Annotated in this window: 61 protein-coding genes, 2 tRNA genes and 1 pseudogene (2 of these 64 cut by a window edge); 25 read left to right on the forward strand and 39 right to left on the reverse strand. The window is 60.4% G+C overall.

The features are described 5' to 3' along the window. Both acs and C444_RS10300 read left to right on the forward strand, forming a co-directional pair. Nucleotides 1-1,499 carry the 3' portion of an acetate--CoA ligase alpha subunit gene (gene acs, locus C444_RS10295; RefSeq protein ID WP_004592727.1) on the forward strand. It extends 607 nt beyond the left edge of the window, so 1,499 of the gene's 2,106 nt are visible here — the last part of the coding sequence; its start codon lies off the left edge, out of view; its stop codon occupies nt 1,497-1,499. Beyond that, the gene (locus tag C444_RS10300) at nt 1,496-2,572 is read left to right on the forward strand and encodes a phosphotransacetylase family protein (protein ID WP_004592728.1); all 1,077 of its coding nucleotides are present in this window, start codon (nt 1,496-1,498) and stop codon (nt 2,570-2,572) included. Before acs ends, C444_RS10300 begins: the two co-directional genes overlap by 4 nt. A 197-nt stretch (nt 2,573-2,769) precedes the next feature. Here C444_RS10300 and bioD read toward each other — a convergent pair whose 3' ends face one another. From bioD to bioB, 4 genes are read right to left on the reverse strand one after another with little or no spacing between them, the layout of a single operon-like run. Beyond that, nucleotides 2,770-3,504 (reverse strand): dethiobiotin synthase, encoded by a 735-nt coding sequence (gene bioD, locus C444_RS10305; RefSeq protein ID WP_004592729.1) that lies wholly within the window; start codon nt 3,502-3,504, stop codon nt 2,770-2,772. Next, nucleotides 3,501-4,703 (reverse strand): aminotransferase class I/II-fold pyridoxal phosphate-dependent enzyme, encoded by a 1,203-nt coding sequence (locus C444_RS10310; protein ID WP_004592730.1) that lies wholly within the window; start codon nt 4,701-4,703, stop codon nt 3,501-3,503. The genes bioD and C444_RS10310 overlap by 4 nt, the downstream gene beginning before the upstream one ends. Before the next feature lie 21 nt (nt 4,704-4,724). Then, nucleotides 4,725-5,801, reverse strand: coding sequence for a saccharopine dehydrogenase family protein (locus tag C444_RS10315; protein WP_004592731.1), 1,077 nt, complete (start codon nt 5,799-5,801; stop codon nt 4,725-4,727). Nucleotides 5,802-5,803: 2 nt separating this feature from the next. Continuing rightward, complete coding sequence (gene bioB / locus C444_RS10320) at nt 5,804-6,919, reverse strand: biotin synthase BioB (RefSeq protein ID WP_004592732.1); 1,116 nt, start codon at nt 6,917-6,919, stop codon at nt 5,804-5,806. A gap of 105 nt (nt 6,920-7,024) precedes the next feature. Here bioB and C444_RS10325 point away from each other — a divergent pair, with 105 nt between their 5' ends. Further along, nucleotides 7,025-7,840, forward strand: a complete 816-nt coding sequence (locus tag C444_RS10325; protein WP_004592733.1) for a cytochrome c oxidase subunit 3 — start codon at nt 7,025-7,027, stop codon at nt 7,838-7,840. Nucleotides 7,841-7,864: 24 nt separating this feature from the next. On the opposite strand, the gene C444_RS10330 is transcribed toward C444_RS10325, so the two are convergent. Both C444_RS10330 and C444_RS10335 read right to left on the reverse strand, forming a co-directional pair. Next, nucleotides 7,865-8,389, reverse strand: coding sequence for a hypothetical protein (locus C444_RS10330; protein ID WP_004592734.1), 525 nt, complete (start codon nt 8,387-8,389; stop codon nt 7,865-7,867). A 3-nt stretch (nt 8,390-8,392) separates the two neighbouring features. Continuing rightward, nucleotides 8,393-10,675, reverse strand: coding sequence for a DUF6789 family protein (locus tag C444_RS10335; RefSeq protein WP_004592735.1), 2,283 nt, complete (start codon nt 10,673-10,675; stop codon nt 8,393-8,395). 177 nt (nt 10,676-10,852) lie between these two features. On the opposite strand from C444_RS10335, the gene coxB reads away from it, so the two are divergent. Next, on the forward strand, nt 10,853-11,575 hold the full coding sequence (coxB, locus tag C444_RS10340) for a cytochrome c oxidase subunit II (RefSeq protein ID WP_004592736.1): 723 nt from the start codon (nt 10,853-10,855) through the stop codon (nt 11,573-11,575). 22 nt (nt 11,576-11,597) lie between these two features. On the opposite strand, the gene panB is transcribed toward coxB, so the two are convergent. After that, nucleotides 11,598-12,407 carry a 3-methyl-2-oxobutanoate hydroxymethyltransferase gene (panB, locus tag C444_RS10345; protein ID WP_004592737.1) on the reverse strand — a complete coding sequence of 270 codons (810 nt, stop codon included), beginning with the start codon at nt 12,405-12,407 and terminating at the stop codon, nt 11,598-11,600. Nucleotides 12,408-12,504: 97 nt separating this feature from the next. Between panB and C444_RS10350 the strand changes: the two genes are divergently transcribed. After that, a complete protein-coding gene (locus C444_RS10350) occupies nt 12,505-12,732 on the forward strand; it encodes a DUF5822 domain-containing protein (protein ID WP_004592738.1) in 228 nt (75 codons plus the stop codon). On the opposite strand, the gene C444_RS10355 is transcribed toward C444_RS10350, so the two are convergent. From C444_RS10355 to C444_RS10365, 3 genes are read right to left on the reverse strand one after another with little or no spacing between them, the layout of a single operon-like run. Next, complete coding sequence (locus C444_RS10355) at nt 12,711-13,253, reverse strand: HAD family hydrolase (protein ID WP_080509699.1); 543 nt, start codon at nt 13,251-13,253, stop codon at nt 12,711-12,713. The two genes, C444_RS10350 and C444_RS10355, sit on opposite strands and share 22 nt — an antisense overlap. A 48-nt stretch (nt 13,254-13,301) precedes the next feature. Continuing rightward, nucleotides 13,302-14,429 carry an acyl-CoA dehydrogenase family protein gene (locus C444_RS10360; protein ID WP_004592740.1) on the reverse strand — a complete coding sequence of 376 codons (1,128 nt, stop codon included), beginning with the start codon at nt 14,427-14,429 and terminating at the stop codon, nt 13,302-13,304. 37 nt (nt 14,430-14,466) lie between these two features. Further along, entirely contained in the window at nt 14,467-14,970 is a 504-nt protein-coding gene (locus tag C444_RS10365; protein WP_004592741.1) for a helix-turn-helix domain-containing protein, read from the reverse strand. Between the two features lie 131 nt (nt 14,971-15,101). On the opposite strand from C444_RS10365, the gene C444_RS10370 reads away from it, so the two are divergent. Further along, a tRNA-Leu gene (locus C444_RS10370) sits at nt 15,102-15,186 on the forward strand. Nucleotides 15,187-15,322: 136 nt separating this feature from the next. Here C444_RS10370 and C444_RS10375 read toward each other — a convergent pair. Then, nucleotides 15,323-15,550, reverse strand: coding sequence for a DUF7511 domain-containing protein (locus C444_RS10375; RefSeq protein ID WP_239641288.1), 228 nt, complete (start codon nt 15,548-15,550; stop codon nt 15,323-15,325). Between the two features lie 430 nt (nt 15,551-15,980). On the opposite strand from C444_RS10375, the gene C444_RS10380 reads away from it, so the two are divergent. Beyond that, nucleotides 15,981-16,778, forward strand: a complete 798-nt coding sequence (locus tag C444_RS10380) for a hypothetical protein (RefSeq protein ID WP_161607603.1) — start codon at nt 15,981-15,983, stop codon at nt 16,776-16,778. A 202-nt stretch (nt 16,779-16,980) separates the two neighbouring features. On the opposite strand, the gene C444_RS10385 is transcribed toward C444_RS10380, so the two are convergent. Both C444_RS10385 and C444_RS10390 read right to left on the reverse strand, forming a co-directional pair. Continuing rightward, nucleotides 16,981-17,835, reverse strand: coding sequence for a hypothetical protein (locus tag C444_RS10385; protein ID WP_004592744.1), 855 nt, complete (start codon nt 17,833-17,835; stop codon nt 16,981-16,983). Beyond that, nucleotides 17,832-18,323, reverse strand: a complete 492-nt coding sequence (locus tag C444_RS10390) for a hypothetical protein (RefSeq protein ID WP_004592745.1) — start codon at nt 18,321-18,323, stop codon at nt 17,832-17,834. The genes C444_RS10385 and C444_RS10390 overlap by 4 nt, the downstream gene beginning before the upstream one ends. Before the next feature lie 179 nt (nt 18,324-18,502). Between C444_RS10390 and C444_RS10395 the strand changes: the two genes are divergently transcribed. Together C444_RS10395 and C444_RS21825 are read left to right on the forward strand one after the other, a co-directional pair. Continuing rightward, nucleotides 18,503-18,739, forward strand: coding sequence for a helix-turn-helix domain-containing protein (locus C444_RS10395; protein WP_004592746.1), 237 nt, complete (start codon nt 18,503-18,505; stop codon nt 18,737-18,739). 240 nt (nt 18,740-18,979) lie between these two features. Beyond that, nucleotides 18,980-19,546 (forward strand): hypothetical protein, encoded by a 567-nt coding sequence (locus tag C444_RS21825; protein ID WP_152420805.1) that lies wholly within the window; start codon nt 18,980-18,982, stop codon nt 19,544-19,546. A gap of 11 nt (nt 19,547-19,557) precedes the next feature. On the opposite strand, the gene C444_RS10400 is transcribed toward C444_RS21825, so the two are convergent. Genes C444_RS10400 through C444_RS10410 form a run of 3 tightly spaced genes read right to left on the reverse strand, consistent with a single transcriptional unit; the run spans nt 19,558 to nt 21,232 of the window. Then, nucleotides 19,558-20,226 (reverse strand): hypothetical protein, encoded by a 669-nt coding sequence (locus C444_RS10400; RefSeq protein WP_161607604.1) that lies wholly within the window; start codon nt 20,224-20,226, stop codon nt 19,558-19,560. Continuing rightward, nucleotides 20,205-20,648 (reverse strand): DUF6884 domain-containing protein, encoded by a 444-nt coding sequence (locus C444_RS10405; protein WP_239641289.1) that lies wholly within the window; start codon nt 20,646-20,648, stop codon nt 20,205-20,207. Before C444_RS10405 ends, C444_RS10400 begins: the two co-directional genes overlap by 22 nt. Continuing rightward, nucleotides 20,630-21,232 carry a hypothetical protein gene (locus tag C444_RS10410; protein ID WP_004592749.1) on the reverse strand — a complete coding sequence of 201 codons (603 nt, stop codon included), beginning with the start codon at nt 21,230-21,232 and terminating at the stop codon, nt 20,630-20,632. The genes C444_RS10405 and C444_RS10410 overlap by 19 nt, the downstream gene beginning before the upstream one ends. A 91-nt stretch (nt 21,233-21,323) precedes the next feature. Here C444_RS10410 and C444_RS23115 point away from each other — a divergent pair. Next, nucleotides 21,324-21,512, forward strand: a pseudogene (locus tag C444_RS23115) (reverse transcriptase-like protein); the annotation flags it as partial. A 90-nt stretch (nt 21,513-21,602) separates the two neighbouring features. On the opposite strand, the gene C444_RS23120 reads toward C444_RS23115, so the two are convergent. The 3 genes from C444_RS23120 to C444_RS10415 form a co-directional block, all read right to left on the reverse strand. Further along, nucleotides 21,603-22,079: a zinc ribbon domain-containing protein gene (locus tag C444_RS23120; protein ID WP_080509701.1), complete on the reverse strand. Its 477-nt coding sequence runs from the start codon at nt 22,077-22,079 to the stop codon at nt 21,603-21,605. 2,510 nt (nt 22,080-24,589) lie between these two features. Further along, nucleotides 24,590-24,721: a hypothetical protein gene (locus tag C444_RS22945; protein WP_275039447.1), complete on the reverse strand. Its 132-nt coding sequence runs from the start codon at nt 24,719-24,721 to the stop codon at nt 24,590-24,592. A 6-nt stretch (nt 24,722-24,727) separates the two neighbouring features. Continuing rightward, nucleotides 24,728-25,252 (reverse strand): hypothetical protein, encoded by a 525-nt coding sequence (locus C444_RS10415; RefSeq protein ID WP_049909406.1) that lies wholly within the window; start codon nt 25,250-25,252, stop codon nt 24,728-24,730. A gap of 114 nt (nt 25,253-25,366) precedes the next feature. Here C444_RS10415 and C444_RS21830 point away from each other — a divergent pair, with 114 nt between their 5' ends. Further along, nucleotides 25,367-26,104 carry a hypothetical protein gene (locus tag C444_RS21830; protein ID WP_152420807.1) on the forward strand — a complete coding sequence of 246 codons (738 nt, stop codon included), beginning with the start codon at nt 25,367-25,369 and terminating at the stop codon, nt 26,102-26,104. 54 nt (nt 26,105-26,158) lie between these two features. Further along, nucleotides 26,159-26,836, forward strand: a complete 678-nt coding sequence (locus tag C444_RS21270) for an HNH endonuclease (protein ID WP_239641290.1) — start codon at nt 26,159-26,161, stop codon at nt 26,834-26,836. Between the two features lie 62 nt (nt 26,837-26,898). On the opposite strand, the gene C444_RS10420 is transcribed toward C444_RS21270, so the two are convergent. The 3 genes from C444_RS10420 to C444_RS10430 form a co-directional block, all read right to left on the reverse strand. After that, nucleotides 26,899-28,056, reverse strand: a complete 1,158-nt coding sequence (locus C444_RS10420; protein ID WP_004592752.1) for an AlbA family DNA-binding domain-containing protein — start codon at nt 28,054-28,056, stop codon at nt 26,899-26,901. A gap of 236 nt (nt 28,057-28,292) precedes the next feature. After that, complete coding sequence (locus C444_RS10425; RefSeq protein ID WP_049909408.1) at nt 28,293-29,387, reverse strand: tyrosine-type recombinase/integrase; 1,095 nt, start codon at nt 29,385-29,387, stop codon at nt 28,293-28,295. 47 nt (nt 29,388-29,434) lie between these two features. Further along, nucleotides 29,435-29,519 (reverse strand) — tRNA-Leu (locus C444_RS10430). 86 nt (nt 29,520-29,605) lie between these two features. Between C444_RS10430 and C444_RS10435 the strand changes: the two genes are divergently transcribed. Next, a complete protein-coding gene (locus C444_RS10435) occupies nt 29,606-29,914 on the forward strand; it encodes a cyclin family protein (protein WP_004592754.1) in 309 nt (102 codons plus the stop codon). Here C444_RS10435 and C444_RS10440 read toward each other — a convergent pair whose 3' ends face one another. The 13 genes from C444_RS10440 to C444_RS10500 form a co-directional block, all read right to left on the reverse strand. Then, on the reverse strand, nt 29,915-30,403 hold the full coding sequence (locus tag C444_RS10440; protein WP_004592755.1) for a phosphopantetheine adenylyltransferase: 489 nt from the start codon (nt 30,401-30,403) through the stop codon (nt 29,915-29,917). Nucleotides 30,404-30,473: 70 nt separating this feature from the next. Then, nucleotides 30,474-31,025: a winged helix-turn-helix domain-containing protein gene (locus tag C444_RS10445; RefSeq protein ID WP_004592756.1), complete on the reverse strand. Its 552-nt coding sequence runs from the start codon at nt 31,023-31,025 to the stop codon at nt 30,474-30,476. A 112-nt stretch (nt 31,026-31,137) separates the two neighbouring features. Continuing rightward, nucleotides 31,138-32,217: a glutamate--cysteine ligase gene (locus C444_RS10450; protein WP_004592757.1), complete on the reverse strand. Its 1,080-nt coding sequence runs from the start codon at nt 32,215-32,217 to the stop codon at nt 31,138-31,140. A 106-nt stretch (nt 32,218-32,323) separates the two neighbouring features. Beyond that, a complete protein-coding gene (locus C444_RS10455) occupies nt 32,324-32,956 on the reverse strand; it encodes a fibrillarin-like rRNA/tRNA 2'-O-methyltransferase (RefSeq protein WP_004592758.1) in 633 nt (210 codons plus the stop codon). Then, complete coding sequence (locus C444_RS10460; protein ID WP_004592759.1) at nt 32,953-33,795, reverse strand: NOP5/NOP56 family protein; 843 nt, start codon at nt 33,793-33,795, stop codon at nt 32,953-32,955. The genes C444_RS10455 and C444_RS10460 overlap by 4 nt, the downstream gene beginning before the upstream one ends. Nucleotides 33,796-33,882: 87 nt before the next feature. Further along, a complete protein-coding gene (locus C444_RS10465; protein WP_004592760.1) occupies nt 33,883-34,665 on the reverse strand; it encodes a DUF5803 family protein in 783 nt (260 codons plus the stop codon). Between the two features lie 10 nt (nt 34,666-34,675). Beyond that, nucleotides 34,676-35,350 (reverse strand): DUF2110 family protein, encoded by a 675-nt coding sequence (locus C444_RS10470; RefSeq protein WP_004592761.1) that lies wholly within the window; start codon nt 35,348-35,350, stop codon nt 34,676-34,678. Then, the gene (gene tfe / locus C444_RS10475; RefSeq protein WP_004592762.1) at nt 35,350-35,880 is read right to left on the reverse strand and encodes a transcription factor E; all 531 of its coding nucleotides are present in this window, start codon (nt 35,878-35,880) and stop codon (nt 35,350-35,352) included. Before tfe ends, C444_RS10470 begins: the two co-directional genes overlap by 1 nt. Before the next feature lie 180 nt (nt 35,881-36,060). Continuing rightward, nucleotides 36,061-36,312, reverse strand: coding sequence for a hypothetical protein (locus C444_RS10480; protein WP_004592763.1), 252 nt, complete (start codon nt 36,310-36,312; stop codon nt 36,061-36,063). Between the two features lie 98 nt (nt 36,313-36,410). Further along, on the reverse strand, nt 36,411-36,968 hold the full coding sequence (locus tag C444_RS10485; protein WP_004592764.1) for a dihydrofolate reductase: 558 nt from the start codon (nt 36,966-36,968) through the stop codon (nt 36,411-36,413). Further along, entirely contained in the window at nt 36,965-38,317 is a 1,353-nt protein-coding gene (locus C444_RS10490; protein ID WP_004592765.1) for a sulfatase, read from the reverse strand. The genes C444_RS10485 and C444_RS10490 overlap by 4 nt, the downstream gene beginning before the upstream one ends. Before the next feature lie 55 nt (nt 38,318-38,372). Next, entirely contained in the window at nt 38,373-38,915 is a 543-nt protein-coding gene (locus C444_RS10495; RefSeq protein ID WP_004592766.1) for a tRNA (cytidine(56)-2'-O)-methyltransferase, read from the reverse strand. Beyond that, nucleotides 38,912-39,580, reverse strand: coding sequence for a DsbA family protein (locus tag C444_RS10500; protein ID WP_004592767.1), 669 nt, complete (start codon nt 39,578-39,580; stop codon nt 38,912-38,914). Before C444_RS10500 ends, C444_RS10495 begins: the two co-directional genes overlap by 4 nt. 117 nt (nt 39,581-39,697) lie before the next feature. Between C444_RS10500 and C444_RS10505 the strand changes: the two genes are divergently transcribed. Further along, nucleotides 39,698-40,624, forward strand: a complete 927-nt coding sequence (locus tag C444_RS10505; protein WP_004592768.1) for an NAD-dependent epimerase/dehydratase family protein — start codon at nt 39,698-39,700, stop codon at nt 40,622-40,624. 7 nt (nt 40,625-40,631) lie between these two features. On the opposite strand, the gene C444_RS10510 is transcribed toward C444_RS10505, so the two are convergent. Continuing rightward, nucleotides 40,632-41,087: a YbhB/YbcL family Raf kinase inhibitor-like protein gene (locus C444_RS10510; protein ID WP_004592769.1), complete on the reverse strand. Its 456-nt coding sequence runs from the start codon at nt 41,085-41,087 to the stop codon at nt 40,632-40,634. A 48-nt stretch (nt 41,088-41,135) separates the two neighbouring features. Here C444_RS10510 and C444_RS10515 point away from each other — a divergent pair, with 48 nt between their 5' ends. The 5 genes from C444_RS10515 to C444_RS10535 all read left to right on the forward strand — a co-directional run bounded on the left by C444_RS10515 (nt 41,136) and on the right by C444_RS10535 (nt 44,949). Beyond that, on the forward strand, nt 41,136-41,918 hold the full coding sequence (locus C444_RS10515; RefSeq protein ID WP_004592770.1) for a DUF2797 domain-containing protein: 783 nt from the start codon (nt 41,136-41,138) through the stop codon (nt 41,916-41,918). Nucleotides 41,919-41,995: 77 nt separating this feature from the next. Then, the gene (locus C444_RS10520) at nt 41,996-43,012 is read left to right on the forward strand and encodes a DUF7490 domain-containing protein (protein ID WP_004592771.1); all 1,017 of its coding nucleotides are present in this window, start codon (nt 41,996-41,998) and stop codon (nt 43,010-43,012) included. Next, nucleotides 43,005-43,307, forward strand: coding sequence for a hypothetical protein (locus C444_RS10525; protein WP_004592772.1), 303 nt, complete (start codon nt 43,005-43,007; stop codon nt 43,305-43,307). Before C444_RS10520 ends, C444_RS10525 begins: the two co-directional genes overlap by 8 nt. Nucleotides 43,308-43,398: 91 nt before the next feature. Further along, nucleotides 43,399-44,448 (forward strand): SMP-30/gluconolactonase/LRE family protein, encoded by a 1,050-nt coding sequence (locus tag C444_RS10530; protein WP_049909409.1) that lies wholly within the window; start codon nt 43,399-43,401, stop codon nt 44,446-44,448. 66 nt (nt 44,449-44,514) lie between these two features. Then, entirely contained in the window at nt 44,515-44,949 is a 435-nt protein-coding gene (locus C444_RS10535; RefSeq protein ID WP_004592774.1) for a hypothetical protein, read from the forward strand. A 149-nt stretch (nt 44,950-45,098) separates the two neighbouring features. Here C444_RS10535 and C444_RS10540 read toward each other — a convergent pair whose 3' ends face one another. Both C444_RS10540 and C444_RS10545 read right to left on the reverse strand, forming a co-directional pair. Then, on the reverse strand, nt 45,099-47,345 hold the full coding sequence (locus tag C444_RS10540) for a hybrid sensor histidine kinase/response regulator (RefSeq protein ID WP_004592775.1): 2,247 nt from the start codon (nt 47,343-47,345) through the stop codon (nt 45,099-45,101). Between the two features lie 161 nt (nt 47,346-47,506). Then, entirely contained in the window at nt 47,507-49,126 is a 1,620-nt protein-coding gene (locus C444_RS10545) for a long-chain-fatty-acid--CoA ligase (RefSeq protein ID WP_004592776.1), read from the reverse strand. Between the two features lie 134 nt (nt 49,127-49,260). Between C444_RS10545 and C444_RS10550 the strand changes: the two genes are divergently transcribed. From C444_RS10550 to C444_RS10570, 5 genes are read left to right on the forward strand one after another with little or no spacing between them, the layout of a single operon-like run. After that, complete coding sequence (locus C444_RS10550; RefSeq protein WP_004592777.1) at nt 49,261-50,220, forward strand: 1,4-dihydroxy-2-naphthoate polyprenyltransferase; 960 nt, start codon at nt 49,261-49,263, stop codon at nt 50,218-50,220. Next, nucleotides 50,217-51,263 carry an o-succinylbenzoate synthase gene (menC, locus tag C444_RS10555; RefSeq protein ID WP_004592778.1) on the forward strand — a complete coding sequence of 349 codons (1,047 nt, stop codon included), beginning with the start codon at nt 50,217-50,219 and terminating at the stop codon, nt 51,261-51,263. The genes C444_RS10550 and menC overlap by 4 nt, the downstream gene beginning before the upstream one ends. Continuing rightward, a complete protein-coding gene (locus tag C444_RS10560) occupies nt 51,256-52,779 on the forward strand; it encodes a class I adenylate-forming enzyme family protein (protein WP_004592779.1) in 1,524 nt (507 codons plus the stop codon). Before menC ends, C444_RS10560 begins: the two co-directional genes overlap by 8 nt. Nucleotides 52,780-52,833: 54 nt before the next feature. Continuing rightward, nucleotides 52,834-53,571: an NRDE family protein gene (locus C444_RS10565; protein ID WP_004592781.1), complete on the forward strand. Its 738-nt coding sequence runs from the start codon at nt 52,834-52,836 to the stop codon at nt 53,569-53,571. Between the two features lie 27 nt (nt 53,572-53,598). Further along, complete coding sequence (locus tag C444_RS10570; RefSeq protein ID WP_004517952.1) at nt 53,599-53,949, forward strand: helix-turn-helix transcriptional regulator; 351 nt, start codon at nt 53,599-53,601, stop codon at nt 53,947-53,949. Nucleotides 53,950-53,970: 21 nt separating this feature from the next. On the opposite strand, the gene C444_RS10575 is transcribed toward C444_RS10570, so the two are convergent. Continuing rightward, entirely contained in the window at nt 53,971-54,924 is a 954-nt protein-coding gene (locus tag C444_RS10575; protein WP_004592783.1) for a 1,4-dihydroxy-2-naphthoyl-CoA synthase, read from the reverse strand. 95 nt (nt 54,925-55,019) lie between these two features. Between C444_RS10575 and C444_RS10580 the strand changes: the two genes are divergently transcribed. Continuing rightward, nucleotides 55,020-55,159 carry the 5' portion of a hypothetical protein gene (locus tag C444_RS10580; RefSeq protein WP_049909411.1) on the forward strand. Its footprint extends 175 nt past the window's final position, so 140 of the gene's 315 nt are visible here — the first part of the coding sequence; it begins with the start codon at nt 55,020-55,022; its stop codon lies beyond the right edge, outside the window.

The raw sequence follows: 55,159 nt of genomic DNA on the forward strand, positions 1-55,159 counted from the left end.
GTGACGACCCCGATACTGACGTCATTCTGGGTTATCTTGAGGACATCAACGACGGGTCCTCGTTCGTACAGACGGCTCGTGAGGTGACACAGGAGACGCCGATTGTCCTCGTCAAGTCCGGCCGCACGGACGCGGGTGCGAGCGCGGCCGCCTCCCATACCGGTGCGATGGCCGGTTCGGAGCGGGCCTACGAAGCGGGCCTCGACAAGGCCGGGACACTCCGTGTCGAGTCCGTGCAGGAACTGTTCGACTACGCGCAGATCCTCGCCGGCCAGCCGCTCCCGGACGGGGACGAGATCGCTATCGTGACGAACGCCGGCGGTCCCGGCGTGATGACAACCGACGCTGTCGGCGACTCGGACCTACAACTCGCGCAGTTCGGTGACGAGACGTTCTCCCGGCTTCGCGAGGAGATGCCCGACGAGGCCAATATCTACAACCCGGTCGACATCATCGGGGACGCTCCCGCAGAGCGTTTCGAGACGGCGCTCGAAACGGTACTGGCGGACGACAACGTGTCGATGGCTGTTGTCGTCGCCTGCCCGACGGCAGTGCTTTCCTTCGAGGACCTCTCGGAACGCATCGTCGAACAGCAGGAGCGGTTCGAGAAACCCGTTGCGGCAACGTTGATGGGCGGGAAGTCGGTCGACGCCGGTGCGAACGTCCTGAGCGAAGCGGGCGTGCCGAACTACTTCGACCCGGCCCGCGCCGTCGGGAGTCTGGACGCCCTCAGACGCTATCGGGAGATCAGAGCGACCGAGTACGAGGAGCCGACGACGTTCGACGTGGACCGCGAGCGGGCCCGCGAGGTACTCGAATCCGGCGCCCGGCGTGGGTCGAACCGGCTCGGCGTGGAAGCGATGGAACTGCTTGATGCGTACGGGATTCCCACACCGCAGGGCGATGTCGTCTCCTCACCCGTCGAAGCGGAGGCGATTGCCGAGGAGATCGGTGACGACGTGGTGATGAAAATCGTCAGTCCGGACATCCTGCATAAGTCCGACATCGGCGGTGTCGAGGTCGGCGTTCCCGTCGAGGAAGTCCGTGACACATACGAGGACCTCGTCGTCAGGGCGCGCAACTATCAGGAAGACGCGACGATTCTCGGCGTCCAAGTACAGGAGATGGTCGACCTCGATAACGGCGTCGAGACGATTCTCGGAATGAACCGCGACCCGCAGTTCGGGCCGTTGCTGTTGTTCGGCCTCGGCGGAATTTTCGTCGAGGTACTCGAAGACAACACTGTCAGTGTCGCCCCTGTCAGCGAGAACGAGGCGAAAGGGATGCTCGACGACATCGACTCTGCACCGCTGCTGCGCGGTGCTCGGGGCAGCGAGCCAGTCGATGAAGCGACGCTCGTCGAAACCATCCAGCGGCTCTCGCAACTCGTCACTGACTTCCCCGCAATCGTCGAACTGGACATCAACCCCCTCGTCGCGAGGCCCGACGGGGTGCAGGCGGTCGACCTGCGACTCACTCTCGACCAGGAGAAACTATGACCGACACGAACACGCTACTCGTTACATCGCTTGAGGAAGGTATCGGCAAGACGGCTATCACGCTCGCGCTAGCGACGCGCGCTCACGACGCGGGCTACGATGTCGGCTACATGAAGCCCAAGGGGACGCGCCTGCGGAGCGCGGTCGGCAAGACACGGGACGAGGACCCGATGCTCGCCCGCGAGCTACTCGATCTGGAGACCGACCTCCACGAGATGGAGCCGATCGTCTACTCCCCGACGTTCATCCAGGAAGCCATCCGCGGGCGTGAGGACCCCGACGACCTCCGCGAGCGTTTGCAGGAGAGCATCGAGACGTGTTCGGCGGGAACCGATATGCTCCTCGTCGAAGGGAGCAGTGACCTAACGACCGGGAGCATCGTCGATCTCACTGACATCGATATCGCGGAGTTGCTCGACGCCCGCGTGCTGTTAGTCACCGGCTACGACACGCCCAGTGACACAGACGAAATTCTGTCTGCGGCCCGGGCGATCGGCGACCGACTGGACGGCGTCCTGTTCAACGGCGTCACAGACGCGACGGTGGACGAACTCGCCGACGACGTGGTCCCGTTCCTCGAAGGCGAGGGCATTCCAGTCCACGGCATTCTGCCGCGTGACCGCTCGCTTGCCGGCGTCACCGTTGCGGACCTCGCCCGGAACCTCGGTGCGGACATCCTCACTGGTGATGCAAATACCGATGTCCACGTCGAGCGATTCAGCGTCGGCGCAATGAGCGGGAGTAGCGCGCTCGAACGCTTCCGGCGGACGCGCGATGCCGTCGTCGTCACTGGCGGCGACCGCTCGGAGGTCCAGACTGCAGCCCTCGAAGCGTCCGGTATCAACGCATTACTCCTCACTGGTGGGTTCCAGCCCGCCAGTGCGGTCATCGGACAGGCGGCCGAGAAAAACGTCCCAGTGCTGTCAGTTCAGTCGGACACGCGGACGACGATAGACAGGGTCGAGGAGGTACTCCGAACCGGACAGACCCGGAATGAGGCAACGGTCGACCGTATGCGGACGCTACTCGACGACGGTGTCGACGTCGGGTCACTGCTGTCAATCGACCTCTAGCACCGTCATTTCGGCTGGGCGGTAGCCCGTTCCTAACGGAGCACGGGCCCGGGCTACGGGGAAATCTCCAGATGAAACGTGCCTTACTATTTTAGTGATCGGTAGTCAAGTATCAGATGGAGCCTTACCGGCTCCGTAGTGTCACACGACGGGGGTTTGCCCCCGTTCTATCCCCTTTGTTCGGACACGTATGACGGCTACTGATCGATAGCCGGCTGTAACACCGACTGCGGGAGATGCGCTTTCAGTCCGTCAATCACGCTATCGGACGACTCGATTTCAAGCGGTGGCACCGGCCAGACAGTACACCCGGTCATCCGTTCGATAACGTCCGGATTCGTGCGCTCAGCGGTCGTCTCACCTTCATACTCGTTGAGAACAACGCCGACGACCGGCACACCTCTCCGGCGTAGTGCCTGAACCGTCAGCGCCGTGTGATTGAGCGTGCCGAGACCCGAACGGGCGACGACCAGCGCAGGAAGCCCGACATCTGCAACGAGGTCGATGACTTCTCGGTCGTCCGCGAGCGGGACACGTAGGCCACCGATACCTTCGACGACAGCCGTCTCGCTTCCTGACACGACATCGGCAACCCCGTCGCGAATCGACTCGTAGGAAAGCGTGACATCGTCGGCTGCTTCCCTCGCGGCCACTTCCGGTGCCAGCGGGGGTGACAACCGCTGTAGACAGACTGCGGCGTCGGCCGTGCCACAGACGGACTCGACGAACGCCGCGTCGTCATCAGGCGGATGGCCGGTCTGACAGGGCTTAACTGCGACGGCGGCTGTCCCCACCTCCCGCAGCCAGCCCGTGAGCCCGGCGGTCACGACCGTCTTGCCGACGCCAGTGTCGGTGCCGACGACGAAGACGCCGTCTTCGGCGATCTGGCCGGTCCCGCCTTCCGGTTTCGACTCGTCGCTCGTCTCGCTCACAGCACGCCCACCTCCCTGCCGGCAGTCCGGAAGGCATCGAGGCACTGCGCGATGTCGTCGGCGGTGTGTGTCGCCATCGGCGCGACCCGGATACGAGAGGTGCCCTCAGGGACCGTCGGCGGCCGGATCGCGGGCGCGACGATACCGTGGTCGCGCAGGCGGTCGGCCAGTTCCAGCGCGTCGTCGCGGTCACCGACGACAACTGGGAGGATATGCGTCTCGCCAAGCACTTCGTAGCCCATCGTCTCGAGACCGTCCCTGAGTGTCGCCACGGTGTCCCAGAGTTCCGCCGTGCGGTCGGTCTCGCGAGTGATTCGCAGCGCCTCACGGGCCGCCGCGGCGTTCGGTGGGGATAGCCCGGTCGAGAAGACGAACGACCGTGCGGCGTTCAGCAGGTATTCGATAAGCACCTCGTCGCCTGCGATGTAGCCGCCCTGGCTCGCAAGTGCCTTCGACAGGGTGCCCAACTGCACATCGACACGGTCGCTTAGCCCCTCGCGCTGGACGACGCCGCCGGAACTGTCGCCGAATAACCCCGTTGCGTGTGCCTCATCGACCATCAACCACGCGCCGTATTCGTCGACGACGTCACAAATGGCCGGCAGGGGCGCGATATCTCCGTCCATCGAGAACACGGAGTCGGTGACCACGAGCCACTGTTCGTCCCCGTCGACATCGGCCGCTCTCGTTTCCATCTTGTCTCGGAGGTCGGCGGGGTCGCAGTGGTCGTACACCACTGTCTCGCTTGCCCCGACCCGACAGCCGTCGATAATCGAGGCGTGGTTCAGCTCGTCCGAAAAGACGACATCCGGGGCCAGCGCATCGATAGTCCCGATGTTGGCTGCGTAGCCCGACGAGAACACCAGGGCTCGCTCGGTCCCTTTCGAGGCCGCGAGGTCGCGCTCTAGCCCGCGATGGACCCGCGTATCACCAGTGACCAGCCGTGAGGCCCCTGCACTGGTCCCGACGGTTCGTGCGCCCAGTTCGGCTGCCCGCTGAACTCGGCTGTCGTCGGCCAGCCCGAGGTAATTGTTCGCAGCGAATACGACTGCTTCGTCGCCAAACTCCGGTGGCTCTCCTTTCGGGTCGTCGGCGAACCGGGTCCGCGCCGAGACGGATTCGGCGACTTCCAAATGCCGGCGAAGGTTCTGTGCCTCGCGCTGTTCGAGTCGGTCGTTCAAGTCGAAGCCGTGAGTCATGCAAAGCAAAATCAGGCGGTTTCAGAAGCCAGGCATCAGATCGGCGGGGCCGAACACGCCGTAGTGCCCGGCGCGGTTGTTCCGGACACCGGCTTTCAGGTAGCCCAGTGCCGGGCCGTTGACGTTGGCCTCCATGCTCGTCACATCGTCCAGCTCGAAGGTGTTCATGCCGGTCTCGCCGTCAAACGTCGTGCCCGTTACGCTGACCGTCGTCGTCGTCGGTTTCTCGTCCGAGCGCACGTCGAGGACGCCGCCGACGTGGACGTCCTCGGCGTCGCAGATCCCCGCACGCTCCAGTAGCACGTCGTCAGCGTGCTCCATGTCGTGGAACTCCAGCACACCGTCGTGCTCATCGATGAGGGCCTCGATCTCCTCCTCACTCATCTCCCGGGCCGTCTCGATGTCGTAGCCGTCGAGGTGCGCGATGTCCTCCCGGACCGTCCCGCGGTTGTCTTCGTAGCCCGACTTGAGGCCGACGCCCCACCAGATCTCGACTTCCTCGACCTCGACGAAGGACTGGGCGGCCAGGGCCGCTGCACCGGTCAGGAACCCGGGGGTCGCGCCGGCACCGCAAACGAATGTGATGCCGGACTCTTTCAGCAGGTCCTCGCGGTCGTCGAGCATCCCGATGACGCGGGAGCGCTTGAGCACGTCAATCATGACGCCTTCGTAGTCGGCTTCGGCGAAGCGCTCTGCCACGCGCGGGATGAAGTCGTGTTCGAGATTCGGCAACGCCAACAAAACGGCGTCGATGGCGTCGCTCTCGGCAATAATGTCGTCGATGGGCGTTTCCGTCGGCTCGCCCTGCGAACTGGCGACGATGCCGGCCTCCTCGCCGTGTTGTTTGACGCCGTCGGCTGTTTCCGCCGTGGCTGTGCCGCCGTCGGCGGCCATATCCGGGTCGTCGGCCGGCCCACTTGCGATGTTGCCTTCCGTCGCCTCCAGCAGTTCGTCTACGTCGAGGCCACTGTGGTCGATAGCCACGCCGTTGCGGTCACAGGCCGCGACAGCGGTGAGGCCGTCCTTGTGCTGTGAGACTTCGAGCGTCCGCCGTCCGATACCACCGGTACCAAGCACTGCAAAGCGTATGTCGTCCATTGTCAGTCGTCGGATTTGAGCTCTGATTTGGTCTGTGCTGTCCCTGCCGCCGTCTCGGTCTCTGTCTCGTCGGTCGCGCGTTCCTTGACCGCCTCGGGGTCGAACTCGTTTGCTTCGGTGTTCGGTTCGAGCCCGGCCTCTTCCATGATTTCGAGGTCGTCGGCCGCCGTCTGTCCCTCGGTAGTGAGATAATCACCGGTGAGGATGCCGTCCGCGCCGGCCTCCAGCGCGGCTACCTGTCCGTCCGTATCGAGGTTGACCTCGCGCCCGCCGGTCAGGCGCACGCGGGACTCGGGATGGAGCAGGCGGTAGACCGCGATGGTCTTGACGACCTCCTCGGTCGTGATGTCGGGCAGCCCCTGTTCTGCCATGGGAGTACCAGCGACCGGGTTCAGGATGTTTACCGGGAGCGAGGAGATGCCGATGTCCTGCAGGGCCATCGCCGCGTCGACCCGGTCGGTCGGCGATTCGCCCATCCCAAGGATGACCCCGGCACAGAGATCCATGCCGGCGTCCTTGGCGACTCGGAGCGTCTCGACCCGCTTTTCGAAGGTGTGGGTCTGGACGACTTCCGGGAAATACCGCGGCGAGGTCTCTATATTGTGATTGTAGTGATTGAGCCCCTCGTCGGCCAGAATCGCGGCCTCCTCCTCCGTGAGGATGCCGAGGCTGGCGTCAACCTCTACATCCGTCTCGTCGCGGACGAGGCGGATGGCTTCGAGGACCTCCTCCCACTCCTCGGGGCGGTTCTCCTTCGAGACGCCCTTCTCGGCGACGACGATACCGAACCGCTGTGCGCCGTCGCGTTCGGCGCGCTTTGCGGCCTCCAGTATCTTTTCCGGGCCGAGAAAGCCGTAGTTGTCGATGCCGGTGTCGAAGTGAACCGACTGGGCACAGAAGCCACAGTCCTCCGCGCAGTTCCCGGCTTTGGCGTTTACGATCGAACACGCATCGACGGTGTCGTCACCCAGTTGCGTGCGCACGTAGTCGGCCCCGGCCGCCAGGTCGTCGACCGGCTGTGCGATGAGAGCCAGCCCGTCCCGTCGGTTGAGGCGCTCGCCGTCCAGCACGCGTGCGACAGCGTCGTCTACCGTTTGGTTGCCCGTCTCGTAAACCACACTTTCGGTGTCGGTTGACGGCCTGATAAATATTCGGGTGAGTCCTGCAACCGACGTGCGAATCGCGGGGGTACCGTTTTACCGAACCCACTGCTACGCGTTCACATGGCTGGTTCGACGGAGTCGGGAACTGAACACGTCGCCGAAGACGGCCACGAACACCGAAGTCGGTGGCCCCTGATAGCTGCAATCGGTGCCGCGTCGCTGTACTTGGGCGTCGGACTGGTATTTGTCGGGCTTGATCTGGTTCCGTCTGTGGTCCCGATTGTTCTCGGCGGTGCCGGTGCGATCGGTTTGCTGACCGGACTCGCCGGGTGGGCCAACGAGGCGTTCATCGCCGATTACGTACGGAGCCGGAGGGACGGCAATCCCGACCTGTACGCCACGACGATGGTTCTGTTTCTCGTCTCCGACGTAGCGACGTTTTCCGCCGGTTTCGTCTACTACGCCTTCATCCGGGCCGGGTCGTGGCCGCCGACTCACCTTCCGCCGTTGCTTGGCTCGCTGGTGGTCATTAACACGGCGCTACTGCTCGCAAGCAGCGTGACGCTCCACTACGGACACGAGGCGCTCGAAGGCGGGAACCGTCGGCGATTCCTCGGTCTCCTTGGGGGGACGCTCGCGCTCGGCGTCGTCTTCCTCGCCGGGCAAGCGTATGAGTACTACGAGTTCGTCGCCGTGGAGGGATTCGGTATCGGCTCCGGCGCGTTCGGGAGCGCGTTCTACGGCCTGACCAGCCTCCACGGCCTGCACGTTGCGCTCGGCGTCCTGTTGCTCGCTATCGCGTTCGGCCGCGCGCTCCGGGGCCATTACACACCTGATCGGGACACGGCTATCCGGACCACGTCGCTGTACTGGCACTTCGTCGACCTCGTGTGGGTGTTCCTCGTCGTCGTCCTGTACGTCGGCGCGGCGTTTTGACCCCACGTTGAGCGCACGAAACCGCTATTCTGACCGGCCGGCCCGCTGTTCCAGCCGTATCAGCCGCCGGTACAGCGGGGGTGCCAGGACACCGAGGAACCCGAGCGCGATTGCGAACACGCCGAGGGGGAACTGGAGCGGCGCAGCCGCGAAGCAGGTGTTCTCCGCGACGATGGTCACGTAGTATTCTTCGCCTTCGTAGGTAACGATGGCTCCGCGGCGGAAGGCGTCGGAGTTGGGCACGCTACCGACGACTTGATGCTCACCGACCGGGTCGTCCACAGCCGTCAGGAACGCCGTCTGCTCGGCCGAGGAGAGGTTCTTGAAGGTCAACTGTGGGAGCCGCGGTCCCGGCTCGACCCCGCCGAACCGTTCGGCCGTCTCCTCGGGCGACTCGACGCCGATGGTCGGGTTCCCGCAGTTCTCCAGATCCGGCTCGATGAGTGCATAACCGCCCGGTACAGCCCCGGCGATACCGACCGCGATGAGCAGGACGCCGACGAAGGGCGCAAGATACTGGAAGACGAACGAGTCAGCACCGTCGCTCATCCGTTAGCTTCCTCCTTCGCTACGGCGGCGGATCGTCTCGTCCGATTTGAGGTACTGGAAGGTCACGGTCAGCCCGATGCCGTACGCCCAGTGGGAGACGAGCACGAAGGTGAGATAGCCGACGAACGCGAGCCCGCTCTGGCCGGTGTAAAACGCGATGGCGAACCCGGTGGAGATCAGCGTCGCGAACACCAGCCCGGTCTCGAACAGGAGACGACCGGGGAGGTAGTCGGAGAACGCAAGGAACAACAGCGGCCAGGTGACGGTCCCGCCGACGAGGAACAGGGCGGCCCCGATGGCCGGGCTCGCTGGCAGCCCGACCAGTTCGGCGATCTCGCCGAAGGAAACCGGGTCGAGGACGCCGATGAGTATCGCCGTGATGAGCCCGCCGGACATCAGGACTGTCCCGACGAACCCGCCGGCTGCGGCCATCCAGGCGTTCCGCGAGACGGTCTGGGCGACGGTGCCGACGCCGCCGGCCAGCCCAGTCGGTTCGGCTTCAGGGGCGTAGGAGCGCCGCGTCGTCTCGGGCACGGTCGGCTCCATGTCGTATTTGTCCATCATGTGCTGTTCGAACCACTGCCATTCGCGCGTGAACTGGTTTGTCGCCTTCAGGCCCCACGGGTCCGTCGTCGTCACGGGCGTCCCCCGCCAATATGAGACGAGCATATTGTACAGCCACAGCAGAGCACTCAGGCCGATGATGTACCCGCCCACGGTCGCGATCTGCTGGGCGAGCTGGTACTCCGGTGGATAAATCGCCTGTCGTCGCGGGAGCCCCAGCCCGCCGATGACTAGCAACGTCATGAACGTCACAAACGAGCCAAAGACGATCAGCAGCGCCTGAAACCTCGCCATCCGCGTGTCGTACCACCGGCCAGTGATGAGCGGGTACCAGTAGTAGCTCGCGGCGATCATCAGGAACGGGATGATGCCGACGACGATGAGGTGGAAGTGGCCGACGACGTAGTACGTCCCGTGGTATAGAATATCTACCGGGATAACGGCGAGGAATACGCCGGTGACACCGCCGATGATGAACGTCCCGATGCCGCCGGCACAGAGGATAAACGGCGCGGTCAGGCGGATATCCCCCTCCCACATCGTCGTGATCCAGTTGAACACCTTGATCGCGCTCGGAACGGCGATAGCGATGGAGACGGCCATGAACGACAGTTTGACCCGCGGGTCCGCGCTCGTCGTGAACATGTGATGCGCCCAGACGCCGAAGGAGAGGACGCCCAGGCCGAGTGTCGAGTAGACGATGAACTGGTAACCGAAGAGCTTGCGCCCGACGAACTTCGGTAAAATAAGACTCATCAGCCCTGTCGCTGGAAGGAAGAGGATGTACACCTCCGGGTGACCCCAGAACCAGAACAGGTGTTGCCAGAGGATAGCACCGCCGCCCTCCGTGGCGAAAAAGGCCGTTCCGAGGTTCCGGTCTAGCAGGAGCATCACGAGCGCGCTGCCCAGCAGCGGGAACGCGAACAGCGCAATCCCGCTCGTGACGAGCATATTCCACGAGAAGATGTCGAGGTTCGCCCAGCTAACGCCCTCGCCGCGCTCGTAGACAATTGTAGTGATGAAGTTGATGGCCCCGACTGTCGTGGCGATGCCGCTCAGGTGTAACCCGAGCAACAGCAGGTCGATCTGTGGATTGGGCTGCTGGACTGACAGCGGAGCGTACAGCGTCCAGCCGACGCTCACCTCGCGCATCGTGAGGAAAAACCGGATTGCGTCCGCCGGGAGGACCAGATTCAGCACCTGGCCGAGTACTTGCATCATGAGTCCCATCCGGACCAGAATCAGCGCCGGCGGCAGGAGCCAGAACCCGATGGCGTTGACCCGCGGAAACGCCATATCGTCGGCCCCGATGAGCAGCGGCAGGACGTAGTTCCCGATTCCGAAAAAGACCGGCAGGACGAAGAATATCAGCATCGTCAACCCGTGCGTGGTAAACAGCGCGTTGTACGTCTCCGGCGTCCAGATGTCCGCTGGCGGCGTCAGCAGTTCCGTCCGCAGCATCATCGCGTCGGTGCCGCCCCACAGGCCGGCGGCAGTGCCGAAAGCAATGTAGAGCAGACCGATGTCCCGGTGGTCCGTCGTCGTCAGCCAACGGTACACTTCGGACTGGATTCGACCGATTTCGAATTCGATCTCCTCCCGCGTCGTGTACCCGCCGTCGCTCTCCGGTCGTGCTTTCCGCCGCTCCCGGAGCCACAGGCAGAGCACTGACAGCGCCAGCACAGTCAGCGCGGTCCCTTCGACGATAGCCCTGTTTAGCATCTCTGTGTAACGTGCCGTCCCGGGACGAGTGCTCGTGTTGTCATGCTACACGTTACCAATTTCTGACACGGCCACGTTCATAAAACTACGCGGGAGGCTCGGGACCGATAGCTGTCACCGCTTGCCTGCTCCGGTTTTGGGCAAGTTATTTGACATGCCAGTTGGTACAGTGTGACAATGCGTCTCCGACGGCGCGTGATTCAGGCGGGCCTTGTCGTGGTCGGGCTCTCGCTACTTGCTGCTCCGGCCACAGCGCAGTCGGTCAACAGGGCGGCTATCGACGAGCTCAACGCGCAACTCCTGTACGTCGCCTTGCCACTGACGCTGTTCGTGGAACTCACGCTCGTGTACGTGATCTACCGGTTCCGGAACAACGACGACCCGAAGCCGACGGTCGACGACCCGGCACTAGAGGTGACTTGGACGGCCGCAACAGGTGCAATACTCGTCTTCGTCGGCGTCTCGGCGTTCGTAGTGATGGCTAACCCCTACATCACGCCTGCAGCGGCCGAGACATCTGCCGACGGTGGTGACGCCTTCACGAATGATACGGAGATAGACGTGCTCGCCTACCAGTGGGGGTGGGAGTTCTCATACGGCGAGGCCAACATTACGACTGAGGAACGGCTTGTGCTTCCAGCCGATCAGAACGTCACGTTCAGGCTGCAAACGACGGACGTGATTCACGCCATCTACATTCCGCAACTGGGCGTCAAACAGGACATCTTCCCCGGCCGGACGATGACAGCCCGAACGCACGCGACAGAACCCGGCGAGTACCGGTTGTATTGCGCCGAGATGTGCGGGGCCGGTCACAGCAAAATGAACGCCACCGTCGTCGTCAAGAACCAGTCCGCGTACGACACCTGGATGGAAAATCAGACGGCTGCGGCCGGGTAGGTCGGCCAACCGGTGTGACTGCTCAGTACAACTCGTCGAGTTCGTCTTCGGTGTGGCTGTGTGACTCCCCTGGGAACTCACCGGACTCGACAGCGTCGATGTACTCGTCGACAGCGTCGGCCACCTCACCGCGAACGTCACCGAACTGCTCGGCGAAGGGCGGGCTGGACTCGGAGAGGCCGACCACGTCGGTGAACACGAGCACCTGGCCGTCGCAGTCGCCGCCGGCCCCGATACCGATGGTCGGGATGTCGACGGTCTCGGTGACCTGGGCTGCGAGGTTTGCCGGGATGTGTTCGAGCACCAGCGCGAACGCGCCGGCAGCCTCGTGTTCTCGCGCAAGGTCGACGATTTCTTCGGCCTCCTCGTGGCCGGTCGCCTGTCTGGTGTAGCCGGTCTGGTTCACGCTCTGTGGCGTGAGCCCAAGGTGGGCCATCGTCGGGATTCCGAGGTCCGTCAGCCGTTCGGTCAGCTCGATTGTGTGTGGTCCGGATTCAAGCTTGACTGCGTTTGCGCCCTCCTCCTTCAGCATTCGTCCGCAGTTCTGGATGCTCTCACGCTCGTCCGCGCCGAAGGAGAGAAACGGCATATCGGCGACGACCAGCGCATCGTCTGCGCCGCGTGCGACCGCACCGACCCGAGACGCCATTTCGTCGAGCGTGACCGGGAGCGTGTCGTCGTGACCGAGGACGGCGTTCCCCATACTGTCGCCGACGAGAATGACGTCCACGCCGGTGTCGTCGACGATGCTCGCGGTGACGGCATCGTAGGCTGTCAGCATCGTGATCGGCTCCTCACCAGCCATCGCCTGCAGATCCCGGACAGTTGGCATATCCGAGCGGGGGCGCGCCTGCGCCTTACCTGTTCGGGTTGCGCAGTTCGCTCGGGAAATCGCAAGGTGCTTGCCACACCTAGCTGTACCATCGGACGTGCCAACAGTCGAGAAGACGGACCCGGACGGCGTGGACTTCGGGTGGGTGATGCAGGTCACGTTCGTGACGACGATATTGGTCGGCTCGCCGCTCGTCGTCCTCGCGTCGACCGCAGTCACGCTCCAGACCTGGACCGCGCGGGCGATGTTCGCGGTCCGCGTCGGCGCGCTCATCTGGTTCCTGACGGCCGTCTGTGTCTACCTCTACGCGCGATACCGCACCTGATCGAATTCGCTCGCCCACTCAAACGCCATCCCGGCCCGCTGGGCAGCCGTCGCGTCGCTCTCTGAGTCACCAACGAACACGACTGCGCCGGGATCGACCCCGATTTCTTCGGCAATCATCAGTAGCCCCTCCGGGTCAGGTTTCGGTGACTCGACGGTGTCACGGCCAACAACCGGACCAACGTGGCTGTCGAGGTCATGAACAGCCAGCGCCGCCCGACACGCCTCCTCAGCGTTGAGCGAGCAAACGCCGACTGGGACGCTGTGTGGGAGGCCGTCCGCGAGCGCCAGTCGCTCCGATTCGTACGCACCGGTCCGCTCGTGGTCGGTGATCGCCGCTTCGACGGCGTCACGATGGCCGGTTTCCGAGGACAGCGTCAGCATCTCCCAGAGGTCGCGGTTTTCCGGGTCGACGTTTCGGTCCCGCAGGACCGTCGCGACGTCGCTGGTCACCGTCTCCCAGTCGACAGCCAGCCTGACGAGGGTCCCGTCAAGGTCGTAGATGACGGCATCGTGTGTCACACTCAGCGGTAGGGCCGACGCCCGCAAAACCGCTTCGCCCCGGATCACTCACTCCAGCAAGTCCTGTGCGATGATGTTCTGCTGGATCTCGCTGGTCCCCTCGTAGATGGTCGTTACCTTCGCGTCGCGGTAGAACCGCTCGACGGGGTAGTCAGTGGTGTAGCCGTAACCGCCGTGGATCTGAACCGCCTCGTTAGCCACGTCGACCGCCGTCTCGCTCGCGAAGTACTTCGCCATGCTCGCCGCCGCGCTCGCTCGCTCGCCGCGCTCCAGTTGCTTTGCGGCGTCCCACGTCAACAGTCGCGCCGCCTGCACGTTCGTTGCCATGTCCGCGAGCTTGTGTTGAATCGTCTGGAACTCGCTGATCGGCTGGTCGAACTGCTCGCGTTCCTGAGCGTAGTTGAGGGCCTCGTCAAGGGCTGACTGTGCGAGTCCGACAGCTTGGGCAGCGATAGCGACCCGGCCGGTAGTCAGAATCGACAGGGCTGCGGCCAGCCCTTTGCCTTCCTCGGTCAGTTGGTAGCGCTCGGGCACGCGGACGGCGTCGAACTGGAGCGGGGTCGTGTCGCTCGCGCGGAGCCCGAGTTTGTCCTCTTTCTCGCCGACGGTGAGTCCCTCGGCGTCTTTGGGCACCAGGAACTGCGTTATCGAATTCGGGTCGTCAGGGTCGGCCTTCGCGAAGACGACGACGACGCCCGACCGCTTGCCGTTGGTTATCCACTGCTTCTCGCCGTCGATGACGTACTCGTTGCCGTCCCGACGGGCGGTGGTCGACATCTCCCGGGGGTTCGACCCGGCCTGTGGCTCCGAGAGCGCGAACGCGCCGACCGGGCGGCCGTCGACCATCTCCGGGAGCCAGTCCTCCTGCACTTCCTCGGAGCCGAACTGTGCGATACACGAGGTCGCGAGACAGTGGACCGACAGCGCCGTCGCGACCGCGAGCGATCCGTACGCGAGTTCCTCGTTGACCAGCGCGTACGTCGGTTTGTCGGCGTCGAAGCCGCCGTATTCGGCCGGCGTTGTTAGCCCGGTGATATCGATATCCGCGAGCCCGTCCCAGCACTCCTCGGGAAAGGACTGCTCACGGTCGGCATCGGCGGCTTTCGGACGGATGTCCTCGACGGCGAACTCTCGAACGGTGTCGCGGATGGCTCGCTGCTCGGCGGAGAGGTCCATACCGGCCGTTACACCGGAGTCGGCAAAATATCAGGGGTCAGCTTGCCTCGACGAGGTCGATGTCGAGGTACTGTTCGAGTGCCTTGATCGTCGACCCGCCGACGTTCGCCTGCGTCGCGCGCCCCTGCTCGACAGCGAGGATGTCCGCTTCGTCAAGATCGAGTTCCTCGGCCAGTTCACTCGTCTGCAGTCCCTCGTCCTGACGCGCCTCCGTCACGCGCTCGCCGTACTTGCTGACCAGATACGGGAGCTGGTCGTCGTCGTAATCCGCGCCGTCCTCCCAGTGGGAGGTATCGGCTCGCTGTGCGTCCTGCAGCTTCGCCGCGTTCTGTGCGGCTTTGCGTTTCCAGTTCTGTTCGTCGCGCGAGCTGTCACTCCCTGTCGTTCGCTCGTTTTCCCCGTGGTCACGCGCACAGCTGTCACACACTTGAAGGGTCGCACCAGCGACGTTTGCGGTCTGGAGGTCGCCGCCGTCGCTACCGCAGAGCTCACAGCTCCCGCCGGCGCTATCGCCACCACTGCCGGTCGAGTATTTGGCCATGCCCCCCGTAGCGGTTTCGTGATATTTCAAACGTCCGGTTCGACCGAGTGTCACACCCTCTCGGGGCGGGTCCAAACGAAAGCGCTTTTATTTACCCACGGGGAACAGTTGAATGCACTAAGTCAGAGCGCGCGTGGGTAGCCAAGCCAGGCCAACGGCGCAGCGTTGAGGGCGCTGTCCCGTAGGGGTCCGCCGGTTCGAATCCGGTCCCACGCACTCTCAGAGTGCAGGTGCATTCCCTTGGGACTGCACCCACGCAAACTTACTTCGGACACAACGCTTCCAGAGCGTTCGCTGTCCAGTCCGTGTTCAAGAAATCGACAGACGCGACCTGAGCGAGCCCACCCCTCGCTCACCGCATCTCGTCGAGCGCGACGGCGTGCTCGATGTCGACCGAAATCCAGTGGGTCGGGAGCTCGTCGTCCTGATCACTGAAGACGGTGAGCTCCGTCGGGTTGTCCGCATCGTCGACAGCATACTCGAACCGAGCCGATCCTGCAGGGCGAGCGGATGAATCACGGAGTGGGTCATACACCGGCATCGTCAGTCCCTCATTTGGAACGACGCGGACACTCCACATAAGCGGCAGTCGCGATTCCTGCGGTGTGGGAATTAGGCCGGATGCTACCGCTCGCGTCTGTAGCAGGAGTCCGGATTCGAACCGCCTGAACATCGCTCACTTTGTTCGCTCGTTCCGTGCTTCGAATCCGCTGGCGATTCTGCTGCTCGCGTGTTGCTCGCAGCAAGAATGCGCGGGACCGGATTCGAACCGGCGGACCCCTACGGGATAGCGTCCTAAGCCCGCCTGCGGCGCACAGCCGCAAACACGCCAATATCGGGGTGGCACAACCCGAATTCGTCTTGTCTACCAGCGAATTTGGCCGGGTTACTTATAAAAGTTGACCGGGACAGCGTTAAGCGCGAATCACGTTAAGAAGTATATCCCACACTGTTAGTATAATATTTCATGGAGTCCAGGGATTCCATTTTTAGTGGTAGTTCTGTAAAGGGTGGATAGCCAGTGGAATCCCTCAGAATCTCTCGTGGCGAAAGCACTATTAAAAAGACAAGATAAGGGTACCACTGACGTGGTAGCTAATCAGCTCATCTTTGTTCTTCTGGGCGGATTTCTGGGTATTATCGGTTCTATCGGAGGGTCCTATCTCCAAGCCCGATTAGCAAAAAAGAAAGAAATAAGAAACTCAATTTATCGTCCACTATTCAATCAGGTTCATAAAATCGCTGAGAAAGGTGAATTGCCCTATGACCGTTCAAGTATGGAATTTGAATCAGTCTGGGAGGATTTCGACGCATATCAGCAATTCTATGTAAAGGAAACTATTGCGGGCCAGATGGTAATGCTGGAAGGGTCGATTTCCGATTTTGAGGGGTTTCTGGAACTACTGCAGTACGAGCTTAGGGAGCGCGCCGGTGAATCACCATTCATTGAGGACCGAGGTGAAAGCCCGTCGATAGTGGCCGAAACTAACCAGAATGGGGACCCAAAGGCATGGGTAGATGTAGATGATTGGGTCCGAATGTTTGCTATACCACTAATTCAGACAGAAAAGCCTGAATATTTGCAAGAAAATCTCATCGAGTATTCTCAAAATCAAGCTGACGGGCATTATCGCTATTTCCAGTCATGGACTGAAGATGAGTACTGTATAATATGGCAGGCACTCAGGACTGCTGAGTCGAAATGGACTTGGGTCCCAGAAACCTCATATGAGCATTATACTTCCGTTTTAAACAGGGCGCGGATGGCCCAAAATGAAATTGGAGAGAAAGTATTGGGGGTTCTCTGAATGAAACTGACCTCAAGTAACTCTATTTACGAATCTTGGTAGGTCTATTGCTCGGATTTGGATGAGCGACTTCACACGAAATTCCATCTTTTCACTGAAGTAGCCCACAGTCTTGGACACCGAGAAGGGCGCGAGTAAGTCACCACGCCTGACCCCAGCCCACACCTCCGAGGGGTTACACCTCAGGCAAGCACCTACAGACCTATCGCCAGCTTTCGAAGTCCATCTGTCGACTCCGGTCTTGCTTCCCTTCGAGTACATCTGAACCATATCGAAGGAACGCAATTAGGTCACTAATCTCACCGTCTTCATCCGTTCGTTTCTCCAGCCCTGCCGCAATATCTCTGGCCTCGTCAGCGGTGTAATGTGCTGATTCTCCACGGCATGAGACTGTGATACTATCACCTTCTACGCTGGCGGTGACACGCTCCTCAGGGTTGTCTGCTTGGCGCTGAGTCAACAGTGCCTCGTACAACTCCCGGTGAGGAATTGTATTTCTCAGGGGGCGAGAGTCTGGTTCAGCTCCGAGAAGGTCCCGCCGAACCCGGCCAGCAGTCTTCGTCTGACCGTCAGCAATCAGGTTGGCAATCAAACGGAACACGCGGGACATTGGAACCGCGCCCTTCTCGCGGCTGTCAGTTGGGTTCCTCTGTGGGCCAGCGACCTGCTGAACATTTCCTTCTGCGTCTACCTTCACACCAGGAAAGTCCCCGGGTTCGTGACGGTCTTTCGGGTTCGCAGGATGATTCTTGCGGCCTGCTATCTGCCCAAGATGAATCATTAGCCCCTGTTCCCCGGTGAACGTCTGATTACAATACGGGCAGAGCCGAGCGTGTTTCTCGTTGTCGCGTTCTTCGGGGTAATCCATTTCGACCTCCCGTTCGCCGACTGTCTCCAAATCGTCCAGCGAAATATGGTCTGGAACTTCCCCGTGCGGGCCGTGGCCGTCCCCACTGGACCTGTTGATGTGGAGATTGATGCCCCGTGCCAACGGCGTTGCATCACATCCTTTGACGGGACAGCGAACCGTGCGCTCGTCATTAGAATGGTCCGTCATTGGTCCACCTCGAAGCAGTCGAAGCAGGGAAGCCCCGTCCCGTCAGAGCCGTTACAACGTTTGTCTCCGTTCTCACAGGACGCCGTCCCACCGTCTGTTTCGAGTTTGTCAGCCCCTGTTGTGATACTTTCCGGGGTTGACACCTGGAAGCCCGCCGCGGCCTTCTCGAAGTCCACAGCGGCTTGTAGAATCATAGGGCCACCGACTGTTGCGAGTGCGACCTTGTGCTTGCAGCCGTAATCCTCGTTGTAGCGGTCGGCCTTACACTCACACTCAGCGGGAATGAGAACGCCTTCACGGTCTTCCACGCCGACAAGGTACGAGTGGTCGTCCTTCTGGAAGCCATAACTTGCGTTAGTCACTCTGACCAGATGTGGGCCTTCAATAGCGAACTCCCACGCTTCCCAGCTGACTCGCTTTGCCGTCTTTGCGCCGAAGTTCAATTCCTCAACGACACGCTTTTCCGAACTGCTGTCTGTAGATTGCATTGGTCTTTGTCACTACGAAGACCACCCGTCCGGTGTTGTCGCACCGGGCGTTTTCCGAACCACAACGCCCCAAGGGGCGGACGACCTTCTACCAATAACCACGTGGTTACTGGTCATAAGTCTTTCCCACTAACGTCGAAGTCAGAGGGATTATACTTCGCCCGCTCGGACATACGGGCATGGAGCGGGAACGTGACGACAGTGGGCAATATACAGAGCAAGTGACGCTTGATAGCGTGACATCTGTTTTCGAGAACGCGGACTTGCCAGTACTGACTGCTACAGAGGTAGCCGAAGAGCTGGACTGTTCCAGACCGAGCGCGTATAATAAATTGGAGAACCTGGTTGACCGTGGAGAGCTACATAAGAAGAAGGTCGGGGCGAGGGCGGCAGTCTACATTCTGATGGATAAGTAGCAGGGGCCACCCCCAGTTGGAACTTTAGAGAACCCCCTACCCTCTGTATATATTGGTAAGCTGTCGCACAAAACCATCTCAATTTTACCAGATTTTGGCAAGGTTACGCAAACTCTCACCGACCTCTCACACCTATCGCAGTTGAAGTAGAAGTACTTAATAACAAAATTACACCTCGTCTACTTATTAAATAGATTTGATGACAATAAGATATTTACCATATCACATATATTTACTCGTGTGCCACAGACCAGACGTAGCTATTTAGCATCGATTGTCGGAGGGTCAGTTATATTATCTGGTTGTAGTAGTAATCAAACCGATAGCAGCAGTGGTGGTAGTGGAGACGACGAGGATTATTCTAATCAAAACACTGAAAGACCGGATGCTGATGGAGATGGAGTACCTGACTCCGAAGATGATTACCCCAATGATGCAAGCCTAAGTGTTCGAGAAGAAGTCCTGAGCGAACGTCAAAACGTATTAGAAGACGAATGGCTCACTTGGGAATTACCCGTTGAAACCGAGACCTATTTTGAATATGACATGATTGTGCGCTCTGGGCCATCTGTAGACTTATATACTGTAACTGAGAGCGAATATTCTTATTTTGAAAGTGGTGATAACTTCGAATATATTACAGGGTTAAGTTCACCCGAAACTACCGGAGACCGGGGCGATACTTGGCTGGAATCAGGAAATTATGTCTTAGTTGTTGATAATTCTGAATACGGTAATGCAACGCCTCCGACTAATCTTGATGAAGACCCTGCAGAGGTTGAATTAACAGTTACGGCTTCACTTTAACTTCTTAACATTCACGCACCTTCCTTGTTCAGCAATCGGTCAGTGTAAAAGTCAGAGGCGTGACCGATAATCTGATATTCGAGCTGCTCAAGCGGTACTTCGAAGTCGTGATACAGTCCAACGTCATCTTGACTCCATGCTTTCGTCCAGAAGTACGTTTGTTGGCGGAGTTGCCGCCCATCCTCAAACAGTCGGTCGGCCCACTTCTCGTATTTTTGCTTCTGGTTCTTTTTGTGGCCGAAGACAATGGCGCTCAGGTTCCCGACGTGGTAATAATGAGCATCGCCCCATCGAGCGAACTTCCGTGTGCTGTCCCCACGGAGGTCTTCGAGGTTAGTACTCAAACTCTCGCCATCGCGTCCATACTTCCCAGCCTTCCCGACGTACAACGGGACAACGTCGCCGTCTTCGAACCAGTACATGAGGTAAATCACGCCGTCATAGGTGTCGTCAGTCGTTGACCAGTCGTTGATGACCTTCCGACCTTCTTGCCGAAGGCGGTCTTCCATCGCTTCACTCCGCTTGAGAATCCGGCGGTTGTTCTGTCCGTAGTGCTTGTATTGGACGGTCAAGTTCTCGTCAGTCTCGAACAGAGGGACAGGACTCTCCGTGTCAATATAGCGGTCAGTCCACGTACTCCAAATTTCTTCCTTCGTCGTCATAGTCGCTCTTTGTACCATGCCTGTTTCTCGCCGATACCTAACCCTTCAGTGGGTATCTCGATAGTGACCCTTGAGTCTTCGATGAGCGAGAGCAGTTCCACGTAGTAGTCTTTACCCGCATGAAAAACGACCGTCACATCCTCGGAGAGTAGCCCTTGCTCGTCCAACTGCTCGGCTACTTGCTCTGCCCACTCTCGCTTCTTGGCTACCCTCGCATCACTGAGTGTCTCGTCGTATGGTTCGATGGGTTCACCATCTGGGTCGATGAGTCCATGCTTGGCTGAGAGTATCCACCAGTCGTCGTGATACTGCTCAGCGTAGGAGCGCATCTTCTCGAAGTAGTCGGAGGTGTAGAGGTCCTTTGGAATGGTCGGTTCGTCGCGTTTGGTCTTAACGCAACTGACAAGACCGACTTCGCGGGTCATTCCAGTATCTCCCATGTGATGACCGCCCCTTCCTGATGTATTGGATGACGAAGTCCATCAAAGTGAGCAACGTTTCTCGTCTCTATCTCAAAGTCATACCAGTAGTCTACGTCAAGTGTGAACTTTTCAGCAATCGATTCAGCAGTCATCCGGTCATAGGACTCATCTACCGGCGCATAGTAGAGTCCGAGCAGTCCACCGTTCTCCTTGAAGCCTGCCTCGTAGAGTTTTCGAGCATCTGTGAGTAGGCTTGAGGTTGCCCGTTCAGGAAAGGGACTGAAAACCTTCGCAAAGCTGTTCGGGTCAATATTCCCATTGTCGTAACGGAATCGGAGCAGCTTCACCTCTACTGGAATCGCTGTCTCTTCGCCCTTGATGAAGAGGTCTACCCGTTTCCCATCATCATGATACGGCTCCTCAGTCTTGATGGAGTAGCTGGTGTCTCCATCAATTGCCTCTCGAAGCATCTCTACCTGATTCTCCTCCTCGAAAGGCCCGATACCTGCCTGCCAGCGGTTGTGTTCTGCCTCTGCATCAACCGTGGGTACGACTTCGGCAATGTCATCTGCCAGTTGTTCCAGCAGGAGAGAAGAGGTCATACAGAACTCGACACAATCAGTCACTAAATTCTCTTCGTCCGCGCGGGAAGTTTGACAGAGATGTCCGTCCAATGCATGCCAACCCTGCGGCCATGGGTACCTCGTAGAGGCTGATGAGTGGACCGAGGAAAAGAGTGGCTACATCGGAGAATCGACCAACAACCGAGTCGAGTACCACGCCCTCATCCAAGGGTTGAACCTTGCTTCTAAGAAGGGCTATACCGAGGTTAAGCTGAAGTGCGACTCGCAGTTAATGGTCCGACAAGCTACGTGTGAGTAGCAGACGAAGGAGTCACCCTCCGCAAACTCCGTGACCGCGCAAGAGAGTTACCTACTGCAAGTATATTTGAGAACTGACAGCTGGACCTAACTATGTTCCATATCCAGACTCAATTGTCAAGTCACGGCCTTTGAAAGTTCGATAAATCCCGAAGGCTGCCATAGGAACGCCAACAATAGCACCAACAACGGTCAACGAAATGATTACGCCAACAGTGAACACCAACATCCCAACTACTTGCATGGATTTCTGAGGGCGATATTCACAATTGGGACATTCTTGCGTTCCAGTGTCAGAAATGGTACCGCACTTTGCACATTCGATTGACTCAACCTGTCCGACCGAATCGGGAGGATTCTCAGACGTACTTTTTACATCAGAGCCACATCCAGCGCAAAAATTCTCGCCTGCACTGAGTTCAGTACCGCAGTTTGGACAATAGTTTGTATTCATATCATTACGTGATATTTGAAGAGTGATAAATCTCAGTGTGAGTGGATATAAATTGGATAGTGTCCAGTAGAGGTATCCCATCACAGCCGAGAGGGAGAGATAACTATACATCATAGAGCACAAATCCCAATGTTCAAACTCCAAACTGGTCGGTCAGATGTGACTATTGCAAAGAATCAAAACGTGACCCCCGCCGATGAGGAAAGAAGGGCTTCATATCTTGACCAACCACGACGACACTGCTATTGAACAGAGTAGATTTGTGCTGGATAGTGCATAGTTATCTCCGCCTCACCCACGATGTTACACACATCGTAGCCACCAGAACCCCTCTGTCTGCATGGACACCACGTAGCGTTGGGCAACCAATACTTGCACCGGGAAGGTGCCCGCGCCGCGACAGCGGAAACTGAGCCCTGTGGTTGAAAGTAGCTGTAAAGCAGACCCTCCATTTTTGAGGTTAGCTTTGCGCGGGCAGTCGGCTATCGCTGAACCCAGGGTTTGAGGCGAACAGAGGGACCTCTGTCTTTGACCCCCGGAGGATGACCGCTGGCGGCCTCCTCGGTGCAACCTTCGCATTGTGTTCATAGACGAGCCTCAGTCAGGACACATTACCACAGTTTACCATCTCGTCATTTGGAACCATGCTGATAGTGTACCCAATTCACTTCTGATGCTTCTCTGACTACCCGGAGGGACCAACACAGTTGGGCGACACCGAAAAGGTCGCTGGGGTAGTATCAACATTTTGCTGAACAGGGCCAAGCTCTCCCTGTACTTTCTCAGACGACATATTCGGTAGCTATATCAGAATCTAATTAGATTTTAGAAAACTAAATAACTGATGTCATGAAGAGTCTGTGGTTTTGAAAGCGTCCACTCCAGCGATGTGACCATAAAAACAAATATATAGCTATAATAACCATGAGTAAGAACAAAATTGGCAATTATAATATTGTAATCTGATTATCGAGAAATCAGGGTCGTACACAGTTCTGACGCGCTAATGACTGTAAGAGTCAAGACGGTCTGAAATTCTGCGTTCGCTTCATCGGCAATCCGACGGGCCCTGCTAAGAACTCCGACCGGACTTTCTGACCCGAGAGGAAATCAATGTTGGCACCGATAACTCCGCGTCGTGCCAAAAACGGCTGACGAGACCTTTCGATTACAGACTTAGGGTTGTGATAAGAGTTGGACAATTAGTTGCAGGAGTTTACAGGTTTACAGCAGGGGTTTACAACACAGGTTTTACCTGCAGGTTTATCACCACCGCACCTTCCAGCGGATAAATATTGGTGTACAATATACAAACTACAACATACAAACTACAACATATAGAATCATAATATACACAGTAAGATAAAGAAACAAGTAAAGAATAGCCGCTACAGCAACCGGCGTGCGTGCGACCCCCTCTGACGTTGACTCAATGTGGACGAGAGCTTCAGCGCAAGGGGTAAGATATGTGCCTGAGCCACTGTGCGTGTCCACAGCAGGCTCTCTCTGTGGTTTCTGAACGTTTGGAGGACAACGTCCTAACAGAAAGCTAAGCCTCTTGAGACGAGCCCTGTGCAACGGTGGTCCACAGCAGAGTAAATCGCATTGAAACATGAGTAGGATACACCAGCAGATTACACCCCCTCTGATTTCGGGGGATAGAGGCATCTTAGACCGCTGCTTAGAAGGGGGAGATTTCGTAATTACGAAACCCCAGGGGCTCAGAGGGGCAGACCCTCTTTGTTCGGGCTTTCCGTAGACTGGATTCGAGGGTTTCGGACACCAATACCCGCTGGGAATTTACTGCTTAGGCAATACTCGCCAGATTGATGGCGTATGGTTGCCGATAACACAGAAAATCGTGGCTGTGGAGAACGGGGCCAACGTAGAGCCATTCCAGCCAATCACGATATCTGAGACTACTCTCACACTACTCCAAGGGTGACACGAGGGTTGGGACATGAGAATGGGTGGAGTCTGCTGTACGTCAACTGAGCCGGTTTAGAATCGACCTGAGGAGAGAGCCTCCGAGTTCGAGAATGTCGAAGGTTGTGACGGGGATGAATCAGCTTGTATTCTGCCGATAGCAAATGACTGAAAGAACTACCGAAAGTAACCATTTGGTTCTATATTTGGCTAATGTGGATTTGTATTTGTGCAAAGTATATATGCATCTCGCAAGAGTATCATTCCGACGCTCATAAGCGAAGACGATATCAGTGGTGAACCGTAGCGTGGGCGTCTGAGTTTCCAACCGGTAGGGTATCGAGGTCACCACTCGGCAAGTGGTCAGCGGAAAGTCCAATTTTTGTCGTAATTTTGTGTGTATGAAAACAAAGGAAAGTTAGCACATTGGACGGCGCGCGCTCCCAGTACTTTCGTAACCCCGACTACATTACAGATGGCTCTCAGTTAGATTTTCGGACTATCTGCTTCCCAGGATAGAGGTGCGAGTTTTGAGTCCTGCCCATCAAGAAGGCCAAAGGCGGCGCGGGGCTGGCGCTGAGGTGGTCTCTGCCCCTTCCCGCGACTGACATTGTAGATTAGGAGGTGGAGGAAATTTCCAGTGAACCCAGTGTGTTCTGAAATTGAAATACTGTCAATTAATATTTACTTGGGTACTACTAATTACCATTATCGCTGTCTTCATCGTCGCTTCCTGCATTGGCTGCGATTCTAACTCTGTCTGAATCTTCCATATCATCGGGAAGAGCTTCCATCGTATTATTATCGGATTCTTCGCTATCGTCGGCCATGAGAGACTATTGCGTGGCGAACTGCATAATAACACCGGCCGCTATCAACAGGAGTCCTGTAAAAAAGGTATAGATGGAGTATTCGACGTTATCAGCTCTTTTTTCGATTTTCTTTTTTATTTCATCCACAGCGTCAGGATAGTATTTTGTAAGATACCAGACCAAATACTGGTCTTCGGACAGATTATTGTCGTTAATTCTATCTATGTCTTCGGACGAGATTCCTATACTAAGAGATTGTGAAGTATAGGCTCTAAGAGCGAGAAATGAAGAGAGAAAAAGAGATACCACACCAAGACCAGTTAAAATATATATGTATCTGGAGAATGTTATTTGAGACGCTCCTGCCACAAGAATAGAAATGACAATGCCATTTATTTGGACCATTTTAATTGACTTGGAAGCATGGTCTCCGTGTTTATTTAGACCTCGTTCAATTGCACTTTTTGCGTCATCGTGAGCCAATTGTAATGCTCCGGTCTCTGGTATACTGATTTTCTCAGATTGGTTGGATTCTTTTTCGTTGGACATACTGCACGTAACAGATACTTGGGTTAAAATCCTGAAGAAAGATGTAAAACACGAATAACCGAAAATCGCTCATATGCCAAACTATCTTGCAGCGTCGCAATTTTGATGTCTAATATGTCCAGTAAGGATAATTCTGATAGCCGTAATTCCGATACATTCAGTGGAATCAATTGGAAAAGGGAAACGTTACTGGTTATCTTCAGCGCTATACTCGGTGGTCTTGTTTTTACTGCCATAAGCCCGTTAATTGTCCCGACGATTCACGATATTCAGGTTCATGAGTTCGGCGTTCAAAAACCGACTGTAGGGGTTGAGGTTGATTATGTGTCTGGTATGAGTGGAGAACGCTTCTCAATCTCAGATAACGAAACATACGACCGCTATACTATCAATATCCAGAACCCGTCTGATAAGCGGGTAAGCGCTCTCACTGTAGGTGCGATATTTCCGGGGGTGATTGAAGCTCAAAGAGTTGGACCAGCAGCGGCTGGAATTAGCTATTCCAATAACGTAGAACTTGTAGCGACGAATTCTCCAGAGAATTTTTCGTGGGCATCTAATGGAATCAGAGTCAGTGAAATACCACCATTAAAAGAGGTATCTGTAACATTCCTCATTGATACCACACCTGAAAAAGCACCTGTACCAGGGTATTGGAAGTATCAGGGTATTGGGACATACAATGCTTCACGAGGGTCAATAATGATTTCAGGACAATACAGATGGCAATTCAAAGGGAGCACTTATACTGAACTCAAACCGTATTCATATATCAATGCCAGTCAAAATGCCAGTCCCAGAAAATATGATGTCTGTGTTGGGAAATCCAGAAAAGAAGTGTGTGAAAGTTAGGTGTGATAGAATTAGAGTGATGGAAATCGGGTAAAATTCATTGGAATTGAGGAGGTGCGTATCAAAACAAAGCTCTTTATTTCGGCCGCCAAATCAAAACTCCGTCAGTTGGTGATTTCCTTGTCGGAAAACGAATTACAGGAGCTCTATACAGAGTATCGTTCTACTCACCCACGTCCTGAGCCGGTTGAAACTGAATTCTGTGAGGTAGCAGAATCGTTGCTCAAATCTGAAGGGATGAAATCGGAAAAATTCGAGGTGCAGATATGCAGGCTACATGAATACTGCGAACAAAAAGTTGAGTCAGGACTGGTCGCTGAGGCCGTGGGCTGTTCACCCTCGTACGCGAGGCGGTTCTCATATGACGATAAAAAAGGTGGGTTTCAGAAGGAGTGGTCAAAATCTAATCAGAGCGAGAAGGTTTCACCGGGTTCGCGAACGAAGATAATCAATAGAGATGGTGGCTCCTGCCTCCGCTGTGGTCTGGAGGATGACGCGGCGTTAGAGGTCCACCATGTTTTGCCAGTAAGTCAGGGTGGTACAAATGATGACCAAAACTTAGCAACGCTCTGCTCACATTGTCATGAAGCAGCACATGGTGGGTCGAAAACCTCGGGAAAGACGGTCTATGAACAGGGCGATTTTCGAGATTGGATACAAGAGACGGATAGGTGTTTCGAGGAGCGTAGTGAGTCACTTGGCTCAAGACAAATGAAAATATCTGACTACTAATTTTGCATACTGTTGACGGTCCGTACTTCCACTGAATTGATGCGGCGTATCCTGAAGTTGAGTTACCTGTCAGAGTCCGGTTCTTCAGCAAACCCAAAGGCGTTCCAAATATCTTCCATCACTTGGTCAATCATCCCATTTGTAGAATCAGAGTAGTCCTGAATTGCCATCTCTGGAAGGAGTGCCATATTACGGTCTAACGCCCCGCTCATCTCAGGCCTGTGAACTGGCGTTTCAATCTCAATACCCTCCGCACCGATTAGGGAAACGAATAAGAATATTGGCAGTGGTACGTCCTCTCTCTCCAAGAACTCCAGGTAGTCCACGAGAGTGTGCTCAAGCATTTCCCTTACCACGGGTGCTGAGAACGTGTCTTCTCCATCATTGAATGAAGAAGCGCCAAATGGGAACCCATTCACCGTCTCAATGATTCCGTTTCTGTAGATTTGGATATATGCAGAGGGGTCATCAGAAGGACAATATTTGACGAGTCCATCCAGATTGTATCGGTTTCCGTGGGGGCGTTCCTGTCTCTGTAAACTGTCTGGGGCATCAAACACATCGAATGACTCGATGACCCGCGAATCTCTACCCGCACTGAATGCACGTAGTGGGATGAGATGTATTGCTACGAGCGGGGAATCAGCAATTTCAACAGGAGTATCATTAGCACGAATATCTGCGAGACGGTCAGCTCGATACTCCCGTATTTCCTCTGCGTTGGTCTCTGATAGGATGAATTCTCTTCTCAGTTCTTCAACATCAAGTGGGTACTTACCGTTACTACTTCGCGCGTAGAATTTGTCATGACCGCCGAGAGTCACCCTATGTGGACTTCTGAAACTCTCTCTCACTCTAATGACTATTACGTGTTCGTCACTATTCACCTCGACAGCCTTCACATCATATCCCGGTATTCGGGGGTTGACCCCGTCTCGAATAATGCTATCCAGTCTACCAACTTCCTCATCTACGTCTGATATTTCCAAGTCGTGGAAGCCTACTGGTTCTCCACTGTCGTTGTCTTCTTCAATTCCATAGATTAGGTCCCCTCCTTGTGTGTTTGCAAACGAGGAGGTCTCCTTAGCCAATGTCTTCCGGGCGCCGCGTGTTTCTGGTAATTCCTGCTTGTATTCTATGGTCTTCCCTTCTAAAACGGCATTGTCAATGAGGTCCTGTAAATCTGATTCTGTTACCTCGTCAAGTGGTTTTTCTATCACATCCTAACACCGATACCGAAAGAATATGAATCTAATCTCGCTGGAGAATAGAGGCGATACTCAAACGTCCACAAAGTAGTCCTTCCGCCGTTCTATCCGCTCTTTCTTTGTCGCGTGGTCGTAGTGCTTGTCCAAGGCCTCCGTGGTCTTATCCACGCGGTTGGCGGTCACGTCGCGTGGCTGTCCGGCGTTCAACGCCTCGTGGTGTCAATTTATCCTGAATACAGGGAAGTCTCTTACCCCATGTTGTCGAGCGCGTCACGCCGGTCTTCGACTGGGACATTATCATACTTCATCGTTGTCTTGACACTTTTATGACGTAGTTGGGCCTTCGTGGCGGCAAGGTCTCGTTCTTTCGTCATGTGAGTGCCGACCGAGTGACGGATGGCGTACCATGACATCTGCCGATTCTCGTAACTAATTCCACCCCTGTCACACAGGTCTTTGAGAATCCGACTGAGTTCGTTGGAACCGTAGCGGTTCCCATGCCGAGTGAGCCACAGTTTGTCGGTGTCTGCGTATCTCTGGTGGTTCTCTCGTTCCTCTATCCACCTCTCTAACGCCGTCGCTGTCCGGTCGGTAATGCCTATCGTCCAGTTCCCCTCGTTCTTGGCTGAATCCTCCCTCGGGATACGTAATAAGCCGTTCTCCGGTTCACACCAGCCCACCCGAGCGTTCCCGACTTCTACCGGGCGAAGGCCGGCGTCGAGACTCGTCCAGACGAGGGAAGTGAATTTCCAACTGTCCGGGTCGGCTTCGAGAAGGTCGTTGTCAGTTCCGTAGTTGGGAGTGCCATCTTTCCCGAGTGCGGCCTGTCGAATCTTACGACGTTCCTGCTTCGTGAGGAAGTCGCGCGGGCCGTTGTTGCCCCCGCCAGACTGGAAGTTCCAACTGAACTCCCACTCGTCGCGGTTGTACTTGTGCTGAAGCCACTTCGAGTAACGACCGAGCGCACCGAGGATTTTGCCTTTCGTGGACTCCGTCACGTCACGGAACGCGACTTCCTCCATGTAGGCGCGGGCATCGTCTTGGTCGGGCGGGGCTTTGTAGCCCCCACGGTTCTCCCATACCCAGAGGTCAAAGCGTGCCGTTCGGTGTCCCGTCTGGCAGACGGTGTACGGCGAATATCCTTTCGCTTTCTCGGGGTCTTTCCCCATCCGAAGCAGGTACGTGAGGAAGGGTTTGCGGTACTCGTAGTAATCCACAGCGGCCTTATCGGATAAGAAGTCGCGTTGGTTTTTGCGAACGATTGTAATCGTTCTATTCGGTTCCATCATGTCCGAATCGAAACCGGGACAGCGTTCCAGCGAATTTGGCTTTTCGAGGCTCATTTAGGGTCTTATTGATGCTGGACAAGCCGAAAACGAGCGATAGCGAGTGCGCGGGACCGGATTCGAACCGGCGGACCCCTACGGGATAGCGTCCTAAGCGCTACGCCTTTGGCCTGGCTCGGCAACCCGCGCGCACCAGTCGATATCCGCGTTGGCATCAAGAACCCTTCGCTTGCGGGCGACGAAGGTTTAGGTGGGATGGGGAACAACGGATCTGTATGTACCGCGCCAGTGACCGCATCGAGCACGACACGTGGCTGTCCGATATCGAGGCGGCGTCGGACAGGCTCGACCTCGGGACGGCGGCGCGGTCCCACGCGGTCGACCTGTTTCTCTCGACAGTTCCGGAGGAGGACCGGTCGAAACAGGCGACGATGGCGGCCAGCGTGTACGTCGGTGCGCTGGTCGCCGGTGAGGAGCGGTCCCAGTCGGCTGTCGCGGAAGCGACGGACGTCTCCCGGTTGACGATTCAGCAGCGTTGGAAGGATCTACTGGAGACGGCCGGGCTGGAAGCGCCGGGTTGGTAGCTAGGAGATGTTTTCGCGGCCGGTCCGCTCCGGCGTGAGGTTCCCGTGTTCGTCGATTTCACCCTCGACAATCCGGGTCGAAGAGATGATATCGCCGTCCTCGGCGTGGACGTGCGGGACAACTTCGATTTCGAGCGGGTCGTGGCCCCGCTCTTCGCGGATTTCGTTGATGCGGCGGCCGCCGGTTTCAGTCTCGGGTGAGACGACGAGCGCGTCGAACTGTGGCTCCGTGGCGATACCGGTCGGCTCGGTGAGTTCACGGACCTCCCACTCGCGGTCGTGGTCTGCGGCGAGCGCGGCGAGTTCGTCGGCGAGCCGGGACTTCCGTTCGCTGAACGCCCGTACGTGCCGCTGGTCGTGGCGCGTCTTCGGCGCGAGGTCGTCACTGGTGAGGCCAACTGTCACGTCCCCGAGTTCGAATGCGCGTTCGAACAGCGCGCGGTGTCCGTCGTGAATCGGGTCGAACGTTCCCCCCAGCGCGACATTCATATCCCGGGCAACGGTACGGGTAGGTTTAGTAATATCGACTTGCGAAACAGCCTGCTGGAGCCGGGTTTGACTACACGTCAGTGTCGTCGCTTTCGCCCTCGGACTCGTCTCCTTCGTCGCCGGTGTCCTCGCTTGCGTCGGCGTCGTTCGCATCCTCGACGGAAATCGTCACCGGCTCGTCGTCGGGTTCCAGCGTTGTCTCGCCGCCGATGTGGTCGTCGAGGTTGAACACCGTGTTCAGTTCCGACTGGATGTCGCCGACGATAGTGTTGACGAGGTCGCTCGGCGGAATAGCGCTGTACTCGTAGGGGTTGTTGCCCGCACCGTCGCTCTCACGCTTCTGGCGGGTCACGACCTCTTCCTCGGTGAGCGCCGCCAGAGCCTCGCGGACCGTGCTCGGATACAGGCCGGTCCCCTCGGCTATCTCCTCACTGGTGCTCTCGGGATGCTGTCGCAGGTGGACGTAGATCCGTGCCCGAGTCTCCGTGTCGAGCACCCACGCCAGCAGGTCGACGATCCCTTCGTCGAACTGCTCGACCGCGCGGTCTGCCTCCTGTTCGATTCGTTCACGGACATCGCCTGTGTCCTCGGGGTCGTCGTGGTCGTTGTCGTCTGCAGACATGCGTTGTCTCTGTGAGGACAAAAGCTACAGCTGGATAAAAACCCTTGGCCCGGACTCTCCTGTCGCTGTGCAGTATCAAACAGCCAAGTCCGGCCGCAGACGACAGCCCAGATCAGGACAGGCGCAGCGAGTCAGCGAGCGCCATGACGCCCTCCTCTGACCGAAGCCGGCGCTGTCGCTCAGCGCCGCTTTCGCGGTCGTACAGCTCCCACAATCCGTCGATGCCCAGCCGGTCGCTCTCCATCTCGACCAGCGCCTCAACCGAGCGCGTCGTCGAGAGGTCACGCGACAGCAGTTCCGCGGACTGGCCGTGGCGGATTGCGCGCCACTTGTTTTCGTCGAGGAATTCCCGGCGGAGCCGCCGGCTGGACTCCCCGTCCTCGTAGCGCTCAGCGAGGTCGACGACGAGCTCATGGACGTACTCGACGAAGGCGAGCACCCGGTCCGGGTCGGCCTGCCCGTCCGGGGCACGTACCTCGACGGTGCCGTGGCCGGAGTGGGGCCGAACGTCGAACCAGAGTTCACCGCGGTCGTCGATGCTCCCCGTTTCGAGCATCCGCTGTTCGTAGGTCTCGAAGGCGTCGTAATCGTCGAAGGCCGTCGGCATCCCGGTGTTGGGCAGGGCCTCGAAGATCTTCCCGCGGGCGGACTGCAACCCGGTGTCGAAGCCGTTCCAGTACGGGGAGTTGGCCGACAGCGCGAGCATCAGTGGGAGATGCCAGCGCAGTTCGTTCGCCACCCAGACGGCCTTGTCGGCGTCGTCCACGCCGACGTGGACGTGCAGACCCGCGGTCGTGTTACGATGCTGTGGGTACTGGATTCGGTCCAGCTGTGACTTGTACCGGGGTTTCTCGGCGTGTTCGAGTTCACGCCACTTCGCCAGCGGATGCAGGCCCGCCGCGGCGATCCCGAAGCCGTTCGCTTCGGCGTGGTCGACCAGCGCGTCCCGGACCGACCGGAGGTGCTCGCCGGCGTCCGCCGGGTCGTCGATGCGCGGTGTCTGCGTCTCGATAACGCACTTGAACAGTTCGTGGTCGAGCCGGCCGTCGAGGACCGCCGGCGGCTCCGTCTCGTAGACGAGTTCGTCCGTGCCAGACGTCGGGCGACCGAACTCGTCGACGACGTAGAACTCCTCTTCGATACCGAGCGTTCCCATCCGGGTAAAATGCTCGGCAGAACCCGTCGCGTCCATTAATCAGCACATCGGAATCGATCCGCTAAAGCCTTCCGTCCCTGCCCGCTCAGGCTGCACAATTAGGTTCCTTTCCCGGGCGATCCTTGGGTGGTAACAATCCCAGCTAGTCCTCTCGCGGCCGGGCAACGACACCCAGATGGTCCTCGTGATACGGGTCCAGTCGCGCCGTCTCCAGCAGTTCGTACTCCGACCCGAGTTCCGCACGCACGCTGTCGAACACGTCCGCAGGGTCGGCCGTCACGTCCTCGCTTCGGGCCTTGATGGCCGCGAGGAGCCGCCCGTCGTCGGTCAGGAACTGTTTGTTGAGCGTCGCCACGCGGGCCTGCCCTCTGGTCGCCACGTCCTGCACGACGACATCTACCGGTTCAACGACGTGGGCGTAGCTCTCGGGCTTGCGCGCGTCCTTCAGCAGCGGAAAGAGGTTACGCCGGCTCTCCGCGGCGTCCAGTAGTTCCCGCACAGGACGGGGCGCGAACTCGACGGCGTAGGTCGGCCCGCCGAAATCAGCGACGTGGCTCACGGTCGTGCCGGCCGCTGCGCCGAGGTACAGAACAGTCTCGTCGCCCTCCAGACCTGTTTCCATACCCTGTTCGAGCATCGCACCGAGCTTCGAGCGGTGGGGGTCCCACCGTCGCCAGTCTCCGTCCGTTCGCTCTCCGTACACCGGCTCACCTTGCGTTGCGATGCTCGTCTCGCCGCCGAACTCGTGTCGCTCGACGCCAGTCGGGAGCGTCATTCGTCGTCTCCCCCCTCGGCCCGCGCCTGAATCCGTTCGATGCGGTCGTCGAGTTCTGCCTGCAGTTCCGGCCGGCGGTCGCCGCTGTAGTGGTCGATTCGAGCGGCAATCGAGAGCTTCCCGGCGAGTGCTCGTGCAGCCGAGCCGCGGTCCTCCCGCCGGGTCCCGCGCACGTACTCGTGGGTGAAGATGACACCGTGTTTCGGCGACGGTGCGTTCCCTTTGAGGTGGGCAAAGAGCGCGTCTTCCGCGCCGAGGACCTGGACTGTCCCGCTCGGTTTCTTCGCCAGCGCTTCGAGGCCACCGGCCAGTGAGATAAGCCGGGCTGCAAGCACCGGTCCGGCCAGCATCGAGAGGTTTGGCGCGACGGCAGGTGCGGTCCGCTCGATGTACGCCCGAAGCGAGTCCGCCTCGCCGGCCAGCCCGGCCGTCTGCTCGGCGAGCGCCCGGAGTGCGGTGTCGCCCTCGTCCTCGTCGTCCTGGTCGGCCAGCGAGCGGGCGTACTCGACGCCGCTCCCGCTGTCACCGTACCGGCTTCCGCCCCATTCGGCGACCCGTTCGGCGAGTTCGTTCGCCGTCCGCTCGCAGTCGGCCATTGCCCGGACTGCGTGGACGAGCTGCTGGTCGTCGGCACCCTCCTGTTCTGCGACCGCTGCGCTGGTGGCTGCCATCGTCACCTCGTGCAAGCGGTCGTAGTAGGCCGCCTCGTCGTCAGCGAACCCCGCTTTGACGGCCTGTTGTGGCCAGTCTTCCGGCGTGTCGGCTCGCCCGGCCTCTATCTGTTCGACAGCGGCCGCGTCATCGTCCGGGTCCAGCCCGGCGAACCACCCGTTGCTCATAGCCGTGTGTGCACGCCCGACGCGAAAAAGTGGCCCGGTTAGCGTCTCGGAAGCGCCGTCAGCGACACGACGGCCAGCGAACCGAGTTCAGCGCATCCCTGGCGGCGGACCGCGGTCCCGTGGATCGTCGTCATCGTCCTCCTCTTCGAGGTCGATACCGGCCTCCTTGCGTCGGCGAATCACTGCCTGTAGCTGCCGGTAGTAGTACAGCGTTCCCACCACGCCGATGACGATGGCGATGGCCGACAGGCCGCCGAACAGCCACAGGTCGCGGTCGAGGTAGTACCGGACGATGATCTGGTCAGAGGTCACCTCGTCCCAACGGATGACCTGCTGGCCGTCGACGGTCTCGGACTCGTAGCCACCCGGGCTGATCCGCGAGAGGAACGGAATCCCGGCCCCGGTGTTGGGCGGGAGTACGACCGTGTATGACCCGTCTTCGACGAGCGTCGGGGAGGCGAAGCGTTTGCCGGTCCGCGCGACCGAGTAGCCCACTTTTCCGGAGACATTCCCGGAGAGATTAACAGTGGTTCGCTGGCGGCTCTCCGTAGCGCTCAGCGAAGAGTTGGCGGCGCTAACGACGGTCCCGTTCTCGTACCGGAACCGAAGCGCACTGATGGGGACGCTCCGTTCGCGGCCGAGGCCGTCGACGGTGTACACGTCAAACGTCGTCTCGTTTTCGACGGCGTAGACGGCAGTGTATTTCGACTCCTCGATGACGATGGTCCCGTCGGCGGAGGTGTTCCAGTCGTAGCTCGCGTTCTCGTTCAGTCGCGCCGGATCGACCTCTTCGGAACCGAAGAAGCCGCTACACCCCGAAAGGGCGACCAGTGCGAGAACGGCGACCAACAGGAGATGGCGGCGTTTCATAGCTCGAAAGTCAGGGCACGATTGCCAGCAGCTCCGACGGCATGTACTGCCCGATGTCGGCGAGCAGCCCCGGCGGATCGGTGTCCGGGTTGCAGATGATGCTCTGTTCTAACAGGCCGATACGTTCGACAGTGACGATGTCCTGCGCGTGGCCGGCGCGGTTGACCGTCGCGCGCGCTTCCGAGCGCGTGACGCTGTTCGCATTGATGCGACCGTTGTTGCCACGGCTCCACTCGTACAGGCGGTCCTGCTCGACCTCTGCAAGGCTCGCAGGGTCACCGGCCACGAAGCGGAGCGGAAGATGCTGGACCAGGCCGAACCGCTTACGTATCTGGCTGGGCGACCCCCGTCCGAGCCCGATCTGATCGGCCGGTATCCGGACCGTCTGGCCGAAGCCGACATCGAGGACGAAGCCGTCATCGTCCCAGCTGTCGAGGGTCCCGACGTACGTCTCACCGTCCTCGTGGTCGGCGACCATCTCGCCGAACTCCTCGCGCAGCAGGTTCTTCGCGACGGTCTCGTCGGGGCCGTCGACTGTCACCTCCGGGAACTCGTCGTCACGGAGGCCGATGTCGTAGGTCACGTCGAGGTCGCCGAGTTCGTTGCCGACCATCGAACGCAATCCGTCGAGCGTACGGTCCCGGGCGTCGCCGGCGACGTACACTTTTGTACCGAGAACGACCATCAGGCTTCCACGTCCACGTCAGCGTTCAGTTCGTCTCTGAGTTCCTCGATCCGGTTCTCCATCGCGGTGACGAGACGGGTGTTCTCCATCGTCTCGACCTGGTTGCCACATTCTGGGCACTCGAAGCCGAACTCCATCGCCTCGCCGAACTCGAAGCGGATGCCACAGTGTTCACAGAGGTAGAACTCGTTTTCCCGCTCGTACTCGCGGCGCTCTTCGAGCCCGTCGAGCAGGCGGTGCATCTCCTCTTGCAGTTGTTCCGGGATCTTCTCGTACTGGAACGTCCAGAGGTATGTGAGCCACCCGGAGTCCTCGTCGCGGAGCCGACGATACGTCGCGAGGTCGTTCTCGTAGAGAATAAACAGCGCTCTGCGCACGTCGTTCAGTTCGAGCCCGAGCTCCTCGGCCAGTTCCTCGTCGGTCACTTCGCCGTCCGGCGGCGCGGCGGCGACCGGCATCCCTTTCGGTCCGACCAGCTCGTGGAGGTACTTCTGTATGACGGGGTCCTCCAAGAGTTCCTCAAAAGCCATTACCCGCACATCCGGGAGTCATGTGGTTAAAACCATCGGGTCGTCCTCTCTCGAACGCTGACACAGAGGCCGGGATCATACTGCTGGTAAGGAACGCTATCGTGCCCGGGGTACAGCAACAGCGACGGAGAGCGGTGTTTTCGGCCACTGTTGGAACCGTATACAACAGCTACAACCCCACTATTCGATTTTCTTGACCGAGGTCCGGCAGGAGGAACAGGTCTCCTTGTCGATAGCGACAAACACAGCGTCACAGGACGGACATTCGTAGAGATTCGATTCAGGTTCGTCGGCCGTGTCCGCGCCGCTACTGCCGGTAGAGCCAGCCTGAACACGTTTCTTTGACAGCGTTCCAGCCTGTGTGCCGCTGTCCGACTGCCCCTTCCCACCCGAGAGTACATCCGAGACGGATTTCTTAATTCTGTCTAGCATCACGAGTTGCTACCGAATACTAGTCAGTTTAATTACTTTAACAGCTGTGGTTTTCAATTCATGGATAGTTCCGGACGGCCGGCTTCACTGATGAACGGTCAGAGGTCGTCGAGCGGTCGCGGTGATGCCTGTTCGTACTCGATGACATCGAACCCGTTGTGCGACTCCCGGGACAGTTCCGTCCACTCCGAACCCAGATCCGGGAAGTAGCGGTCCCCCTCGTTGCGCTCGTGGATGCGGCTGAGGAAAATCCGGCTGGCGAACGGGAGAAACAGGTCGTACACCGCCTCGCCGCCGATGACGTACGTGATGGGCGGCGAGTCGCTCGCACCAGTGCTGTCGCCAGCGAACGCTTCGGTTGCGCCAGCGCGGGCGGCTGCTTCGACTGCGATCTGTGGCGTCGTAGCGTACTCGACCGTCTCCGAATTGGTGCTCCGGCCGTCGTCGCTCGTCAAGACGACAGTGTAGCAGTCTGTGAGCGGGTCCATCGAATCGAACGTCCGCCGGCCAAGGATGACTGGATGTCCCGCGATACGGGCCTTGTACTGGCGTACGTCCTCGGGATAGTGCCAGGGGACGCCGCCGTCCAGGCCGATGACGTTGTTCTCGTCTGCGGCGACGACAAGGACCAGTTCGGTATCGGGTATCGTCGTCATTTGTATCCCAGCGCCTCCAGTCGGTCGTCGAGGTCCCCGGCAAACTGCGTGTCAGACGCGTCCTCGAACTCGGTGTAGCCGTCGAGCGGTGTCGCGATATCTACGTCGGCGTACCGGGCGCTGTCGAAGTGATTCCGAACGACAGCGGCATCGATCTCGCTGTCCTCGGCCGTACCACCACAGCCCTTGATGACGGATTCGTAGGCACCGTTGCCCCACGCCGCCCGCTTCCGGACCTCGTCGCCGGGCCGGTCGTGATAGACCAAGCGGGCGTGCTTCGCAAACGGCGCGGCGTCGCCACAGACCCGTTCGGCCTCCTCGCGCATCGCTGGCCCGATGGGGGCTTGTGATGCGACGACGGTCCCGTTTGGCGAGGCGAACGCCGGGCCGTCCGCGTTGCCGTCGCCGAGTGCTATCGCGCGGACAGCGTCGGGGAACCGGCTGAGCGTCGCCAGATCGGTGACCCGGTGTCCCTCCCGCTGGCCGGGAGCACGGACGACGAGCGGGACGTGATACATCGTCTCGTGAGTCCCGATACGGTGGCTGACGGCCGGCGGTTCCTCGGGAATCGCCGTCGGTTCGCCGAAGCCCTCGCCGTGGTCGCCGGCGAAGACGACCAGCGTGTCGTCGAGAACGCCCTGTTCGTCCAGTCCGCGGATCAGAGTCTCGAAGATTGCGTCGGCCTGCCGAACTGCCCCGTCGTATATCTGTTCGAGAATGCCGGCAAAGCCAAGCGAGAGGTTCCCAGAGAGGAACTCCCAGTGCCACTTGAACCCCATCGACTCCTGCATATCGCGGGAGCGTTCGTCGCTCCATTCGTCGTACTCGGCGAGTGGCTCGTATGGGCGGTGGGTGTCCATCAGGTTGATGCAGGCGGCCCACTCGCCCTCCCGCTCGGAGATCCACTCCAGCGTCCGGTCGGCGTACCAGAAGCCGTTGGGCCAGTCGCCCAGCGAGCCGTTCGTCTCGTAAGCCGAATCGTACTGCTCGGGTGAGCCGATGGCCGTCTGGAACACGTCGTCGAGCCCCGATTCGTGGTCGGTCAGGAACGGATTATCGGAGAACAAGCCAGTGTCGTAGCCCGCTCTAGCCAGTTCCTCGAAGATTGTGTGGCCAGCGTCGAGTCTAGCGGTATGGTCGACGCCGTGCTCGTGGGCCTCGTGGCCCGTGAACATGCTGACGTGACTGGGGACGGTCCAGTTGCTCGGGCTGCGAGCCTGCGTGTACACCGTCGCCTCCTCGGCGAAGGCGTCGAGGAAGGGCGTCGTCTCCCGGCGATAGCCCAGTACGGAGGTACTCCGGGCACGGAGACTATCAGCGACGACGAGCAACACGTTGTGACGCGACATCTGAGCCACACTTAGCGTCGAGCGATAAAAGGCCCGCGGCACAACTGCGTGGGTATCACTCCTCGTCGGGGTCGACGACCCGCTTGCCGGTTTCCTGCGGGACAACGACTCTATCGGGATTCTCCCACTCTCGGTCCAGTTCCCGTCCCTCGAACAGGCGGTCGAGGAAGACGGCCAGCGAAGCGACCTCGGAGTGTGGCTGGTTAGTGACGCCGACGTTCCAGTCTGCGTGTTCGTACACTTCGAACGGGACCTTCTCCGCACCGACGACGATCAGTAGCGATTCCTCGGCGTGGGCCTTTCGTACGTCGTCCTCAACGTCTTGCACCGGCTCACCGTACATCGTCAGGTGGACGACGCTGCCCTCGAAATCGCGAATAAGCCGTTTTGGCTCCTCTGTCGAGGCCACGTCGAAGGGGCCGCCGAACCGGTCGGTGATGTCGATAACGGTATCGGCCTGGTTGCGGGCGGCGTTGGCCAGCACGACCTTGTCGGCCCCGAGCGCGCGTGCGGTCAGCCCAACGTGGGTCGTCATCCGCTCGTCCCGGCCGGGCCGGTGACCCAACCGAAGCACCGTCACCTGCGGCGAGTCCTTCATCCGTCGCTCCGTGCCGCTTCGATAGCCGAGCGGACCGGTTCGTAGGCGATTTCGCTCCACTCGACCTGCTCATCGTTGACGAACACGGTCGGCGTCCCTTGCACGCCGCGGTCGATACCGGCATCGCGGTCGCCGGATACTGTCGGGCGGTAGAGCTCATCCGTCGCGGCCGCTCGGACCGTCTCGCCGTCGACGTCCAGTCCCTCCGTCAGGTCGGCGTAGGTGTCCGGCCCCAGTTGGTTCTGGTTCGCAAACAGGCGCTCGGAGTAGGTGAAGAAGGCCTCGTTGCCGACGTTGTCCTGCACGGCGCGCGCGGCGCTTGCGGCCTGCCACGAGACCTCCTCGTTGACCGGAACCGGGAAGTCGTGGAACTCGTAGCGGATAGTTCCATCAGTGAGGTAGTTTTCCCGGATCTGCGGGTAGACGGACTCCGAGTAGGTCGCACAGTGTGGACAGGCGTAGTCCTCGTACACCGCAACGGTCACGTCAGCCTCGGGGTCGCCGGCGACCGGCGTCGAAAGGGGCTGGCCGGGGGCGGGTGTCGGTGTCTCCGTTCCAGCAGTCTCCGTTTCGGCCGACTCAGAACCGCCGCCGGCACATCCGGCCAGCGCGCCGAGTGCTACAGTCGTCGCCGAGAGAACGCTACGGCGAGTGAATCGAGTCATAGCCGACTCTCACAGGGGAAGCTATAAAACGACGTTGTCATCCGTTACTTGCCTACCGGCTCCGCCGGAATCGGCCGCGACCACAACGTTTTTTCTCGCATGGGAAGCATCGCACCTATGGACGTATCAGAGAAGCGAATAGTCGTCACCGGTGGGGCAGGCTTTATCGGGTCGCATCTGGTTGAGCGCCTCGTTCCGGACAACGACGTAGTCGTCGTCGACAACGAAGCGAACGGGCAGTCCGAATGGGTTCACGAGGACGCCACCTACCTCGATGGCGACCTCACCGACCCCGACGTCGTCGCCGAGGCCATCACGAGCGATGTCGACCTCGTCGTTCACCTCGCGGCGTCGAAACTGGTCGACACGGACACACCCCGTCGCCAGTTCGAGGATAACAGCGATATCACGTACAACATCCTCGAACGGATGCATGAAGCCGGCGTCGAGAACCTCGTGTTTACGTCGTCGTCCACAGTATACGGCGAAGCGCCGCGGCCGACCCCGGAAGATTACGCGCCGCTCGAACCCATCAGCGTCTACGGCGCGACGAAACTCGCCGAGGAGTCACTCGTCTCGACGTACGCCCACAGCCACGACATCCAGTCGTGGGTGTTCCGCTTTGCCAATATCGTCGGGCCACGCCTGCGCGGGGCGGTCATCCCCGATTTCATCGAGAAACTCACCGAGGACCCGTCGACGTTGACGATTCTCGGTGACGGCCGCCAGGAGAAATCCTACATGCACATCTCCGAGTGTCTCGACGCGATGCTGTACGCCGTCGAACACGCTGACAGAGACCATAACGTGTTCAACCTCGGCACGCGGACGACTACGTCGGTCGACCGAATCGCTAGCATCGTCGCCGACGAGATGGGCATCGACCCCGAGTACGAGTACACTGGCGGCGACCGCGGCTGGACCGGCGACGTACCGCGGATGCGCCTCTCCGTCGATAAGCTCTCCGCGCTCGGCTGGGAACCCGAACAGTCGAGCGACGACGCCGTGCGGCAGTCGACCCGCGAACTGCTCGAAGAACTCTGAGCCCGGTCTAGGCCGGGTACGTGCCGTTCAGCTGTGCTTTCTCGACGACATGGCTGCTGGCCGCGTCGTACACGTCATCTTTGTCTGCTGCCTGGGAGAGGTCGAGCGTTGTGTCTAGCGCGTACAGGAGGAACCGATACGTGTGCTCCCGGTCCGGCGGGCTCGGCCCGCCCCAGCCGACTTCACCGAAGTCGTTCTGTCCCTCTGTGGCCTCGTCGGGGACCCATCCCTCCGGAATCCGACCGGTATCCGGCGGGATGTTCCAGATGAGCCAGTGATCCCATACTTTCCCGGCCGGTTCCTCGGCGTCGGGGTCGTCGACGATGAGCAGGAGCGACTCGGCGTCCGACGGGACGTTCTCGACCTCCAGCGGGGGGTTCGTGTTCGCCGCCGAGTAGCCGTGTTCCTCGGGGATGCGCTCGCCGTCGTCGAAGGCCGAGCTTCGGAGCTGTAGGTCTGCCATGTGGGAAGATATGACAGACAAACACAAAAACGTCGTCCCGGCAGCCATTTGCGGCTCCGCGACGAACCGCCGGACGTGCAGGTCGTGGGCTACCGCGCGCGGGTCGACGAACACGCCGCGCTCCTGTTGGCCGAGGACGGGCGTGTGACTACTGAGCGACTGGACCCGGACACCGAACTCTCGTATACGCTCGGCGAGCGCCACTGTGCCGGCGCAGTCGACGATGACCGACATTTTCAGTGTGACAACGACTCCGCACCGTACTGCCCCGAACACACCGATATCTGGCCGTGTGCGCGCTGTACCGGGGAATGTAACAAGCCGCTTGACACTTGCGATGAGGAACACGCGGTGTATCTGGCGGCGTTCGCACCGGATGTCATCAAGGTCGGCGTCACCCGTTCCTGGCGACTGGAGACGCGGCTCCGCGAGCAGGGGGCCGACAGGGCCGCCCACCTCCGGACCGTCGCCGACGGCCGTATCGCCCGGCAATTCGAGGCCGACATCGCCACTGAATTGGGCGACCGCGTCAGAGTACCCACGAAGATATCGGGCTTCGACCAGTCCGTCGATGCCGACTGGTGGGCGTCGCTGTGTGAGCGCTACGATCCGCTTTCGACCTACGACTTCGAGTACGGCCTCTCCCTTTCGGACCGTCCGATGGCCGAGACGCTGGCGACCGGGACCGTCCGTGGGACGAAGGGACGAGTCGCCGTGCTTGAGAACAACGGCAGTGTCTATGCCGTCGATCTCCGACAGCTCGTCGGCTACGAACTTACCGACGGCGGAACGGACCGCGACCTCCAGTCCAGTCTCGGCGCGTTCGGATAACACTGGAGACTGGCGTCGCTGTCGTCGACATCTGACAGTGCAGAAGACATTTAAAGACGGCTGTTGCTCATCCTCGTGTGCGACGTGAAACCCTCCTGACCGGTGGCGTGGTCGTGGTCCTCCTGACCATGCTCATCGGTGCAACAGCGGTCCCCGGCGCGCTCTCCGAACCCGAGGACGACGTTCGCGAGAGCTATCTCGACCTCCGTGAGACGACCATCGAGCCGGCGTCGGTCGACGGCCAGACCGTGACGCTTGCCATCGACGCACGGCTCTCGCACCGCGGCGGTCCCGCCGAGAACGTGACCGTCGAGACGCGGGCCATCGACGCGGACACCGGCCTCGTCGCGACGACGACGCGACGGACGGTCGGGGAAATCGACGGGGAACGAGAGGTATCGGTGCGGTCGAATATCACGGTCGAGCGGGCGGGCGGCTACCGGATCGACACAATCGTCTACGAGGACGGTGATCGCGTCGAAACCGGTCAGCAGTCGGTCCAGAACGTCGACGCCCTCACGCCGGCGTATGCCCGGAGTACCGTGACCTTCCAGCGCTTCGAGAACGCCGGCGTCCCGCTGGACTCCATCACCTATCGGATTGACGGCGTGTCGGATAACCAGACGACGCTGAACGTCTCGGTGTACGTCACCAACGCCGGCAATAATCCCTCTAATGACCTTTCGTTGCGGCTCCGGGCGCGGCAGGCTAACTCGAACGTCATCGCCGACGAGTCGACCGTGCGGGTCGGCCAGATTCGCCCCGGCCGAACGGAGATCGTCAGAACCCAACTGACGGTACCTGACGACTACAACTACTGGCTCGACGGCATGCTGCTCTCCGATGGCGTCATTGTCGGGACCGAGAGCTCCCCGGCGAACCTTCATCCGACGGAGCGCCTCCAGGAGAACGAAACCAGACAGCAGGTCGGTTTCCAGTCCAGCGATTTCGAGCAGGACCGGCCAGCGGAGCAGGAGATGGACGAACCAGAGCAAACGATGTCCGGGGAGGGCCCCGGCTTCACAGCGTTACTCGGACTGATTGCGGTCCTCGCAAGCGTCCTCCTCATCGCACGGAGACAGACCAATGAGTGACACCTCCACCACCGACACAGTGGCACAGGACACCGGCGCGGAGACCAGCGACGCTGTCGGCGAGACCGACGACGACTCGGGGCCGACGATTGCCGTCTACGCACAGTGGGCAGTGTTCGCTATCCTCACACTCGTGGCGCTCATCGCGACACTGCAGTTCTACTTCTCCGCGTCGTCGGCGATTGATACGTTCGTCACCGACAGATATCGGCCGCTGTTCAATGCGGCGTTCAACCTCGCCGTGGTGCTCGCCTGTGGACTGGGGCTCTCGGTGCTTGTCCGACGGCTCGCCTGAGCCCGTCGCCAGCCATATCAGGTACCCACAGTCGGCGTTTCAGTAATCCGAGCTTTCAGGGACGCGTCGGCCATACGTCGAGAGGTATATCATGACCCGACGACGCGCGACGCGGCGACGATTCCTGATAGGTTGTAGCGCCATCGCCGGTGTGGGTCTGGCCGGCTGTACCGGTGGTGGCGACGCAACTGAAACCGACTCGATCCCGACACCCACCGACGTCGGCGGTTCTGACCCCGCGACGACAACCGACGGAGCGACAGCGACCGACACCGAGACAGCGACGCCGGATCAGATAGCCGTCGAGACGCTCGTCTCGGTCGGCGGCGACCGCGTGCCAGAGAACATGGCTCTCGGTCCTGACGGTGGCCTGTACCTCGGTATCACGGCCGGTGAGGTTCGGCGCGTCCCCGCGGCAGAGACCGGAGCGACCGGTCTTTCGCTCGACGACACCGACCAGATTGCGACGCTACCCGGCGCGATCGGCGTCGAAGCAGCGCCCGATGGAACGGTGTACGTCGCCGTCGCCACACAGGACGACCAGGCGGGCGTCTGGGAAGTCCCACCTGACGGCGACGCGGCACAGTTCGTGGAGATTGGTGGGTTCCCGAACGACATCCACTATGACGCCGACCGGGAGCGCCTGCTTGTGACTGAGTCCCAGAGCGGCGTGGTCTACGCGGTCACGACCGACGGCGAGCGGTCGACCTGGCTGGACGACGACCGGCTGGAAACCGAGAGTTTTGGCGCGAACGGGATCACCCGCGACGCCGAGGGCGATATCTACGTCGCAGTGACGCGAGCCCCCGAAGAAACCGGTCGCTTGCTCCGTGTCCCGGTTGAGTCTGATGGGGCCGCTGGTGAGCCGTCGATGTTCTTCGAGGGCGGTGCAATATTCGGCGCTGACGGAATTACCAGCCGGGGCGGCGACATCTACGTCGCAGCCAACAGCCAGAACCGCGTCGTCCGAGTGACTGCGGACGGGACGACGGCCACCGTCGCAACGGCCGACGATGGGCTGGTGTTCCCCTCTGACGTGCTCTTCGGGACTGGCGACCAGCAGGAGTCGCTGTTCATCTGCAACTTCGCGAACCAGTCACCTGCAGACGGCGCGATTCTCCGGACCAGCGTCCCTCGCTGACTAACCGTCTACACTGGCTGTCTTCGGACGGCAACCCTTTTCAGCGGCCCAACCAAACCCGAGCGTATGGCAGACGATGAACCTGAAGACGCTGGCGAATCGGCGGACGCGACCGAGGACGACGGCGAGGAAAAGTCCTTCCGCGAGCGGGTCGAGGAAATCCGACAGCAGCGCGCCGAGGAGCGCGAAGAAGGCGAGGGTGACGGCCAAGAGATGAGCCGCGAAGAGCGCATGGAAGAGATGATGGGCGGTGGCGGCGGCCCCGGCGGCATGGGCGGGGGTAACCCCTTCGCACAGATGATGGGCGGCATGATGGGCGGCGGCCCCGGCGGTCCCGGTCCGGGCGGCCCCGGCGGCATGGGCGGCGGCCCGCCAAGCCAGCACGAGGAATCGGGCGGCAGCGACAACGAGGAACTCACGCGCGAGATGCGAAAGCTCCGGGACGAAGTCCACGATATGCGGCGCTCGCTAGATCGCATCGCTGACGCGCTCGAAGACTAACGGAACACGACGTACCGACGTTTTTGCGGACGAACGGGACAGAGATAGCCAACTCCCACCGATAGTATCCGCTCAGCATCGAATAGCCATAGGTGACGAGATTCTCTGAACGGGGCCAACGAGATCCGAAAAAGACGGTCCCCCAGTCGCTACATCTCGTCGAACGAGACGCCGGTAATCTCGAACCGTGCGCCGCCGTCAGCACTGTCGTGGACGCTGATCTCCCAGCCGTGTGCCTCCACGACCTGCCTGACGATACTCAGCCCGAACCCGGTCCCGGCCGTACTCGTCGAGTAGCCGGCTTCGAACACGGTGTCCCGGTCGGCTTCGGGGATGCCGGGGCCGTCGTCCGCGACGTAGAACCCGTCGTCTACCGCCCCGACCGTGACGGTCACGTCCGCGCCGCCGTGTTCGACCGCGTTCCGAACGAGGTTCTCGAACAACTGTTTCAGGCGGCTCTCGTTTGCCAGTACGGCCCGGTCGACGTCGGTGACGAGCGTGGCATCGGCCGTCTCGACGTTCGTCCAGCAATCTTCCACGAGCGGTGTGAGCGCGACCGGTTCGCGGTCGGCCACCGTCTCACCGTCCTGTGCCAGTGTGAGCAGATCCGTTATCAGCGTGTCCATCCGCTCGTGTGCCCGCTCGATAGCGGCCAGATGCTCGCTCTCGTACTCCTCGCGTGCCAGTTGCAGTCGTCCCTCGGCGACGGTCAGCGGATTCCGCAGGTCGTGTGAGACGACGCTAGTAAACGCTTCGAGCCGGTCGTTGTGCTGTTCGAGTTCTTGCTGGTGGTGGCGCAACTGTTCGGTTCCCTCGACCTGCTTGAGCGCGCTGGTGACGTGTCCGGCCAGGATCTCCCCGAGGACGACGTCCCGCTGGTCGAACGCCGCGGCCGTCTCCGAACCGGCCAACAGGATTCCGTGCTCGCCGAGCGGGAGATACAGTTCGCTTTTGATCAGCGTGTCCGGGTTGTAGATGTCCGGGTCGGCGTGGACGTCATCGACGGCGAGCGCGTCGCCGCACTCGTAGACGCGCCAGGCGATGCTGTCTCCGGGCGTGAAGGTCGGCAAATCGTCCACCAGGTCATATATTGCGTCGGAGGCGGCGACCGGTTCGAGGGTCCGGTTGTCCTCGTCGTAGAAGTGGATCGTGTTCGCTTCGAGACCCAGCACAGTGCGTGCTGTCTCGACGCCGATCTCGGCGACTTCCTCGCGCGTGTCCGCCCGGATCAGATCATGCACCGACTCGCTGAGAGCTTTGAGGCGACGTTCGTGTTCTTTCCACTCGGTAATGTCTTGTTGGAATCCGACGTAGTTGACGACTGCTCCGTCGTCGTCGCGGACCGGGGCGATAGACACCTGGTTCCAGAACATGGTCCCGTCCTTTCGGTAGTTCCGGAGTTCGACCGACACTGGCTCGTCCGCATCGATGGCCGCTCGCATCACATCGACCGGTTCTGACTTGGTCTCCTCGCCCTGTAGGAACCGGCAGTTTCGGCCGAGTACCTCCGACTCCGTGTAGCCGGTCAATTCCAGAAATTGCCTGTTGGCGTAGCTGATCGGGTTCTCGTCTTGTTCGGGGCTGGTAATCGTGATCCCGATCGGTGCCTCGTCCATTGCGCGTTTGATCCGGGAGAGTTCCTTTTCACCGTCTCGCTGGTCGGAGATATCCCGGACCGTACAGACCAACTCACCGCGGTCGGTCCGGGCGAGTACGTGGTCTTCCGTGAACGTGCTCCCGTCGGCACGGAGTCCTGTCGTCGTACCTGTCCAGTACCCGGTCTCTTCGGTGGCCGGGAGGATCTCGTCGTAGATTCGTGGGATGTCCGCCTCTCGATACAGCTGTTCCCAGTGTTTCCCGCGCATCTCTGCCGGTTCGTAACCGTAGAGGTCCGCGTAGGCTTCGTTGACGAAGATGAACTTCCCATCTTGATCAAGGATGCTGATCCCCTCCTGTGCGGTCTCGATAGCATCGAGTTGGCGGTTTCGCTCACGTTTGACACGCTGAGACTCAACTGCATTGGTGATTCTGTTCGCGAGCACCGCGTACTGGTCGGTGCCGCTTTGTTTCTGCAGATACTCGGTGACACCGGCCGATATCGCGTCGCTAGCGATCTCCTCGGAGCCTTTGCCGGTATAGAGAATGAAGGGAAGCGAACCGTACTCCTCGCGGACGGCTTCGAGGAACTGGATACCGTTCCGGTCGGGCATGTCGTAGTCGGAGATGACGCAATCGATGTCGGTGTCGGCCAGGGCTTCCAGTCCCGCCGCGGCGCTCGTCGCGACCTGCACGTCTAACCGGTCGTCCTCGCGTTCGAGAAACGACGCCGTCATGTCGGCAAATCCCGGCTCGTCGTCGACGTGGAGAATACACATAGCCTCGGTTATATCAGTCATAACTCTGCCCGTTACTCATACATTACAGTACAGTGACTTAATAATCGTCTCTAAAAGCAAGAACCGGCCTACCGTCGTCGTTGGGTCGCAATGTCCGCTATCACGCGGTTCGAAATGCGTTATTTCTTATTGACAGGTTCGGCCAATGGTGCTGTGCGCCGCTATCCCTGGCCGACCATCTCGTCCTCGTCTTCCCACTCCTGTTCGCGGAGTTCGTACTTCTGGACTTTCCCGGTCGCTGTCGTTGGCAGTTCCTCGACGAACTCCACGCGGCGGACGACTTTGTAGGTCGCCAGTTGTTCTCGGGTGAAGTTCCGGAGATCCTCGGCCGTCACACCCGGGTTGTCTGGGTCGCCCGAATCCGGGACGACGAAGGCCTTCGGCGTCTCGCCCCACTCGTCGCTCGGCGCGGGGATAACTGCGACATCACTGACGGCGTCGTGTTCGTAGAGCGTGTCCTCCAGTTCGATACTGGAGATGTTCTCGCCGCCGGAGATGATGATGTCCTTCTTGCGGTCACGGATGGCGATCATGCCGTCCTCGTCGACCGTCGCCAGGTCGCCCATGTGGTAGTAGCCCTCGACGCGGTCGGAGAAGGCCTCCGCCGTCTGTTCGGGCTTGTTCCAGTAGCGGTCCATCACCTGATTGCCGCGGACGACGACTTCCCCGAGCGTCTCATCGTCGTGTGGCACATCGTTGCCGTCCTCGTCGACGACCCGGACGTCCGTGCCGAGATAGCCGATGCCTTGGCGCTTCTTGATGCTGAATCGGGCGTCGCTGCCGTCCTCGAAGAAGCGGCGAGCGTCCGAGGTCGTGACGAGCGGACCGGTTTCAGTCGCGCCGTAGACGTGTTTCAGATACCAGCCGAAGTCGTCCTCGACGGTGCGGATGACGGCCTCCGGCGGCGCGCTGCCAGCCGTCGCGATCCGCACGTCGTTGGCACCGGTCGTCTCGATCTCTCCGTCGTGGGCCGCATAGCGGTCCGCCAGGATGTTCAACACCGTCGGCGCGCCACAGAGATATGACACGTTCTCCGTCCTGACGGCGTCGAAGATGCCCTCGGCGTCGACGCCGCGGGTACAGACGTGTTTCGCACCCATCCCCGTCACGGAGAAGATGTGGCCCCAGCCGTTGACGTGGAACATCGGGAGCGTCCAGAGGTAGACGTCGTCGTCCGAGAGCTCCTGATGGAGCGCGACCAGGTAGGCATGGAGCGTCTCGGTTCGGTGAGTCCGGCAGACACCCTTCGGATCGCCCGTGGTCCCCGACGTGTAGTTGATGGTGATGAGGTCGTCTTCGTCCATCTCGGGGCGCTCGTAGTCGGTTCCCGCCTCCTCGATGATTTCGTCGAAGGACTCCCAGTCCCCGTCGACGGCGTCCGTGTCGTTAGTGACGAAAATTTCGGTGGGCACCTCGTCGCGGATCGGCTCGATCTTCTCGGCGTACTCGTAATCCGCGTAGACGGCGTCGACTTCTGCGTCCGAGAGAATATATTCGAAATCGTCCGGCACGAGCCGGTAGTTCAACGGTGTATGGACCGCACCCAGTTGCATGGTTCCGTAGGCCGCTTCGAGCTGGTAGTGCGTGTTCGGGTCCAAGACGGCCACCCGGTCCCCCTTCTCGATACCACGGGCAGCCATCGCCGCCGAGAACCCGTCGGCTCGCTTCCCGAATTCGTCGTAGGTGAAGCGCTCACCAGTCGTGGCGACGATAGCCTCTTTGTCCCCGTAGTATTCCCGCGCACGGTCGAGAAAATCCGTGGTCAGCAGTGGCTTATGCATCTCAGGCTACCGTATGGTTAATCATGATAAAGTGATTGTGATACACCCCTGATCTTGCTGTCTCGGAACGGGTCATATTTTGGGTGTCCGTCGAACCACAGCCGCTTTGAGGATAGCGTCCCCAGTTTTCGCCAATGAGTACAGCGACGGCAGACGTTTCGAAGCGGCAGGCGTGGGTGATGGCCGCGCGGCCACAGACACTGCCTGCCGGGGCCGCGCCGGTCATCGTCGGGATGGGTCTGGCAGTCCACGCCGGCGTCTTCGCTCTATTGCCGGCAGTCGCAGCGCTGGTGGGCGCGCTGCTCATCCAAGTGGGAACCAACTTCGCGAACGACTACTACGACGCGGTGAAGGGGGCCGACACCGACGAGCGTGAGGGGTTCACCCGCGTGACCGCTGGCGGTCTCATCGACGCCGAGGAAGTCAAGCGAGCGATGATAGCGACCTACGGTCTCGCCGTCGTCATCGGCGTCTATCTCGTCGCCGTCGGTGGCCTTCCTATCGTCGTGGTTGGCCTCTCGGGCATCGCCGCCGGGATTCTCTACACCGGCGGTCCGTTCCCCTACGGCTACCGCGGTCTGGGTGACCTGTTCGTGTTCGTCTACTTCGGTGTCATCGCGGTCACCGGCACATATTACGTACAGGCTGTTGCGAGCACAGGCGGCGTCGGCACGTTCCCGATGACGCTACCGCCGGGGTCGGTCACTGCCGCTGCCATCACGGCGAGTCTCCCGGCAGCCGGCCTGTCGACCGCGATTCTCGTCGTCAACAACATCCGGGACCGCGAGACGGACCGTGCCGCTGGCAAGAAGACGCTGGCCGTCTATCTGGGCTACGGCTGGAGCCGCGTCGAGTTTCTCCTGATGGTCGGAATGGCCTACGTCGTCCCGATTGTGTTCGCCCTCGACAGCCAGTACGGGCTGCCGGCAATGGCCCCGCTGCTTACGCTGCCTCTGGCGGCGACTATCTCGAAAACAGTCCTCACAGAGACTGGCGGCGATGCGCTGAACCCGACGCTCGAACGGGTCGGCCAGACGCTGTTCGCCCATTCGGTCCTGTTCGCGGCGGGTCTCGCTGCCACACAGCTACTATGAAGGTCGATTCCTTCTCGCTCCCGCTTTCGAGTCCGCTCGCTACCGCTCGGGAGACGATACGCGAACGCTCGGGGTTCGTCGTCCGCTACGACCACCGCGGCGAAACCGGCGTCGGCGAAGCCACGCCGCTCCCGGGCTGGACGGAGTCGCTTGACGACTGCCGGCACGGGCTTGACGACGCTGCCACGGTCGCAGTTGACGGCGGGCACACGGACGTCCTCCTGTCGCTGGACGCCGCGTCGGTTCCCGCCGCGCGGCACGGCTTCGCAACTGCGCTACTGGACGCTGACGCAAAGGCCGACGGCGTGCCGCTGTACCAGTGGTTCGAGCCCGACAGGCGCTGTAGCCGCGTGCCGGTCAATGCGACGGTCGGCGACGGGTCACCGGACGAGACAGCCGAGGCTGTCGAACAGGCGGTCGAAGCCGGCTACGATTGCTGTAAGCTCAAGGTCGGGAAGCGAACCGTCGACGAAGACGTGGCGCGCGTCCGGACCGTCCGCGAGCGGGTGGGTGACGACGTGACTTTGCGGGCCGACGCCAACGGCGCGTGGTCCCGTGACCAGGCCGCGGACGCCCTCGACCGCATAGCGCCGCTGAACGTGGCCTACATCGAGCAGCCGCTCCCGGCCGACGACCTCGCCGGCCACGCCGCGCTCCGGGGCAACGGCGTCGGTGTCGCGCTTGACGAGTCCCTCGTTGACCGCCGAGTCGACAGCGTGCTCGACGCCGACGCGGCCGACGTGCTGATACTGAAGCCGATGGTGCTGGGCGGCCCCGGCAACGCTCACACGCTGGCGCTCCGCGCCCGCGAGCAGGGCGTCAAGCCGGTCGTCACGACGACCATCGACGCCGTCGTTGCCCGCCTCGCAGCGCTACACGTCGCCGCCGCAATTCCCGACGTGGCCGCGTGTGGTCTCGCGACCGGAGACCGTCTTGCGGCCGACATCGCACCGGACCCGACGACAGTAACCGATGGCGCGATGTCGGTCCCCCAGTCGACCGGCCTCGGCATCGACCCGGCGGAGGTGGAACCCGATGCGTGACCCTCTCAATTGGCCGACACAGGACCTCGTCACCTACCGTGCCGACACGACGCCCGACCGGACGGCGATGGTCGCGGCAGGGTCTGGGGCAGAAGTCACCTACCGCGAACTCGACACCGCCGTCGATGTGGTGGCTGCCGAACTCGACCAGCGCCTCGCCGCTCCAGATGCCACCGTCGCGACGCTCTTGCCGACCCGGCCAGCCGTCGGCCCACTCCTGTTTGCAGCGATGCGACTGGGGGTAACGCTCGCGCCGCTGAACGTCGAACTCGACGCGGCGACGCTCCAGAGCCAGCTTTCGACAGTTGACGCGGACCTGCTGGTCTGTGGAGACAGCACCACGTCGCTGGCAGCCGACATCGACGGCTGTCCAACCGTTTCGGTCGACGGGGAACTGTCAGCGGCTGCCGTCGCCGACGAGACGGCAGCGGCGGGCTCGGCTGACGAAACAGCCACCGACGTGACCCCGGCACTCCTCTCCCGCACGGACACCCAGCTGGTCATCTTCACCTCGGGGACGACCAGCCAGCCGAAAGGCGTCCGGCTGACCATCGGCAACCTCGTCGCCAGCGCCGTCGCGTCGTCGTACCGCCTCGGCGTCCTGCCGACGGACCGCTGGCTGGTCTGCCTGCCGACCTACCACATGGGCGGCCTGGCTCCGTTCGTCCGGAGCGCGCTGTACGGCACGGCGGTCGTCGTCCAGCGCTCGTTCGACGCCGACGCAACACAGCAGGTCATCGCGGAACACGGGATAGCGGGCGTCTCGCTGGTGCCAACGATGCTGTCGCGGTTGCTGGACGCCGGCTGGGAACCACCGTCATCGCTTCGCTTCGTCCTCCTCGGCGGCGGCCCGGCCAGCGAGACGCTCATCGAACGCTGTCGAGAGCGGGACGTCCCGGTCTGTCCCACCTACGGGATGACAGAGACGTCGTCCCAGATAGCGACGGCGCGGCCCGAGACAGCCTTCGAACACGCCGGTACTGTCGGCCAGCCGCTCGTGTTCACTGACGTGACGGTGGTCGCAGATGGCGAACCGTGTGACCCCGGTGAACGCGGCGAGATAGTCGTCGACGGTCCCACGGTGACGTCGGGCTATCTGAACGGCGACGGTGACGCGTTCAGCGACCACGGCTTTCGGACCGGCGACATCGGCTATCGCGACGCGGACGGTCGCCTCTGGGTCGAGGGTCGCGTTGACGACCAGATCGTGACCGGCGGGGAGAACGTCGACGCGAGCACGGTTACCGACACCATTCGTGACCACCCCGCGGTTGCGGACGCGGCTGTGGTGGGCCTTCCTGACGAGGAGTGGGGCCAGCGCGTTGCCGCGTTAGTCGTCGGGGACGTATCGCCCGCAGTGGTTCGCGACTACTGCACTGAGCGACTCGCGCCGTACGAAGTCCCGAAGACAGTGCGCGTGGCTGACGCGCTCCCGCGGACGGCCTCGGAGACCGTCGACCGGTCCGCCGTCCGGTCACGGCTCGAAGCCCCCAGCGAGTCGGGCGAATCCGTATAGCGGATTGGGGATCGTGGCCAAGCGGTTTTCTACGTCGATAGCGTATGCAGGTCCGTGTGTACAATCGTTCTCGCGTGGCAGGTCTTCGACGGCACGCCAGTCGCGGTCGCGGCGAACCGCGACGAGCGACTCGACAGGCCGTCACAGCCGCCACAGCAGCGTCACTGGGGGAGTCGCGTCGTCGCGCCAGCTGACGAGGAGGCCGATGGGACGTGGATCGGCTACAACGAACACGGCCTGCTGGCGGCGGTGACGAACCGCTGGGTCGACACCGATCTGGCCGGCGACCGCTCGCGCGGCCTGCTCGTCCGGGACACGCTGAGTCACGAGAGCGCTGAGCCAGCCGCCCGCGCTGTCGAACAGGCGACTAGGGAGGCCGAGTACGAGGGGTTCAACCTTCTGCTGGCAGACGAGAACGCCGCCGTCCTGCTGGAGTGGGACGGCCAACTGGCGGTCCGGAACTTCCAGCCCGGCGTTCACGTCGTCGTCAACGTCGGCGCTGACGGCGACTACCGGATTCCGGCCCGTCGGCCCGACGCAGGCGAGGAGCAAGCGACCAACGCGACGCGGTTACGCGAGGCGCTCGTTCCGGAGCCCGGCGAGTCCGCCGACGACTGGATCGACCGGGCGGGTGAAACAATCAGCGACCACGAGTACGGCGTCTGTGTCCACGGCGATGGATTCGGAACGCGCTCGTCGTCGCTTATCGCGCTGGGCTCCGACCGCGAGTATCGGTACGCGGACGGGCCACCATGCCGGGCACCGTACCGTCCGGTCGAAGGTCAGATTTAAGCGGCCGACTCACGGTGTACACAATACATGAGTTCAGCAGCGTCGGAGGCGGACCTTTCTGACGGCGAGCGGGCCGGGCTCGAACTGATTCGTGAGTCCGGTGGTATCCACCAGAGCGACTTCTGGAAGGAACTCGACGTCTCCTCGCGAAAGGGGAGTCGTATCGTCGAGTCCCTGTTCGAGAAGGACCTCATCCAGCGTGAGGAAACGGTGTACGAGGGGCACAACACGTATTACCTGACACCCGCGGCCCGCGACCTCGACTTCTCGCTTCTGATGGCCGGTGACCAGCTCTCGCCGTTCATCGGCGACGAAGAAGTCGACCCCCACGACGACACCTTCTCGCAGTGGGTCATGACCCTCGCTTACGAGGACTGACCGACGGGTACGTGGTGTGAGTCAGTAGTGCCACGGGACGTCGTCGAAATCCGGGTCGCGGCCCTCGTTGAACGCGTCCCGTCCCTCCTGCGCCTCGTCGGTCATGTACGCCAGCCGCGTCGCCTCCCCGGCGAACACCTGCTGGCCGACCATCCCATCGGAGTCCAGATTGAACGCGTACTTGAGCATCCGCATCGCAGTCGGTGACTTCTCGTTCATCCGCTCGGCCCACTCGATAGCGGTGTCTTCTAGGTCTTCGTGGGCCACTACGTCGTTGACCATCCCCATGTCGGCGGCTTCGTCGGCGTCGTAGGTCTTTCCGAGGAAGAACACCTCGCGGGCCTTCTTCTGGCCGACCTGCCGGGCGAGATACGCCGAACCGAAGCCGCCGTCGAAGCTCCCCACGTCGGGGTCCGTCTGAAGGAACTTCGCGTGCTCCTCGCTGGCGAGCGTGAGGTCACAGACGACGTGCAGCGAGTGACCGCCGCCGACGGCCCAGCCCGGAACGACGGCGACGACGGGTTTGGGGATGTGGCGGATCTGGCGCTGGACTTCGAGGATGTGGAGCCGGCCGACGTTCTCCGGGGCGTCCTCAGCCACGCCGTCGCTCGTTTCTCGCGGGTCGTTTTGCTCCCCGCTCGCTGTGTCCGAGTCTCGTGGCGACTCGCTGTACTCGTACCCGCTTTCCCCTCGAATGCCCTGGTCTCCGCCGGAACAGAAGGCCCAGCCGCCGTCCTTCGGCGAGGGGCCGTTCCCGGTCAGGAGGACACAGCCAACGTCGGTCTGGCGCTTTGCGTGGTCCAGCGCCGTCGCGAGTTCGTCGACCGTCTCCGGTCGGAAGGCATTTCGCTTCTCCGGGCGGTCGAAGGCGATACGGACCGCACCCGTGTCAGTCGAGCGGTGATAGGTGATATCGGTGAAGTCGAACCGGTCGATGGCCGTCCACCGTTCCGGGTCGAATATTTCAGAGACCATACCGTGGCTCGGGACGGCCCTCGCAAAAAGATTCCTCGTACGGGCTCACACAGCGGAGCAAACCCTTTGGTGTCGCGCACGTGAACCGACTAGCGATGCCCTCCACATCGAACAAAAAAGCGGTGATGGGGATACTCGCGGGCTTCTCCATCCTTATCGTCGTGTACAGCTTCATCATCGTCCAGCAGATTCTACTCGGGCTGATCGTGGCTGTGGTCCCCTGGCTCCTGTATCT

The organism is Haloarcula japonica DSM 6131 (assembly GCF_000336635.1).
In the GTDB taxonomy this organism is placed as follows: domain Archaea; phylum Halobacteriota; class Halobacteria; order Halobacteriales; family Haloarculaceae; genus Haloarcula; species Haloarcula japonica.

Excerpts from the sequence above, each read along its gene's own strand:
- C444_RS10300 (WP_004592728.1), top strand. The coding sequence starts at position 1,496 with ATGACCGACACGAACACGCTACTCGTTACATCGCTTGAGGAAGGTATC.
- C444_RS10310 (WP_004592730.1), bottom strand. The coding sequence starts at position 4,703 with ATGACTCACGGCTTCGACTTGAACGACCGACTCGAACAGCGCGAGGCA.
- C444_RS10315 (WP_004592731.1), bottom strand. The coding sequence starts at position 5,801 with ATGGACGACATACGCTTTGCAGTGCTTGGTACCGGTGGTATCGGACGG.
- C444_RS10325 (WP_004592733.1), top strand. The coding sequence starts at position 7,025 with ATGGCTGGTTCGACGGAGTCGGGAACTGAACACGTCGCCGAAGACGGC.
- C444_RS10330 (WP_004592734.1), bottom strand. The coding sequence starts at position 8,389 with ATGAGCGACGGTGCTGACTCGTTCGTCTTCCAGTATCTTGCGCCCTTC.
- C444_RS10335 (WP_004592735.1), bottom strand. The coding sequence starts at position 10,675 with ATGCTAAACAGGGCTATCGTCGAAGGGACCGCGCTGACTGTGCTGGCG.
- coxB (WP_004592736.1), top strand. The coding sequence starts at position 10,853 with ATGCGTCTCCGACGGCGCGTGATTCAGGCGGGCCTTGTCGTGGTCGGG.
- panB (WP_004592737.1), bottom strand. The coding sequence starts at position 12,407 with ATGCCAACTGTCCGGGATCTGCAGGCGATGGCTGGTGAGGAGCCGATC.
- C444_RS10360 (WP_004592740.1), bottom strand. The coding sequence starts at position 14,429 with ATGGACCTCTCCGCCGAGCAGCGAGCCATCCGCGACACCGTTCGAGAG.
- C444_RS10365 (WP_004592741.1), bottom strand. The coding sequence starts at position 14,970 with ATGGCCAAATACTCGACCGGCAGTGGTGGCGATAGCGCCGGCGGGAGC.
- C444_RS10375 (WP_239641288.1), bottom strand. The coding sequence starts at position 15,550 with ATGTGGAGTGTCCGCGTCGTTCCAAATGAGGGACTGACGATGCCGGTG.
- C444_RS10385 (WP_004592744.1), bottom strand. The coding sequence starts at position 17,835 with ATGACGGACCATTCTAATGACGAGCGCACGGTTCGCTGTCCCGTCAAA.
- C444_RS10390 (WP_004592745.1), bottom strand. The coding sequence starts at position 18,323 with ATGCAATCTACAGACAGCAGTTCGGAAAAGCGTGTCGTTGAGGAATTG.
- C444_RS10395 (WP_004592746.1), top strand. The coding sequence starts at position 18,503 with ATGGAGCGGGAACGTGACGACAGTGGGCAATATACAGAGCAAGTGACG.
- C444_RS10400 (WP_161607604.1), bottom strand. The coding sequence starts at position 20,226 with ATGGTACAAAGAGCGACTATGACGACGAAGGAAGAAATTTGGAGTACG.
- C444_RS10405 (WP_239641289.1), bottom strand. The coding sequence starts at position 20,648 with ATGGGAGATACTGGAATGACCCGCGAAGTCGGTCTTGTCAGTTGCGTT.
- C444_RS10410 (WP_004592749.1), bottom strand. The coding sequence starts at position 21,232 with ATGACCTCTTCTCTCCTGCTGGAACAACTGGCAGATGACATTGCCGAA.
- C444_RS23120 (WP_080509701.1), bottom strand. The coding sequence starts at position 22,079 with ATGATGTATAGTTATCTCTCCCTCTCGGCTGTGATGGGATACCTCTAC.
- C444_RS22945 (WP_275039447.1), bottom strand. The coding sequence starts at position 24,721 with ATGGCCGACGATAGCGAAGAATCCGATAATAATACGATGGAAGCTCTT.
- C444_RS10415 (WP_049909406.1), bottom strand. The coding sequence starts at position 25,252 with ATGTCCAACGAAAAAGAATCCAACCAATCTGAGAAAATCAGTATACCA.
- C444_RS21830 (WP_152420807.1), top strand. The coding sequence starts at position 25,367 with ATGTCCAGTAAGGATAATTCTGATAGCCGTAATTCCGATACATTCAGT.
- C444_RS10425 (WP_049909408.1), bottom strand. The coding sequence starts at position 29,387 with ATGAGCCTCGAAAAGCCAAATTCGCTGGAACGCTGTCCCGGTTTCGAT.
- C444_RS10435 (WP_004592754.1), top strand. The coding sequence starts at position 29,606 with ATGTACCGCGCCAGTGACCGCATCGAGCACGACACGTGGCTGTCCGAT.
- C444_RS10440 (WP_004592755.1), bottom strand. The coding sequence starts at position 30,403 with ATGAATGTCGCGCTGGGGGGAACGTTCGACCCGATTCACGACGGACAC.
- C444_RS10445 (WP_004592756.1), bottom strand. The coding sequence starts at position 31,025 with ATGTCTGCAGACGACAACGACCACGACGACCCCGAGGACACAGGCGAT.
- C444_RS10450 (WP_004592757.1), bottom strand. The coding sequence starts at position 32,217 with ATGGACGCGACGGGTTCTGCCGAGCATTTTACCCGGATGGGAACGCTC.
- C444_RS10455 (WP_004592758.1), bottom strand. The coding sequence starts at position 32,956 with ATGACGCTCCCGACTGGCGTCGAGCGACACGAGTTCGGCGGCGAGACG.
- C444_RS10460 (WP_004592759.1), bottom strand. The coding sequence starts at position 33,795 with ATGAGCAACGGGTGGTTCGCCGGGCTGGACCCGGACGATGACGCGGCC.
- C444_RS10465 (WP_004592760.1), bottom strand. The coding sequence starts at position 34,665 with ATGAAACGCCGCCATCTCCTGTTGGTCGCCGTTCTCGCACTGGTCGCC.
- C444_RS10470 (WP_004592761.1), bottom strand. The coding sequence starts at position 35,350 with ATGGTCGTTCTCGGTACAAAAGTGTACGTCGCCGGCGACGCCCGGGAC.
- tfe (WP_004592762.1), bottom strand. The coding sequence starts at position 35,880 with ATGGCTTTTGAGGAACTCTTGGAGGACCCCGTCATACAGAAGTACCTC.
- C444_RS10480 (WP_004592763.1), bottom strand. The coding sequence starts at position 36,312 with ATGCTAGACAGAATTAAGAAATCCGTCTCGGATGTACTCTCGGGTGGG.
- C444_RS10485 (WP_004592764.1), bottom strand. The coding sequence starts at position 36,968 with ATGACGACGATACCCGATACCGAACTGGTCCTTGTCGTCGCCGCAGAC.
- C444_RS10490 (WP_004592765.1), bottom strand. The coding sequence starts at position 38,317 with ATGTCGCGTCACAACGTGTTGCTCGTCGTCGCTGATAGTCTCCGTGCC.
- C444_RS10495 (WP_004592766.1), bottom strand. The coding sequence starts at position 38,915 with ATGAAGGACTCGCCGCAGGTGACGGTGCTTCGGTTGGGTCACCGGCCC.
- C444_RS10500 (WP_004592767.1), bottom strand. The coding sequence starts at position 39,580 with ATGACTCGATTCACTCGCCGTAGCGTTCTCTCGGCGACGACTGTAGCA.
- C444_RS10505 (WP_004592768.1), top strand. The coding sequence starts at position 39,698 with ATGGACGTATCAGAGAAGCGAATAGTCGTCACCGGTGGGGCAGGCTTT.
- C444_RS10510 (WP_004592769.1), bottom strand. The coding sequence starts at position 41,087 with ATGGCAGACCTACAGCTCCGAAGCTCGGCCTTCGACGACGGCGAGCGC.
- C444_RS10525 (WP_004592772.1), top strand. The coding sequence starts at position 43,005 with ATGAGTGACACCTCCACCACCGACACAGTGGCACAGGACACCGGCGCG.
- C444_RS10530 (WP_049909409.1), top strand. The coding sequence starts at position 43,399 with ATGACCCGACGACGCGCGACGCGGCGACGATTCCTGATAGGTTGTAGC.
- C444_RS10535 (WP_004592774.1), top strand. The coding sequence starts at position 44,515 with ATGGCAGACGATGAACCTGAAGACGCTGGCGAATCGGCGGACGCGACC.
- C444_RS10540 (WP_004592775.1), bottom strand. The coding sequence starts at position 47,345 with ATGACTGATATAACCGAGGCTATGTGTATTCTCCACGTCGACGACGAG.
- C444_RS10545 (WP_004592776.1), bottom strand. The coding sequence starts at position 49,126 with ATGCATAAGCCACTGCTGACCACGGATTTTCTCGACCGTGCGCGGGAA.
- C444_RS10550 (WP_004592777.1), top strand. The coding sequence starts at position 49,261 with ATGAGTACAGCGACGGCAGACGTTTCGAAGCGGCAGGCGTGGGTGATG.
- menC (WP_004592778.1), top strand. The coding sequence starts at position 50,217 with ATGAAGGTCGATTCCTTCTCGCTCCCGCTTTCGAGTCCGCTCGCTACC.
- C444_RS10560 (WP_004592779.1), top strand. The coding sequence starts at position 51,256 with ATGCGTGACCCTCTCAATTGGCCGACACAGGACCTCGTCACCTACCGT.
- C444_RS10570 (WP_004517952.1), top strand. The coding sequence starts at position 53,599 with ATGAGTTCAGCAGCGTCGGAGGCGGACCTTTCTGACGGCGAGCGGGCC.
- C444_RS10575 (WP_004592783.1), bottom strand. The coding sequence starts at position 54,924 with ATGGTCTCTGAAATATTCGACCCGGAACGGTGGACGGCCATCGACCGG.